The organism is Colwellia chukchiensis, from assembly GCF_002104455.1.
GTDB classification, from domain to species: domain Bacteria; phylum Pseudomonadota; class Gammaproteobacteria; order Enterobacterales; family Alteromonadaceae; genus Cognaticolwellia; species Cognaticolwellia chukchiensis.
Window position 1 is genome coordinate 230,686 of the sequence record NZ_NBOC01000001.1, and the last position, 57,671, is coordinate 288,356.

At 42.6% G+C, this 57,671-nt stretch carries 57 protein-coding genes (2 of these 57 only partly in view); 52 read left to right on the forward strand and 5 right to left on the reverse strand.

The window, feature by feature from the left end:
* The 27 genes from fliH to B6K83_RS01235 form a co-directional block, all read left to right on the forward strand.
* A protein-coding gene (gene fliH / locus B6K83_RS01105; RefSeq protein ID WP_085282392.1) for a flagellar assembly protein FliH crosses the window boundary here: on the forward strand, positions 1 to 399 show its end. 408 nt of this gene lie to the left of the window's left edge; the window shows 399 of its 807 coding nt (coding positions 409-807); its start codon lies beyond the left edge, outside the window; it ends in the stop codon at positions 397 to 399.
* Between the two features lie 27 nt (positions 400 to 426).
* Positions 427 to 1,800 carry a flagellar protein export ATPase FliI gene (gene fliI, locus B6K83_RS01110; protein WP_085282394.1) on the forward strand — a complete coding sequence of 458 codons (1,374 nt, stop codon included), beginning with the start codon at positions 427 to 429 and terminating at the stop codon, positions 1,798 to 1,800.
* 22 nt (positions 1,801 to 1,822) lie between these two features.
* Entirely contained in the window at positions 1,823 to 2,257 is a 435-nt protein-coding gene (gene fliJ, locus B6K83_RS01115; RefSeq protein ID WP_085282396.1) for a flagellar export protein FliJ, read from the forward strand.
* Positions 2,258 to 2,402: 145 nt separating this feature from the next.
* Positions 2,403 to 4,604, forward strand: coding sequence for a flagellar hook-length control protein FliK (locus B6K83_RS01120; protein WP_085282398.1), 2,202 nt, complete (start codon positions 2,403 to 2,405; stop codon positions 4,602 to 4,604).
* A 103-nt stretch (positions 4,605 to 4,707) separates the two neighbouring features.
* Positions 4,708 to 5,244: a flagellar basal body-associated protein FliL gene (gene fliL, locus B6K83_RS01125; protein ID WP_085282400.1), complete on the forward strand. Its 537-nt coding sequence runs from the start codon at positions 4,708 to 4,710 to the stop codon at positions 5,242 to 5,244.
* Positions 5,245 to 5,287: 43 nt separating this feature from the next.
* Complete coding sequence (gene fliM, locus B6K83_RS01130; RefSeq protein ID WP_085282402.1) at positions 5,288 to 6,349, forward strand: flagellar motor switch protein FliM; 1,062 nt, start codon at positions 5,288 to 5,290, stop codon at positions 6,347 to 6,349.
* Positions 6,350 to 6,460: 111 nt separating this feature from the next.
* Positions 6,461 to 6,853: a flagellar motor switch protein FliN gene (fliN, locus tag B6K83_RS01135; protein ID WP_085282404.1), complete on the forward strand. Its 393-nt coding sequence runs from the start codon at positions 6,461 to 6,463 to the stop codon at positions 6,851 to 6,853.
* A gap of 5 nt (positions 6,854 to 6,858) precedes the next feature.
* Positions 6,859 to 7,329 carry a flagellar biosynthetic protein FliO gene (gene fliO / locus B6K83_RS01140; RefSeq protein WP_085282406.1) on the forward strand — a complete coding sequence of 157 codons (471 nt, stop codon included), beginning with the start codon at positions 6,859 to 6,861 and terminating at the stop codon, positions 7,327 to 7,329.
* Positions 7,313 to 8,107: a flagellar type III secretion system pore protein FliP gene (gene fliP, locus B6K83_RS01145; RefSeq protein WP_085282408.1), complete on the forward strand. Its 795-nt coding sequence runs from the start codon at positions 7,313 to 7,315 to the stop codon at positions 8,105 to 8,107. The genes fliO and fliP overlap by 17 nt, the downstream gene beginning before the upstream one ends.
* Positions 8,108 to 8,110: 3 nt before the next feature.
* On the forward strand, positions 8,111 to 8,380 hold the full coding sequence (fliQ, locus tag B6K83_RS01150) for a flagellar biosynthesis protein FliQ (protein ID WP_085282410.1): 270 nt from the start codon (positions 8,111 to 8,113) through the stop codon (positions 8,378 to 8,380).
* Positions 8,381 to 8,382: 2 nt separating this feature from the next.
* Positions 8,383 to 9,168, forward strand: a complete 786-nt coding sequence (fliR, locus tag B6K83_RS01155; protein WP_085282412.1) for a flagellar biosynthetic protein FliR — start codon at positions 8,383 to 8,385, stop codon at positions 9,166 to 9,168.
* The gene (flhB, locus tag B6K83_RS01160) at positions 9,168 to 10,298 is read left to right on the forward strand and encodes a flagellar biosynthesis protein FlhB (RefSeq protein WP_085282414.1); all 1,131 of its coding nucleotides are present in this window, start codon (positions 9,168 to 9,170) and stop codon (positions 10,296 to 10,298) included. Before fliR ends, flhB begins: the two co-directional genes overlap by 1 nt.
* Before the next feature lie 127 nt (positions 10,299 to 10,425).
* On the forward strand, positions 10,426 to 12,528 hold the full coding sequence (gene flhA / locus B6K83_RS01165; protein ID WP_085282416.1) for a flagellar biosynthesis protein FlhA: 2,103 nt from the start codon (positions 10,426 to 10,428) through the stop codon (positions 12,526 to 12,528).
* A 44-nt stretch (positions 12,529 to 12,572) separates the two neighbouring features.
* On the forward strand, positions 12,573 to 14,090 hold the full coding sequence (gene flhF / locus B6K83_RS01170) for a flagellar biosynthesis protein FlhF (RefSeq protein ID WP_085282418.1): 1,518 nt from the start codon (positions 12,573 to 12,575) through the stop codon (positions 14,088 to 14,090).
* Between the two features lie 44 nt (positions 14,091 to 14,134).
* Positions 14,135 to 14,977 carry a MinD/ParA family protein gene (locus B6K83_RS01175; protein ID WP_085282420.1) on the forward strand — a complete coding sequence of 281 codons (843 nt, stop codon included), beginning with the start codon at positions 14,135 to 14,137 and terminating at the stop codon, positions 14,975 to 14,977.
* Between the two features lie 21 nt (positions 14,978 to 14,998).
* Positions 14,999 to 15,712, forward strand: a complete 714-nt coding sequence (locus tag B6K83_RS01180) for an RNA polymerase sigma factor FliA (RefSeq protein ID WP_085282422.1) — start codon at positions 14,999 to 15,001, stop codon at positions 15,710 to 15,712.
* 50 nt (positions 15,713 to 15,762) lie between these two features.
* Positions 15,763 to 16,146, forward strand: a complete 384-nt coding sequence (cheY, locus tag B6K83_RS01185) for a chemotaxis response regulator CheY (protein WP_085282424.1) — start codon at positions 15,763 to 15,765, stop codon at positions 16,144 to 16,146.
* 30 nt (positions 16,147 to 16,176) lie between these two features.
* Positions 16,177 to 16,920 carry a protein phosphatase CheZ gene (locus B6K83_RS01190; RefSeq protein WP_085282426.1) on the forward strand — a complete coding sequence of 248 codons (744 nt, stop codon included), beginning with the start codon at positions 16,177 to 16,179 and terminating at the stop codon, positions 16,918 to 16,920.
* Between the two features lie 13 nt (positions 16,921 to 16,933).
* Positions 16,934 to 19,063 carry a chemotaxis protein CheA gene (locus tag B6K83_RS01195; protein WP_085282428.1) on the forward strand — a complete coding sequence of 710 codons (2,130 nt, stop codon included), beginning with the start codon at positions 16,934 to 16,936 and terminating at the stop codon, positions 19,061 to 19,063.
* 12 nt (positions 19,064 to 19,075) lie between these two features.
* Positions 19,076 to 20,197, forward strand: a complete 1,122-nt coding sequence (locus B6K83_RS01200) for a protein-glutamate methylesterase/protein-glutamine glutaminase (RefSeq protein WP_085282430.1) — start codon at positions 19,076 to 19,078, stop codon at positions 20,195 to 20,197.
* Positions 20,190 to 20,939: a flagellar motor protein gene (locus B6K83_RS01205; RefSeq protein ID WP_085282432.1), complete on the forward strand. Its 750-nt coding sequence runs from the start codon at positions 20,190 to 20,192 to the stop codon at positions 20,937 to 20,939. Before B6K83_RS01200 ends, B6K83_RS01205 begins: the two co-directional genes overlap by 8 nt.
* A complete protein-coding gene (locus B6K83_RS01210) occupies positions 20,936 to 21,937 on the forward strand; it encodes a flagellar motor protein MotB (RefSeq protein WP_085282434.1) in 1,002 nt (333 codons plus the stop codon). The genes B6K83_RS01205 and B6K83_RS01210 overlap by 4 nt, the downstream gene beginning before the upstream one ends.
* 9 nt (positions 21,938 to 21,946) lie before the next feature.
* Entirely contained in the window at positions 21,947 to 22,714 is a 768-nt protein-coding gene (locus tag B6K83_RS01215) for a ParA family protein (protein ID WP_085282436.1), read from the forward strand.
* A gap of 4 nt (positions 22,715 to 22,718) precedes the next feature.
* Entirely contained in the window at positions 22,719 to 23,537 is an 819-nt protein-coding gene (locus B6K83_RS01220) for a chemotaxis protein CheW (protein ID WP_233143767.1), read from the forward strand.
* 76 nt (positions 23,538 to 23,613) lie between these two features.
* Entirely contained in the window at positions 23,614 to 24,108 is a 495-nt protein-coding gene (locus tag B6K83_RS01225; RefSeq protein ID WP_085282438.1) for a chemotaxis protein CheW, read from the forward strand.
* A gap of 49 nt (positions 24,109 to 24,157) precedes the next feature.
* Positions 24,158 to 24,625, forward strand: coding sequence for a DUF2802 domain-containing protein (locus tag B6K83_RS01230; RefSeq protein WP_085282440.1), 468 nt, complete (start codon positions 24,158 to 24,160; stop codon positions 24,623 to 24,625).
* Between the two features lie 147 nt (positions 24,626 to 24,772).
* Positions 24,773 to 25,582, forward strand: a complete 810-nt coding sequence (locus tag B6K83_RS01235; protein WP_233143768.1) for an MlaA family lipoprotein — start codon at positions 24,773 to 24,775, stop codon at positions 25,580 to 25,582.
* 66 nt (positions 25,583 to 25,648) lie between these two features.
* Here B6K83_RS01235 and B6K83_RS01240 read toward each other — a convergent pair whose 3' ends face one another.
* Positions 25,649 to 25,957, reverse strand: coding sequence for a DUF6170 family protein (locus B6K83_RS01240; RefSeq protein WP_085282444.1), 309 nt, complete (start codon positions 25,955 to 25,957; stop codon positions 25,649 to 25,651).
* A gap of 215 nt (positions 25,958 to 26,172) precedes the next feature.
* Here B6K83_RS01240 and ribH point away from each other — a divergent pair, with 215 nt between their 5' ends.
* The 4 genes from ribH to B6K83_RS01260 are packed head-to-tail and all read left to right on the forward strand — an operon-like array spanning position 26,173 to position 28,551.
* The gene (ribH, locus tag B6K83_RS01245) at positions 26,173 to 26,637 is read left to right on the forward strand and encodes a 6,7-dimethyl-8-ribityllumazine synthase (RefSeq protein ID WP_085282446.1); all 465 of its coding nucleotides are present in this window, start codon (positions 26,173 to 26,175) and stop codon (positions 26,635 to 26,637) included.
* Between the two features lie 12 nt (positions 26,638 to 26,649).
* Positions 26,650 to 27,066 carry a transcription antitermination factor NusB gene (gene nusB / locus B6K83_RS01250; protein WP_085282448.1) on the forward strand — a complete coding sequence of 139 codons (417 nt, stop codon included), beginning with the start codon at positions 26,650 to 26,652 and terminating at the stop codon, positions 27,064 to 27,066.
* 31 nt (positions 27,067 to 27,097) lie between these two features.
* Entirely contained in the window at positions 27,098 to 28,078 is a 981-nt protein-coding gene (gene thiL, locus B6K83_RS01255) for a thiamine-phosphate kinase (protein WP_085282450.1), read from the forward strand.
* Between the two features lie 2 nt (positions 28,079 to 28,080).
* Complete coding sequence (locus B6K83_RS01260) at positions 28,081 to 28,551, forward strand: phosphatidylglycerophosphatase A family protein (protein WP_085282452.1); 471 nt, start codon at positions 28,081 to 28,083, stop codon at positions 28,549 to 28,551.
* A 207-nt stretch (positions 28,552 to 28,758) separates the two neighbouring features.
* On the opposite strand, the gene serA is transcribed toward B6K83_RS01260, so the two are convergent.
* From serA to B6K83_RS01280, 4 genes are all read right to left on the reverse strand, one after another.
* Positions 28,759 to 29,988, reverse strand: coding sequence for a phosphoglycerate dehydrogenase (serA, locus tag B6K83_RS01265; RefSeq protein ID WP_085282454.1), 1,230 nt, complete (start codon positions 29,986 to 29,988; stop codon positions 28,759 to 28,761).
* Positions 29,989 to 30,069: 81 nt separating this feature from the next.
* Positions 30,070 to 30,726, reverse strand: coding sequence for a ribose-5-phosphate isomerase RpiA (gene rpiA / locus B6K83_RS01270; RefSeq protein WP_085282456.1), 657 nt, complete (start codon positions 30,724 to 30,726; stop codon positions 30,070 to 30,072).
* A 217-nt stretch (positions 30,727 to 30,943) separates the two neighbouring features.
* A complete protein-coding gene (locus tag B6K83_RS01275) occupies positions 30,944 to 31,603 on the reverse strand; it encodes a 5-formyltetrahydrofolate cyclo-ligase (protein WP_233143769.1) in 660 nt (219 codons plus the stop codon).
* Positions 31,604 to 31,706: 103 nt separating this feature from the next.
* Positions 31,707 to 33,140: a peptide MFS transporter gene (locus tag B6K83_RS01280; RefSeq protein ID WP_085282459.1), complete on the reverse strand. Its 1,434-nt coding sequence runs from the start codon at positions 33,138 to 33,140 to the stop codon at positions 31,707 to 31,709.
* A 524-nt stretch (positions 33,141 to 33,664) separates the two neighbouring features.
* On the opposite strand from B6K83_RS01280, the gene B6K83_RS01285 reads away from it, so the two are divergent.
* From B6K83_RS01285 to B6K83_RS01385, 21 genes are all read left to right on the forward strand, one after another.
* Entirely contained in the window at positions 33,665 to 36,376 is a 2,712-nt protein-coding gene (locus B6K83_RS01285) for an SLBB domain-containing protein (RefSeq protein WP_085282461.1), read from the forward strand.
* 68 nt (positions 36,377 to 36,444) lie between these two features.
* Complete coding sequence (gene tviB, locus B6K83_RS01290) at positions 36,445 to 37,725, forward strand: Vi polysaccharide biosynthesis UDP-N-acetylglucosamine C-6 dehydrogenase TviB (protein WP_085282463.1); 1,281 nt, start codon at positions 36,445 to 36,447, stop codon at positions 37,723 to 37,725.
* A 143-nt stretch (positions 37,726 to 37,868) separates the two neighbouring features.
* The gene (locus B6K83_RS01295) at positions 37,869 to 38,906 is read left to right on the forward strand and encodes an NAD-dependent epimerase/dehydratase family protein (RefSeq protein ID WP_085282465.1); all 1,038 of its coding nucleotides are present in this window, start codon (positions 37,869 to 37,871) and stop codon (positions 38,904 to 38,906) included.
* 218 nt (positions 38,907 to 39,124) lie between these two features.
* On the forward strand, positions 39,125 to 40,243 hold the full coding sequence (locus tag B6K83_RS01300) for a Wzz/FepE/Etk N-terminal domain-containing protein (protein WP_233143770.1): 1,119 nt from the start codon (positions 39,125 to 39,127) through the stop codon (positions 40,241 to 40,243).
* A 1-nt stretch (position 40,244) separates the two neighbouring features.
* Entirely contained in the window at positions 40,245 to 41,288 is a 1,044-nt protein-coding gene (gene wecA / locus B6K83_RS01305) for a UDP-N-acetylglucosamine--undecaprenyl-phosphate N-acetylglucosaminephosphotransferase (protein ID WP_332888829.1), read from the forward strand.
* Positions 41,289 to 41,579: 291 nt separating this feature from the next.
* Complete coding sequence (gspG, locus tag B6K83_RS01310) at positions 41,580 to 41,984, forward strand: type II secretion system major pseudopilin GspG (protein ID WP_085282471.1); 405 nt, start codon at positions 41,580 to 41,582, stop codon at positions 41,982 to 41,984.
* Entirely contained in the window at positions 41,984 to 43,645 is a 1,662-nt protein-coding gene (locus tag B6K83_RS01315) for a GspE/PulE family protein (RefSeq protein WP_175474804.1), read from the forward strand. The genes gspG and B6K83_RS01315 overlap by 1 nt, the downstream gene beginning before the upstream one ends.
* On the forward strand, positions 43,645 to 44,850 hold the full coding sequence (locus B6K83_RS01320; protein WP_085282473.1) for a type II secretion system F family protein: 1,206 nt from the start codon (positions 43,645 to 43,647) through the stop codon (positions 44,848 to 44,850). Before B6K83_RS01315 ends, B6K83_RS01320 begins: the two co-directional genes overlap by 1 nt.
* Complete coding sequence (locus tag B6K83_RS01325) at positions 44,851 to 45,303, forward strand: pilus assembly FimT family protein (protein ID WP_085282475.1); 453 nt, start codon at positions 44,851 to 44,853, stop codon at positions 45,301 to 45,303.
* A 1-nt stretch (position 45,304) separates the two neighbouring features.
* Positions 45,305 to 45,745: a PilW family protein gene (locus B6K83_RS01330; RefSeq protein ID WP_085282477.1), complete on the forward strand. Its 441-nt coding sequence runs from the start codon at positions 45,305 to 45,307 to the stop codon at positions 45,743 to 45,745.
* A complete protein-coding gene (locus B6K83_RS01335) occupies positions 45,742 to 46,431 on the forward strand; it encodes a prepilin-type N-terminal cleavage/methylation domain-containing protein (protein ID WP_085282479.1) in 690 nt (229 codons plus the stop codon). Before B6K83_RS01330 ends, B6K83_RS01335 begins: the two co-directional genes overlap by 4 nt.
* 4 nt (positions 46,432 to 46,435) lie before the next feature.
* Positions 46,436 to 47,350 carry a type II secretion system protein GspK gene (locus B6K83_RS01340; RefSeq protein WP_085282481.1) on the forward strand — a complete coding sequence of 305 codons (915 nt, stop codon included), beginning with the start codon at positions 46,436 to 46,438 and terminating at the stop codon, positions 47,348 to 47,350.
* A gap of 294 nt (positions 47,351 to 47,644) precedes the next feature.
* Positions 47,645 to 48,940 carry a hypothetical protein gene (locus tag B6K83_RS01345; RefSeq protein WP_085282483.1) on the forward strand — a complete coding sequence of 432 codons (1,296 nt, stop codon included), beginning with the start codon at positions 47,645 to 47,647 and terminating at the stop codon, positions 48,938 to 48,940.
* Positions 48,930 to 49,496, forward strand: coding sequence for a hypothetical protein (locus B6K83_RS01350; RefSeq protein WP_085282485.1), 567 nt, complete (start codon positions 48,930 to 48,932; stop codon positions 49,494 to 49,496). The genes B6K83_RS01345 and B6K83_RS01350 overlap by 11 nt, the downstream gene beginning before the upstream one ends.
* Positions 49,497 to 50,033, forward strand: coding sequence for a hypothetical protein (locus tag B6K83_RS01355; protein ID WP_085282487.1), 537 nt, complete (start codon positions 49,497 to 49,499; stop codon positions 50,031 to 50,033).
* A 29-nt stretch (positions 50,034 to 50,062) separates the two neighbouring features.
* Positions 50,063 to 52,168: a secretin N-terminal domain-containing protein gene (locus B6K83_RS01360; RefSeq protein ID WP_085282489.1), complete on the forward strand. Its 2,106-nt coding sequence runs from the start codon at positions 50,063 to 50,065 to the stop codon at positions 52,166 to 52,168.
* Between the two features lie 427 nt (positions 52,169 to 52,595).
* Positions 52,596 to 53,918: a hypothetical protein gene (locus B6K83_RS01365; protein ID WP_085282491.1), complete on the forward strand. Its 1,323-nt coding sequence runs from the start codon at positions 52,596 to 52,598 to the stop codon at positions 53,916 to 53,918.
* Positions 53,919 to 54,108: 190 nt separating this feature from the next.
* Positions 54,109 to 55,416: a flippase gene (locus B6K83_RS01370; RefSeq protein ID WP_085282493.1), complete on the forward strand. Its 1,308-nt coding sequence runs from the start codon at positions 54,109 to 54,111 to the stop codon at positions 55,414 to 55,416.
* On the forward strand, positions 55,416 to 56,492 hold the full coding sequence (locus B6K83_RS01375) for a nitroreductase family protein (protein WP_085282495.1): 1,077 nt from the start codon (positions 55,416 to 55,418) through the stop codon (positions 56,490 to 56,492). Before B6K83_RS01370 ends, B6K83_RS01375 begins: the two co-directional genes overlap by 1 nt.
* On the forward strand, positions 56,489 to 57,658 hold the full coding sequence (locus tag B6K83_RS01380; RefSeq protein WP_085282497.1) for a polysaccharide pyruvyl transferase family protein: 1,170 nt from the start codon (positions 56,489 to 56,491) through the stop codon (positions 57,656 to 57,658). Before B6K83_RS01375 ends, B6K83_RS01380 begins: the two co-directional genes overlap by 4 nt.
* 2 nt (positions 57,659 to 57,660) lie before the next feature.
* A protein-coding gene (locus B6K83_RS01385; protein ID WP_085282498.1) for a glycosyltransferase family 4 protein crosses the window boundary here: on the forward strand, positions 57,661 to 57,671 show its 5' portion. The gene runs 1,177 nt beyond the window's last position; the window shows 11 of its 1,188 coding nt (coding positions 1-11); the start codon lies at positions 57,661 to 57,663; its stop codon lies beyond the right edge, outside the window.

Genomic DNA, 57,671 nt, shown 5'->3' on the forward strand with positions numbered 1-57,671 from the left:
GCCTTGATCGAACAATTACATCAGCCACTGGCCAAAGTCGAAAAAAATGTTGAGGCACAGTTATTAGAACTTGTGGTGCAATTAACGCAGGCGGTAACTAAGCATGAGGCAAAAACCAACCCTGAAATTTTATTAACCGCCATTGCTGAAGGTATGAAAGCCCTACCGGCCCAAGAGCCAGAGACACAAATACTACTAAATCCGCAAGATATAAAATTGGTTGAGCAAGAGTTTGGCGTGGAGCATATTCAGCAACAAGGTTGGCGCTTATTAGCCGCACCGCATTTAAGTGCCGGCAGTTGCCAAATAGAAAACAGCACCTCTAATATCGACTTAAGCGTAAAGTCGCGTCTAAAGGAAGTGTTGGAATCGTTTTTGCAGGAAGCTTTACATCAATAATTTCATTCAGCAGCGTTAAGAGTTTCTATGGTCGACATCAAGCGTATTACTGAACGTTTACAAAATTGCCAGCAATTTATTCACCCGCATCAAGTTTCGGTGGCCGGGCGCTTAGTGCGTGTTGTCGGGCTAACACTTGAAGCCGTCGGCGTCAAAGCACCTGTTGGCAGTCAATGTTTAGTAGCAACCTCCGCTGGCGATTTGATTGCAGAAGTGGTCGGATTTGCCCAAGACATCACGTTTTTGATGCCAGAGCAAAGCTTACAAGGGGTATTACCGGGGGCTCGTGTAGTGCCATTGGCCACTAAGGCCAGACTACCCTTTTCTATGGATTTACTCGGTCGGGTGATTGATGGCGTAGGTAAGCCACTTGATGGCAAAGGGCCAATCAAAGCATCGGCGAGTTATCAATATGATAGTAAACCCATCAATCCGTTGTCACGCCGTGCCATTTCTGAGCCGCTAGATGTAGGTGTGCGCTCAATCAACAGCTTTTTAACCGTAGGTGTTGGGCAGCGCATGGGCTTATTTGCGGGCTCAGGGGTCGGTAAAAGTGTCTTACTGGGGATGATGACGCGCGGCACAAATGCCGATGTTATTGTGGTTGGCTTAATCGGTGAACGTGGCCGAGAAGTGAAAGAGTTTATAGAAGATATTCTGGGTGAAGCAGGCCGCGCTCGTGCGGTTGTGGTAGCGGCGCCGGCAGATAACTCGCCATTAATGCGCCTTAAAGGTTGCGAAACCGCAGTGCAAGTTAGCGAATACTTTCGTGACCAAGGGTTAAACGTTTTATTATTGGTTGACTCAATCACGCGTTATGCACAGGCACAACGAGAAATTGCACTGGCAGTAGGGGAGCCGCCAGCAACCAAAGGCTATCCGCCATCGGTTTTTTCTAAATTACCGCAATTAGTAGAACGTGCTGGTAATGGTGGTGACGGTCAAGGCGCTATTAGTGCGTTTTTTACCGTGCTTACCGAAGGTGATGACTTACAAGATCCGATAGCCGATGCGGCGCGGGCAATTTTAGATGGTCATATTGTCTTATCAAGAAAATTAGCCGATGCCGGCCATTACCCTGCGGTAGATATTGAAGGTTCTATTAGTCGTGTCATGCCACTGGTTACCAGTGCTGAGCACCAACAACTTGCGCAACAATTACGGCAGATTTATGCTTTATACCAAGAAAATAAAGATTTAATCTCAATTGGCGCATACAGCAAAGGTACCGACCCTAGAATCGATCAAGCGATTGATCTACAACCGGTTATGCAGTTCTTTTTACAGCAAAAAATGCTTGAAGTTATTCCTTACGATCAAAGCTTAAGTCAGTTACAAGAAATATTAGCGGCGGCACAAGCACATGCGCAGCAAAACCAACAACATCAAGCAAGTCAGTAAGGTGACCCGTCACTAGGTGATCATGAAACAGTTAAATACGTTATATAAATTTGAGCTAGATAAAGAGCGAAAAGCATCACAGGCTTTGCAAGCTGCTGAGTTAGAGTATCAACAAAACAAGCTGCGTTTACAAAGTGTTAGCGATTATCGCTTAGAATATATGAAGCGCCTTAGCCAGCGCTCGTTGGCCGGAATTGACAGTGCCACCTATAGCCATTTCCACGCCTTTATTGCCAAATTAGATAATGCCGCTGAACAAGTAAAAATTGCCCTACAGCAAGCAGAGTCACTGGTGGCAACACGCAAAAAACAATGGCTAGCACAACGACAAAAAATACAAGCGGTAGAAATTTTGCGCGACAAAAAGCTTGCCGAGTTGCAATTAGCCGAGCATAAGCGCGAGCAAAAAATGTTTGATGAAATCGCCACCCAACAATTTGTTCGACGCCAGTTTTAAACGTTAAGCGCTGCATTGCTTCTGCTCACTTCAATAGCTCAGTTTGTCTTACACGTTTTACCTTTTGGAATAAAAATTGCTTAACTTAGTGAGTGTGCCGGTAGTTAATGAATACGGCTTAAATAATTGTTAAGAAAGGTTTGCTATGCCTGAATTAAAAGTATTGTCTATAGATATTGCCACTAGCTCTGATAGTAAAGCAGCTCAGGGGCAGGCGGTAATTAAAAACCAAATAAGAGGTCAGGCTTTTTCTGCCGAAATGGCGCAGCACTACCCCAACAACACAGCGGCAGCTCAGCCGGAAAATAATCAAGAACACGGCAATAATGGGTCAGCAGCGGCAAACCAACCACCTCTGTTAATCAAAGCCGTGTCGATAGTGAAAGCCGGCGATGAACATACTTTACCCGTGCCAATATCACCCGAGCAAGCATTAGCATCGGCTAACATGGACAGTACAATGAGCGCAGGTGTTGCAACTAAGGCGGTATCTGAATCGCCACGATCTCAGTCAGAACCAACCCAGCCTAAGACAAAGCCAAACCTTGAAATACCGTTAAAGGCGCACATTAAAGGCGAAGATAGTCATATTTTGCCGGTACCTTTACCCATAGATAAGGTGGAATTAAGCGCTACAATTCTTAATAAGCCAACAGATATTCAAAGCCGCAATCAAGGCCCGCTAGCAAAAGTTCAACAGCAAGAAAAAAGCACAACAAAAGCCGATGAAAAAACCTTACCTGTGCCAATGACACCGTTGAAAGCGGCTCAGCAAAGTGCCGCACTCGATAAAGTTTCTTATCAAGCCGATGTCAAAATAGCCGCAGAGCCGAAGCTTGTAGAAAACAGTAGCTCGCATACCTTAAGTGCGCAAACGCCAAATACGTCACGCGGTATCAATAACGCCGTTAATGCTAAAGACTTATTGACTATGCTAAGTGGCAGTAAGGAGTTATTGAGTAGCGAAAGCAAGGTGAGTAATGGTCATGTTGGTGCAACAGCGCTAACGCGTGATAGTGCGCAAACTGAACAAACAACACAAAAAGTCGCTGTCGAAAAGCAAACTTTAACTAACACCAATGTACAAGCGTCAAATGCTGAAGGTAGCAGCAAAAAATTGGCGACAGCATCGACAGATGTAGGGAAAGGTTTTAGCCAAACCACTAGCAGTATCAAGCCAGAGGCTGGGCCAAGCAAGGCTAACGCGAAAGCTGTTATTAATACTCAACTAGACAGTATTCAGCCCAGCAATATTAAAGTAGCCAACAAGGCCGTAAATATAGCGACAATCAGTGATAATAAAAAGTCGCTTGCAGAGCCAACAGAAACCGCAACGATTACGCGTCGAGCAACGCATGAGTTGTTACCAAGCGATGACGCTGAATTACAGCAATCTCATGCTGGCAAAGATAGCCGCGAGACGAACGCAATAAATACAGCCACAACGCAAGTCGACAGCAAGCTCAATCAAGAATCAGGGCTGGTAACCTCTGCAGCTGAGGGCAAGCAACGGCAAGTTATGGCAGCCACACTAGGGGCAACAACACAAGCTGAGCCAGGAACTGATACTAAACAAGCACGGATTATTAATCAGAGCACAGCTAGCTTGGTTGCTGCAAGTGACGGTGACGCGAAACCTGCCGCTCAGGCCAAAGCGGTTGCACATGAAGCCCGCGAGCAAGTTAATAGCCGTGAGTTAACCTTAGAACCTGTAATAAAAGCAGAACAAGAAAAACCGCAAGCAAGTGCGGAAAAGCTCAGTGCTAGCTTTAACCAAACACTGGCAGCGCAAGCCATGAAACAAACCTCAGCGGCTGCAGAAATAATGACACAGCAAGAACATAATATCACTGCAACCGCCAGTAAACTGACCACTAATGCCGTGCATAGTGCAAAACCTATGACAGCGGTTAATGCTGAAACTATCGCTGTTTATCGCAAAGATTTTGCCAATGCTCTAAAAGATAAAGTGATGGTGATGATTAATCAGAAAGTGCAACAAGTTGACATTCAACTCGATCCGCCCGAGTTAGGCAATGTTCATGTACGAGTAAACTTGCAACAAGAGCAAGCGGCGGTGCAGTTTATTGTGCAGAACCCGCAGGCAAAAGAAGCGTTAGAGCAGCACTTGGGGCGATTGCGAGACATGTTAGCGCAAAGTGGTGTTGACGTTGGCGACACCAATATCGAACAACGAGCAGCGAATGAGCAAAATAGTGACCATGGAGGCAGTCAAGCGCAGCAGCGTGGTGATGGTCAAAGCGGCGAAGATATTGGCGAAGAAAGCGCCGATGTTGCAATAAACTTATACCAAGCGTCGTCAACAGGGGTTGATTACTACGCATAACCGTTGCTAATAGAATGATTATATTTGAGAAAACACGTTGGATTAGTGGCTATTCGAGGATATATTACCCCAATAGCGTAATAACACAGAACAGGTAGAGTAAATGGCAGACGAACAAGAACTGGAAATGGAAGGCTCAGGGAAAAAAAAGCAGCTGATCATCATAGTTGCAATTGTTGTAATATTAGCGATAGCAGGGGCGGCAGCATTTGTTTTACTCAGCGGTGACGACGAGGTTTCTCAAGCTGAAATTGACGCAGCGTTAAGCTCAGACTCAGCGAGCGAACCCGCATCAGCGTCGAGCGGCAAAGCAAAACTCGGTAGTGCTTTATATGTGCCGATGCCGCGACCATTTCGTTTTAATGTGCCAGGTGCTGCGCGTGATCGTTTTGTTGAGATCAGAGTGCAATTACTGGTGCGAGGAGCGAAAAACGAAGAAGCGGCGAAAAAACATGTGCCCTTGATTGAAAGTACCTTGCTGGCAGTGTTTTCGCAGGCCAATGCTGATGATCTTGCCACCACAGCAGGAAAAACCGCCTTAAAAGATAAGTCGTTAACCGAAGTGCAAAAGATCATGAGCGAAGTGGAAGGGGATGCCATTGTTGAAAGAGTGTTATTTACCGGCTTTGTAATGCAATAAATTTGTCAGTGCAATTTAACTAATAATAGAAAGAGACTAGCGTGTGAGTGACTTATTATCTCAAGACGAAATCGATGCCCTACTTCATGGTGTCGATGATGTTGAAGAAGAGGAAATAGTAGAAGACTTTTCGCAATCTGATGGTATGTCAGACTATGACTTTTCATCGCAAGATCGCATAGTTCGTGGTCGCATGCCAACACTGGAAATGGTTAATGAGCGCTTTGCTCGCCATATGCGCATTAGTTTATTTAATATGATGCGTCGCAGTGCAGAAGTATCGATTAACGGTATTCAAATGATCAAATTTGGCGAATATGTGCATACCTTATTTGTGCCAACCAGTTTGAATATGGTACGTTTTCGACCATTAAAAGGCACCGCGCTATTGACCATGGAAGCACGGTTAGTATTCATACTCGTGGATAATTTTTTTGGTGGTGACGGACGTTACCATGCCAAAATTGAAGGGCGGGAGTTTACACCCACCGAACGCCGTATCGTGCAAATGTTGCTAAAAATTATCTTCGAAGACTATAAAGAAGCCTGGTCGCCAGTGATGGATGTCTCCTTTGAGTATCTTGACTCAGAAGTTAACCCGTCAATGGCCAATATCGTTAGTCCCACTGAAGTCGTTGTGATCAGCTCATTTCATATCGAACTTGATGGCGGCGGTGGTGACTTCCATGTGGCATTACCCTACGCCATGTTAGAGCCAATCCGCGAATTGCTCGATGCTGGTGTGCAAAGTGACAAAGAAGATACCGATATGCGTTGGTCAAAGGCGCTGCGAGATGAAATTATGGATGTGCCAGTAGAGCTATCTACTAAATTTATTGAAGCCGAGTTATCTTTGCAAAAAATTATGGACTTGAAAGCTGGTGATATTATTCCAGTTGAAATGCCAGATCATATTACCGTGTTGGTTGAAAACCTACCTTCTTTTCGTGCCAAGCTAGGTCGTAGTCGTGATAATTTGGCCATAAAGATAGAGTCAAAAATTAAACGTCCTGAATCAGTAAAATCAGAACTGACCATTTTAACCAAAGGGGGTAAGCGTTTAGACAGTGACGCTGAACTGCATATGTTAGAAGATGATCTGTAAACATTTTTTTATTCAATGTGGTGTAAAAATCGCATAAAACAGCGTAAAGCGTAATAACAACACAAGCAGCAACTATTTGACGCTGCCTGGGTAAATTTTAAGGCGAACAGTATGAGCACAGAAAACGAAGATGATTTAGGCATGTGGGACGAGGCGATGGATGAACAAGCCGCCGCAGAAGCCGCTGAAACCGTTGAGCTAGAAGACTTAGAAGAAGAAGGCGAAGCGATCACCGGTGAAGAAAAGCGTAAACTTGATGCCATTTTAGATATACCTGTGACCATTTCTATGGAAGTTGGCCGCAGCAACATTAGCATTCGTAACTTACTGCAACTGAACCAAGGTTCAGTGGTTGAGCTCGATAGAGTCGCGGGTGAAGCATTGGATGTGTTAGTTAATGGCACTTTAATAGCGCATGGTGAGGTGGTTGTGGTAAACGACAAGTTCGGTATTCGCTTAACTGATGTTATCAGTCAAGTTGAACGCATTAAAAAGTTAAAATAACAGCGATGAAAAAATTCATTGTGCTGAGTACTTTTTGGCTGAGTCACTGGCTGTATGCCGAAGAGTTAGCCACAGATGCAGCTACCGCTGAGCTACCTGTCACTGAAATGCCGGTTCAGGTGGGTAAGCATGTTGCGAGTAACCTCGATGCCATGAGCATGATTATTTCTTTACTCATGGTGTTGGCGGTGATCTTTGTTAGTGCCATGGTGTTAAAGCGCTTTCAGGGTGTGCGTCAATCCATTAACGGGATGCAAATAGTCACTAGCTTACACTTGGGTGCAAAAGAAAAGTTAGTGGTAGTGCAAGCGGGCGAACAACAACTATTGTTGGGGGTGACACCGCAGCAAATTAGTTTGTTAAAAACCCTCGATAAACCCCTGCAAGCTAACGCAGAAGTTACTAATGATTTTGCAAAATCCTTTGCTAACATACTGAAACAAAAGTCGACTAAAGCTCATGACAAACAACCATAATTTTCGCTATTTTTCCGCAAAAAAACTGATTGCCCTCGGCTTAGCGTTGTTGTCTCTATTACTGGTGAGTCAGCATAGTTATGCCGCCAATGATTTGTCATTATCTGCGCTCAAGCTAACCACTAACCCTGATGGCTCGCAAGAGTATTCAGTGACCCTACAAATTTTGATCTTTATGACCGCGCTGAGCTTTATTCCAGCCGCGGTGATCATGATGACTTCGTTTACGCGTATCGTGGTGGTTATGGCGATATTGCGACAAGCGTTTGGTTTGCAGCAAACGCCGTCTAATCAGGTGATCATCGGCATTACCTTGTTTATGACGCTCTTTATAATGACACCGGTTTACAACGAGATTAATGCCCGTGCTATTCAACCCTATTTGCAAGAGCAATTAACCTCAGTTGAAGCCATTAATAGTGCCAAAGTACCACTGCGCGCCTTTATGCTTGAACAAACGAGAATTAAAGACCTCGACACCTTAGCCAGTATGGCGGGCATTGAACAAGTGGCTCAGCCGACAGACTTGCCCATGACAGTGATCATTCCGGCGTTTGTCATCAGCGAGCTAAAAACCGCATTTCAAATTGGTTTTATGCTCTTTATTCCGTTTTTGATCATAGATTTAGTGGTCGCCAGTATCTTGATGGCCATGGGTATGATGATGCTCTCTCCCATGATAGTGTCATTGCCGTTTAAACTTATGCTGTTTGTATTGATTGATGGCTGGAACTTAGTCATAGGCACACTGGCCACCAGTTATGGTATGGGAGCTTAGCTCATGAGCCCTGAGGTTTTTGTTGATATTTTACGCGACGCCTTATTTTTGGTGATAGTGTTAGTTTCTGCCGTGATTGTGCCAAGCTTGCTCATCGGCTTGGTGGTGGCAGTGTTTCAAGCCGCAACCTCTATCAACGAGCAAACCTTAAGTTTTTTACCGCGCTTAATTGTGACGCTACTAGCGCTGATCATCGGCGGGCATTGGCTAGTGCAGCAATTAATGGACTACGCTATCGCGCTGATTGCTAGTATTCCCAGTGTGGTGAGTTAGCCATGGAGTTCACCGAGTCAGTTATCAATCAAACCTTGGCTGACTTTTTACTGCCTTTGGCGCGTATTTCTGCCATGGTAATGTCTATGATAGGGCTAGGCGCAAAAGCTATTCCTGGGCGTATTAAACTATTTTTTTGTTTAGCCGTCACCATAGCGGTTATGCCAGCCTTACCACCCGCACGCGTGGATAATTTATTTTCATTGGCAACCTCCTTGTTGATTGGCCAACAAATGATAATCGGCATCATGCTCGGCTTTGTTACTGTGATGGTGGTTAATACCTTTACCTTAGCGGGTCAAATTATTGCCATGCAAACGGGTTTAGGTTTCGCCTCCTTAGTTGATCCCGCCAGCGGTACCAATGTCCCGGCGGTGGGTCAGTTTTTTCTAATTCTATCGTCATTATTATTTTGGGCCATGGATGGGCATTTAGCCTATTTACACTTTGTGGTGGCTAGCTTTGATACCATCCCCATCCCCATGACTGACTTTGCCAGTATCAAGTTAAAAGAAGTAGCGCAATGGGGCAGTTGGATGTTTGCAACCGCGCTGTCGTTAGCCATTGCGCCGTTAACCGCGATGTTATTAATTAACTTTTCGTTTGGTATCATGACCCGCGCCGCGCCGCAATTAAACATTTTTGCCATTGGTTTTCCTATTACCATGTGTGCTGGCTTATTAATCATGTGGTTAACCATGGGCAATTTTTATAACCATTTTGTGATGCAATGGCAACGGGCCCTAGACTTTAGCTGCTACTTAATTGATTGTGGAGCGAGTCCCTAATGGCTGAGTCAGATAGCGGTGAAAAAACCGAACAACCGACCGCGAAAAAGCTACTCGAGGCGCGTAAAAAAGGCCAAATAGCGCGTTCAAAAGATTTAGGCACTATGTTTGTGCTGGTTGGCAGTGCGATTGCGTTAATGGTGGTGGGGAACTCATTAGTGACCGGCTTGTCGTTAATGATGAAGCGTTTATTTAGCTTAAATCGTCGAGAGGCTATGGACGTGCACGCACTTTATCAAATTGCCAGTGATGGGGTTAGTGCAATCGCAGTGCCGTTTCTATGGATCCATATTATTATTGTTGTAGCGGCGCTTATCGGCAATATACTGCTCGGTGGTTTGAACTTTTCTTGGCAAGCTATGGCGCCCAAAGCCAGTAAGTTATCACCCTTGGCAGGCTTTAAACGTATGTTTGGTGTGCAAGCTTATGTCGAGTTGATCAAGTCAATTTTAAAATTTTTTGTGGTTTTTATTTCAGCTTATTTATTGTTAAGTAGCTTATTTGGTCAAATCGTCAATTTAAGCACTGAGAATATTCCCCATAATTTTTCTCATGCGGTGTCGCTATTACTGTGGATGTTTTTGGCGCTGGCCTTATCCATTGGCATCATAGTGATCATCGATGCACCGTATCAAGTTTGGAATCACAATCGACAATTAAAGATGACCAAACAAGAAATAAAAGACGAAATGAAAAACACTGAAGGGAGTCCGGAAACCAAAGGCCGTGTGCGTCGCGTGCAGTATGAAATGTCGCAACGTCGCATGATGCAAGACGTACCCAGCGCCGATGTGGTGATCACCAACCCAACGCATTATTCGGTGGCGTTAAAATATGATCCTGAAGCAGGAGGGGCGCCCGTTATGGTGGCCAAAGGGGTTGACGAAATGGCGCTGCATATTCGCACCATAGCCAAAGAGCACAATATTGAAGTGCTGGCATCGCCAGCCCTAGCGCGCTCACTTTACTATACGGCTGAGCCAAATGAAGAGATTCCTGAACAGTTATTTGCGGCGGTGGCGCAAATACTCGCCTTTATTTTTCAGCTTAATGCTCATAAAAAAGGCCAAGCAAAACGGCCTAAGCCGTTAGCGAAAAACCTGCCTATACCTGAAGACTTTCGCTACTAAAACTCTGCAATCTCAAAGCCTTTAATGTCCAGTGCCACAATAAAATTTAGCTAAAACGATAATAAGCAATTAATGGTCTGATTATTGCTGTGGCTAAGGTATGTCAAAAAATTATCACTAAGAGCTCATGCAGTTAACGGCCACTTTTAATAATTTAAAGAAAAATAGACTCCATTTATTATCGGGATTGGGGACGCCATTTTTGGTGATGGCGGCACTGGCAATGGTTATTCTCCCTATGCCGGCCTTTCTACTGGATATTTTATTTTCGTTTAATATTGCACTGTCCTTGGTAGTGCTGTTGATCACTGTCTATACCTTAAAACCGCTTGAGTTTGGCTCTTTTCCCGCGGTATTACTGATTGCCACTATTTTACGCTTGGCGTTAAATGTCGCCAGTACGCGTGTGGTGTTGCTCGAAGGTCATGAAGGGCCAGCGGCGGCAGGTAAAGTGATTGAAGCCTTTGGCTCAGTGGTTATTGGCGGTAACTATGCCGTAGGTTTAGTGGTATTTTTAATCCTGATCATTATTAACTTTGTGGTTATTACTAAAGGTGCCGGCCGTATTTCAGAAGTGACGGCACGTTTTACGCTTGACGCTATGCCAGGTAAACAAATGGCGATTGACGCCGATTTAAATGCCGGTTTTATCACCGCAGAGCAAGCCCGTGAGCGTCGCGTTGAAGTCACCAGTGAAGCTGACTTTTACGGTTCAATGGATGGTGCCAGTAAATTTGTTAAAGGTGATGCCATTGCCGGTATTTTAATCTTATTTATTAATATTGTGGGTGGCTTAGTCATAGGTATGGTGCAACATGACTTAAGTTTTGACACTGCGGTTGAAATCTACACCTTATTAACCATAGGTGACGGTTTAGTGGCGCAAATTCCGGGCTTACTTCTGTCTGTAGGTACCGCGATTGTGGTAACACGTCAAAATACCGCGCAGGATATGGGCGAGCAAGTTAGTCGTCAGCTAGGTCAAGAGAAATCATTATACATAGCCGCGGGTGTCATGTTTGTCATGGGTATAGTGCCAGGCATGCCACATGTGGCGTTTCTGATTTTCGCGTTTTTGATTGCTGGTGGTGCGTTTTTTAGCAGCAAATACAAAATTGCCAAGGCAGCACAGCTCGCTGAACAAGGACAAGCCGAAGAAGTACAAAATCAACGCCAAGAAGCAGAAGTAAAAGAACTGGGCTGGGATGATGTTAATCATGTTGACATTATTGGCTTAGAAATTGGCTATCGATTAATTCCTTTAGTAGACAAAGCTCAGGGCGGAGAATTACTGAATCGCATTAAAGGGGTTCGAAAAAAGCTATCGCAAGAGTTTGGTTTTCTTGTGCCGGCAGTGCATATTCGCGACAACCTAGATCTTGACCCTAACAGCTATCAAATCTCGTTAATGGGGGTCACGGTTGGCGAAGCGGAAATTCGTCATGATCATGACTTAGCCATTAACCCAGGGCAAGTGTTTGGCAAGCTTGACGGTATTGCCACTAAGGACCCAGCCTTTGGTTTAGATGCGGTCTGGATCAAACAAGCACAGCGAGAACATGCACAATCATTGGGCTACACTGTGGTTGACTCGGCCACCGTCCTTGCCACCCACTTAAGTCAAATTTTAACTAACAATGCCGCGCAACTGTTAGGTCATGAAGAAGTACAAAACTTACTGGATATGCTAGCGAAGAGTTACCCAAAATTAGTTGAAGGCTTGATCCCAGATATTCTATCTTTGGGCACGATAGTGAAAGTCTTGCAAAATCTCATGAATGAAGGGGTTGCGGTACGCGATATGCGCAGCATCATACAAACCTTAGTAGAGTATGGTCCTAAGAGCCAAGACCCTGAAGTGTTAACGGCGGCGGTACGTATTACCCTGCGTAAATTTATTGTCCAAGAGCTAGTAGGGCCGAGTGTTGAAGTACCTGTCATAACTTTGTCACCAGAGTTGGAACAAATGTTGCACCAGTCAATGCAAATGGCAGGAGACGATGGTGCAGGTATCGAACCCGGGTTAGCAGAGCGGTTACAAAAATCACTCACAGACGGGGCTCAACAGCAAGAAATGGCTGGCGATACCCCAATTTTATTAACCTCAGGTATTTTACGTTCAGTGTTGGCTAAATTTGTAAAATATACTATTCCGGGATTGCGAGTAATTTCTTATCAAGAAATTCCAGATGACAAACAAATAAAAATTGTCAGCGCTATCGGCCAGTAACTATACACGCACGGTAAGTGGTACAGCAAAATAAGGGGTTGGCTATGAAAATTAGACGTTACGTAGCAAAAGATATGAGAACAGCATTGGCGCAAATTAAAGAAGAGTTAGGTGCCGATGCGGTTATTATGTCAAATAAAAAAATTGCTGAGGGTGTCGAACTGATGGCTGCGGTAGACTATAGCCAAAATGTTGCTGAAAAATCAGCAGCGTCAGTAGCCAACGCCGAAACGGTAGCGCCAGCAGATCGCAGCGACGTTGTAGAAGATACCGTATCATTAAGTCATACCACAACAACGGCACAGTCAGCGCCAGCACCTGCCGATAGTTTAGCGGCATTATTGAATCGTCAAGTGCAACAAAATGGTTACGATAAAGCCCCAGCGACGCAGGCGTTTAATAGCCAAATCGAGCATGCGCATTCTCAGCAGCAAGCGCCAACAGCCGCGACTGCAGATACACAGGCAGAGCAAGATGATATAGAGCAACAGTTTAAAAACTTTACTGCCCGCCTAGAGCAAACCAATAGCAATGATCCCATGCCAGGCACTGAGCCGTTAGCGAGCAATAAGGGATATTATGGTGCGGCTAGCCAAAGAGAGCCACAGGCGCAGGTTGCAGAAAATAACATAAGTCATGGCGAATTTGCGGCGATGCAAAAAGAAATGTCGTCCATTCGTCAATTATTAGAGCATCAAATGTCGGGCTTAATGTGGCAAGATATGGCGCAAAAAGATCCGATGCGCGCGGTTATCGTTAACAAACTGATGGCGTTAGGATTAAATGAAGTTATGGCGGACCAAATCGCCGGTTATATCCCGATGAATTGCCAAGAGCAAGATGCCTGGCAACATGCGAAAGACTTAATCGCCCAACAACTAAACACCACCAATAACGATATCATTCAGCGTGGTGGGGTTGTCTCACTTGTTGGGCCAACTGGTGTCGGTAAAACCACCACCATTGCAAAGCTGGCGGCACGATTTGCCCAAGCGCATGGCGCAGAGCAAGTTGTTTTGATCTCCACGGATAGTTACCGTATAGCTGGCTTTGAGCAGTTGGCAACTTACGGGCGTATTATCGGTTGCCAAGTTAAACTAGCTAACGATGACCAAGAGCTTGACCATTTATTGGCACAATTTAGTGAAAAGAAATTGATCCTAATCGACACCGCAGGCATGGGCCAACGGGATATGCGCTTAACCGAGCATTTGACTACCTTAATTGCCAATGCCCGTGTTAGAATTCGTAATTATTTAGTGTTATCAGCTAATACCCAACAGCGAGTAATGCAAGAAAATGTCGAGCGATTTAAACGTATTCCGTTAGCGGGCTGCATTTATACTAAGCTAGATGAAAGCTTAAGTATTGGCGAAATTCTTAGCACATCGTTGCAAAATGGCCTGCCCATTGGCTATCTAACTGATGGACAAAGGGTTCCAGAAGATATTAAGGTTGCAAATGCTGAAAAATTAGTTAGGCTTGCAGATAAAATGGCAACTAAGTCGCAACCAGCAGCAAGCGTTTCTTGGCGCATACCGAAAACAGCCATGGCGCTATAGGCGTTTAAGCGCAAGAAATCTGGTGATAGAGAGCAAGTAAATAGATGATAGATCAAGCGAGTGGCTTAAGAAAAATGCAGGATTCACAACAAATTAAAGTGATAGCCGTTTCTGGTGGTAAAGGGGGAGTGGGTAAAACTAACGTCACGTTAAATACCGCAATCTCTTTAGCAAAGTTAGGCAAACGCGTTTTGGTACTCGACGCCGATTTAGGTTTAGCAAATGTTGATGTGATGCTCGGACTACGAGTACAACGTAACCTTTCTCACGTCTTATCGGGAGAATGTGAGCTTGATGATATTATCATTGACGGCCCAGCCGGTATAAATATCATTCCAGCGACTTCTGGTACACAGTCCATGGTTGACTTAACCCCTGCTGAACATGCTGGCTTAATTCGTGCCTTTAGCGACATGCAAAAGCAATTTGACATTTTAATCGTCGATACCGCAGCCGGCATCTCAGATATGGTACTGAGCTTTTGTCGTGCTTCACAAGATGTGTTGTTAGTGGTTTGTGACGAACCAACATCAATAACAGACTGTTATGCCTTGATGAAACTGCTGAGCCGCGATCATGGCTTATTCAAATTTAAAGTGGTTGCCAACATGGTTCGCACCAGTAAAGAAGGGCAGCAGTTATTTGCAAAACTTTCAAAAGTAACGGATCGGTTTTTAGACGTCGCCCTAGAGTTAGTCGCGATTATCCCTTTTGATGAGAACATTCGAAAATCGGTCAGAAAACAACAAGCGATTGTCGACGCCTTTCCAGATTCACCGGCGGCAAAAGCATTTCAAGTCTTAGCCAAAAACATTGTCAGTTGGCCTATCCCCGCGCAAGCATCAGGTCATTTAGAATTTTTTATAGAGCAACTGATAGAAAACTAACCGACAAACAAGTGAGCTATAGTGGTAAAAGTACAAACTTATAGTGTTGACAAAACGGCTTTGTTGGAACAACACACAGTATTAGTTAAACGTATTGCCTATCATTTACTGGCCCGGTTACCCGCAAGTGTTATTGTTGACGATCTTATTCAGTCTGGCATGATCGGCCTACTTGAAGCGGCAAATAATTTTGATAATAGCAAGGGCGCAAGTTTTGAAACTTTTGCTGGTATTAGAATTCGCGGCGCTATGCTTGATGAAATTCGTCGTGGTGATTGGGTTCCCCGCTCAGTGCATAAAAACAGTCGCTTGATCAGCGGCGCGATAAAAAGTTTAGAAGCCGAGCACGGTCGCGATGTCAGCGATAGTGAAGTGGCAGATAAACTCGCGATCTCCATAAACGACTACCACCAAATGCTCAATGAAGTCAGCGCAGGTAAAATACTGGGTATTGAAGACCTAGGTGTTAGTGAAGACGTGCTTGATGTATCGCAACAACTTGAGCAAGACGAGCCATATCTAGAAATTGAGCGTGATATTTTTAAAAAAGCATTGGCAGAATGCATTTCCTCTTTACCCGAGCGCGAAGCTTTAGTACTGTCTTTGTATTATGATGAAGAACTTAACTTAAGAGAGATAGGTCAAGTACTTGATGTCAGTGAATCACGGGTTAGTCAAATACATAGTCAAGCTATGCACAGATTAAAAGCGCGTATGCAATCGTGGCAAAGTTAAGTAGAATAACCGTATTGTTAGAATTTTAATTGTTCTCACCGGAGGGTGCCTTGGATAAAAATATGAAAGTACTTGTTGTTGATGATTTTTCAACAATGAGACGAATAATCAAAAACTTGTTGCGTGACTTAGGGTTTACCAATATCTCAGAAGCAGATGATGGCAGCACAGCATTACCTATGCTCAAAGACGGAGACTTTGATTTTGTCGTTACCGACTGGAATATGCCGGGCATGCAAGGTATTGATTTACTCAAAGCGATCAGAGCGGATGAAAAACTAGCACATATTCCGGTGTTAATGGTGACTGCAGAGGCGAAAAAAGAACAAATCGTCATGGCAGCCCAAGCCGGGGTTAATGGCTATATTGTCAAACCTTTTACCGCAGCAACGTTAAATACCAAGCTAGATAAAATCTTTGAGCGTCTTGGTTAACCACCAAGTTGTGTTACGCAAGGACGTCATATGAAAACAATAACTAGTGTCCATGTTTCTTTAGAGCAAGCGAAACTTTTAGTTGAATACATTGAAACGGATCAACAAGAGAAAGCCAATGAGCTCATCGCTGAAATTCAAAGTCCGATCAATAGTGCCTTATTTGCTGAAATCGGTAAACTAACACGGCAGTTACACGACTCATTAAATAATTTCCAACTGGACTCGCGCTTGAATGACTTAGCAACCGCAGATATTCCAGATGCTAAAGAAAGATTGAATTTTGTCATTAGTCGCACCGAAGAAGCCGCCAATAAAACCATGGATGCGGTTGAAGCGATCTTTCCTGTCATCGACAGACTTCAGCAACAAATCGGCACAGTTAAACCGTTATGGCATAAACTTATGCATAATGAGCTTGACGTCAATGAGTTTAAAACCTTATGTCGAGATATTGACAGCCTGTTAACGACCACCGAGCAAGAATCTAATCAAATTCATCGCTTAATGACGGATGTGTTAATGGCGCAAGATTTCCAAGACCTTACCGGTCAAGTTATCCGTAAAGTTATCGACTTAGTGCGAGAGGTTGAAGATAGTCTGATAAACATGCTAACCGCATTTGGTATGGAATCAGAGCCAGAAAAAACCAACCCATTGCCAAAAGTAGGTGAAAACTTAGTCGAAGGCCCAATCATGAATAGCAAAAGTCGCAGTGACGTTGTTTCCGATCAAGACGATGTCGACGACTTGTTGTCTAGCTTAGGGTTTTAATAGGAGTTACTTAATGTCATTTGAACAGGATGAAGAAATTCTCCAGGATTTTTTAATCGAAGCAGGCGAAATACTCGAGACCTTATCAGAGCAATTAGTCGAGCTTGAAAATGACCCGGATAATGCTGATTTGCTCAACGCGATTTTTAGAGGTTTTCATACCGTAAAAGGCGGCGCAGGTTTTCTATCTCTGACTGAATTAGTCGATGCCTGTCATGGCGCAGAAAATGTATTTGATACCTTAAGAAATCAGCAACGCGCGGTCACATCATCGTTAATGGATGTCATATTACAAGCGCTTGACACCATCAATGAAATGTTTGCACAAGTGCAAAACCGCGCGCCACTGAGCAGTGCCGACCCAGCGCTATTAGCTGAGTTGCATCGCCTATCTGAGCCCGAAGGACAAGAAAGCAGTAGCCCCGAACAGCCGCCCGCACAGCAAGGTGTTGCGCCTAAGCCAGATGTTAACCTTGAAGAGAATAACGCTGACGATGAAATGTCAGAAGATGAATTTGAGCGCTTATTAGATGAATTACATGGTGGTGGTGCACCGTCAGCCTCGGTTAGCACACCACCGGCGCCTAGCGCCTCGCCAGCCGCTGATGCTAACAACAACGATATTAGCGACGATGAGTTTGAATCATTGCTTGACGAGCTGCATGGTCAAGGGACATTTTCGCCTGCGGTTGCAACAAGCCATAATGCACCTGCACCGGCTAGCTCATCAGATGAAATTAACGATGATGAGTTTGAAGCACTATTAGATGAATTACACGGCAAAGGTCAAGGCCCGAAAGTTGCCCCCGTTAGTGAACCAGCTAAAGCAACGCCAACGCCAGCTGCAGCGCCGGTCACCGCAGTAACACCGGCAAAAGCGGTTAAGCCAGCGCCAAAACCTGCAACTGTTAGCAACGACGGTGCAGCTGCACCAGCAGCCAAAGCTCCACAAGCTGAAACCACGGTTAGAGTTGATACTAAACGACTTGATCAAATCATGAACATGGTGGGTGAACTAGTGTTAGTGCGAAATCGCCTGACCAGCTTAGGTATGACCAAAGAAGACGAAGAATTGACCAAGGCAGTGTCTAATTTAGATGCTGTTACTACAGATTTGCAGGGCGCCGTTATGAAAACGCGCATGCAACCGATTAAGAAAGTCTTTGGCCGCTTTCCTCGTGTTGTGCGCGACTTAGCGCGTAGCCTGAATAAAGAGATTAAACTCATCCTAGAGGGCGAAGACACTGACTTAGATAAAAACCTGGTAGAGGCATTAGCCGATCCATTAGTGCATTTAGTGCGTAACTCAGTGGACCACGGCATAGAAGACCCAGACACGCGGGAAGCAGCAGGCAAAGCCCGTGAGGGTGTCGTCGTGTTATCGGCTTCGCAAGAAGGCGACCATATACTACTCACCATTCGTGATGACGGCGCGGGCATGAACGCTGAAAAACTAAAAGCCATTGCTATCGAGCGCGGAGTTTTAGACGCTGACGCCGCCGCGCGCATGCCGGATAAAGAAGCCTTTAGTTTGATTTTTGCGCCAGGGTTTTCAACGAAAACAGAAATTTCAGAGGTTTCTGGTCGTGGTGTCGGCATGGATGTTGTCAAAACTAAAATTACCCAGCTAAACGGCACCGTCAGCATTGACTCTGAAATGGGTGTTGGCACGATATTAGAAATTAAAGTGCCATTAACCTTGGCAATATTACCAACGCTAATGGTGATGATAGGCAAGCAAACGTTTGCGCTGCCGCTAGCAACAGTTAATGAAATATTTCATCTTGACTTAACAAAAACCAATTTGGTTGATGGCCAGCTAACTATTATCGTGCGTGAGAAAGCCATCCCGCTATTTTACCTCGATCAATGGCTAGCTAAAGACTATCAAGATAAGCCGCGTGATCGTGGTCATGTGGTGATTGTGCAATTAGGTAATCAACAAATTGGTTTTGTGGTTGATAGCCTGATCGGCCAAGAAGAAGTGGTGATAAAACCTTTAGATCGATTGTTACATGGCACGCCAGGTATGGCAGGCGCCACCATCACCAGTGACGGTGGCATTGCACTTATTATTGATGTGCCTAGTATGCTGAAATATTATGCCAAGAAATCGATAGTGAATAAAAAACTGCGTTCATAAAAGAGAGCATAGATGTCCTTTAAAGTATTGGTGGTTGATGACTCCAGTTTTTTTCGACGCCGAGTAACGGATATCCTCAACAGTGATCCTAAGCTTGAGGTGATTGATGTTGCTGTTAATGGCCTAGATGCAGTCGAAAAAGCCATCAGCTTGCAACCTGATGTGATCACTATGGATATTGAAATGCCATTGCTTAATGGCATTGATGCCGTAAAGCAGATCATGGCGAAAGCGCCGACTGCCATTATTATGTTCTCATCATTAACCCATGCCGGCGCAAAAGCAACGCTAGAAGCACTTGATGCCGGCGCATTAGACTTTTTACCGAAAAAGTTTACTGAAATCGCCAAAACCACAGCCGATGCTGGCAGTTTATTGCGACAACGAGTGCTTGAATTAGCGCGTAAAAAACCGTTAAAGCACACTAAAATATCGTCCTACCGCTCGCGTGCGCAAGTCGCAGCCAAGGCAAAAAAACTTGCTGTTACCAACAATACTGCAGCCACCAGTCACGTCACCACCCCAGTCAACGTTAACATAACCAGCTCAGGCAAAGCCTACAAGTTACTGGCAATTGGTACCTCAACGGGGGGACCCGTGGCATTACAAAAAATACTCAGTCAATTGCCGAAAGACTTTCCATTGCCGATTGTCATGGTACAGCATATGCCTGCCGCTTTTACCTTGGCATTTGCCAACCGCTTAAATACTCAATGTCAAATAGAGGTCAAACAGGCTCAGTCGGGTGATGTGTTAACCCCAGGTTGTGCCTATTTAGCACCTGGTGGCAAACAAATGGTCATTGATGGTACAGAAAATGCAGCAAAATTAAGAATACTGGAAGACAATTCACAGCGGATTGCCTTTAAACCCAGTGTAGATGTAAGTTTTGGCTCTGCAGCAAAAGTATTTGGCGGTCAAGTGCTCGGGGTAATACTCACCGGCATGGGCGCTGATGGTCGTGAAGGCTGTCGCTTGTTAAAAAGTAAAGGTGCCACCATTTGGGCACAAGACGAAGCGTCTTGTGTTGTTTATGGCATGCCACAAGCGGTAGCCCTTGCTGGAATATCAGAACTGTCATTAGCACTTGAAAGCATTCCCGCTGCGATTCTTAAGGAAATACAGCATGGATAAACTGAGTATCTCGGGCTTAATTATTGCCTTATTAGCGATTTGTTTAGGCTTTGTTATTGATGGTGGCGCTATTGGCTCATTGTTGGAGCTACCGGCATTTATCATTGTCTTTGGTGGCACGTTAGGCGCGGTGATGTTGCAGTCATCGTCAAGCCAGTTTTTACATGCCATCAGCTTACTTAAATGGCTATTTTTCACACCTAAATATGATGTTGAACAAGGCATCAACGCTATTGTGCAATGGGCGGAAAAAGCGCGAGAGTCAGGGTTTCTAGCGTTAGAGCATATCGCAGAAGAAGAACAGCACGACTTTTTCGTCAATAAAGGTTTAAATTTATTGGTTGATGGCGCTGAGGTAGACAACTTACGGGTCTCGCTCGAATTAGATTTAGATTTATACCGAGAGCACAATTTACGCTCGGCTCATGTTTTTGAATCTATGGGGGGCTACAGCCCAACGATTGGCATTTTAGGGGCAGTTTTGGGCTTGATCCATGCCTTGTCAAATTTAGCCGATCCTGAACTATTAGGGCAAGGTATTGCCACCGCTTTTGTTGCCACCATCTATGGTGTTGGCTTTGCTAACCTAATTTATTTACCTATCGCCAATAAAATTAAGGCGATTGTTCATCAGCAAACCATGTACCGCGAAATGATGACTGAAGGCTTAGTTGCCATTGCGTTAGCAGAAAATCCACACGCTATTGAAAATAAACTGTCGGCGTTTCGGTTAGAGCAATGAACCGCTTACGGGCTAGACGTCACTCAGTAGAGCATGACAACGTTGAACGTTGGCTAGTTTCTTATGCCGACTATATGACACTACTTTTCGCGCTATTTGTGGTGCTTTATGCCATGGCGATGGTTGATGAAGCGCCATTTGAAACCGCAACCGAGTCGATTGGGCGGGTTTTTCAGGCTAATGAAAAAGCGGTTAAAAACCGAGGCCATGGTGATGATATTCTGCCAGTTAATAGTGCAAAAACCAATAAACGTTTATTCGGTGACGGTATTTTAGCAGAAGCAGGCCCAGAGTTAGTCGCTGGCGCAGTAACACTGTCTAATGTTTCTCATGCCCAAGTAGGCACCACGTTAACTTCACTAGAAAAAGAATTACATAGCGCCCTATATGACTTGGTAGAGTCGGGGTACGCGCAATTACAAGTTGATGGTGACTGGCTAGAAATTGAATTAAATAGCGCCTTATTATTCCCCAGCGGTTCGTCATCGGCCACTAATGCGGCAAAAGATATTCTGGCAGCGATATCCGAGGTCATCGGTGATGCCAGTAATTACATTCGAATTCGCGGCTATACCGATAATCAGGCCATAGATACCGAAATTTATTCGTCGAATTGGGAGTTATCTGTCTTTCGAGCCACCGCTATTTTACGGGTTTTAGAAACCCTCAATATTAACCCAGCGCGTATGGCGATTGAAGGTTATGGTCAATATTACCCCAGCGCCGATAACAACACAGACACAGGTCGGGCAAAAAACCGACGCGTGGTAATTGCATTATCAAAATATGGCATAGAGAAAGCCAATTTATTGACCACGCCAACCATATCAGTCAAAGATGTTGAAGCAATTAAAAATATTAGTAGCGATGATGAGGAAGACGGAGAAATTCGTATCATTCGCCTCGACAATGGTGGTATTCGTATTACAACCCGAGCCGAAGAAAATAACCATAATGAAGAGGCGAACCTGCCGAAAGCTAAAGCAAATGAACAGTAGGAAAACAACGTGGTAATTTGGACCATTGCAAATCAAAAAGGTGGCGTTGGCAAAACCACATCAACCATAGCATTAGCTGGGCTATTAGCGGAACAGGGCCAGCGTGTTTTATTGGTCGATACCGACCCACACGCTTCATTAAGCTACTATTTTGGTATTGAGTCAGAAGATTTAGAGCTCAGTGTGTATGATTTGTTTTTACAAGTCTCGACTAAAGAACAAATATTACAAAGTTTGTGTCCAACACATTATCCCACCATAGACATTCTACCGGCTACCATGGGGCTGGCTACCTTAGATCGCGCGCTGGGAAATAAAGGCGGCATGGGCTTAGTCCTGAAAAAAGCAATGCGCGCTATCGCAGACGAATATGACTATGTGTTAATTGACTGTCCGCCGATATTAGGCGTGTTGATGGTGAATGCCTTAGCGGCATGTGATAGGATTATCGTGCCCGTACAAACTGAATTTTTGGCGCTAAAAGGTTTAGATCGCATGATGAAAACCTTAGAGATAATGCAAGGCGAGCACAGTGCGTTGTTTCAATATACCATAGTGCCAACTATGTTTGATAAACGCACTAAGGCATCGATATTAACCTATCGTAAACTAAAAGAGTTATACGGCGATGCCGTATGGCCAGGTGTTATTCCCATCGATACCAATTTTCGTAATGCCAGTGTCGCGCAAAAAGTGCCGTCAGATTACGCCGCCAGCACGCGCGGTGTTATCGCGTATCGAAACTTACTGAGCCATTTAATACAGTTGAGAAATTAAGTTTATGTCAAAGTCATTAGCGGCAAGTAAACAATTAATGCAGACATACTTGTCAGAACTGCTAACCGAAGAAGCCAGTGAGCCTCAAACAACCGCACTAAAAGCGGCAGAGCAGAAACCGCTGGACAAATTATTAGCCAGCGCTAGTGTTTTACAAGTTGAAAAACAACAAGCTGAGCCCAAGACTATTGTCAAACCTGCCAGCTCAACACAGTTAACGCAAACACCAGCGCAAGCAAAAGCAAAACAGCGCGTTGCCAAACAAACGACAGCAAAAGTCAGCACAACAGCAGTGACCTCGGCCGAACAAACCGAGTTGAAAACCCGAAAAAGCCAAGGCGGATTTAGCCAGCTTAAACAGCGCAGCTATCGCCAAGGTGATTTTCAAGCCATGTTTTTTGAAGTGGCCGGTTTAATGATAGCAGTGCCTTTAATTGAATTAGGTGGTATTGTCAGTTATCAGCAAGCTACGCCACTTATGGGTAAGCCAGATTGGTTTAAAGGCGTGATGCTTAATCGTGAAAACAAAATTAATGTGGTTGATAGCGCCCGTTGGGTCATGCCGGAAAAATGTGATGACAAACTACTTGCCCAGCTTAATTATCAATACGTCATACTGCTCAGCGATTCGCTTTGGGGCTTGAGCGCAGAAAACCTAGTGGATACGGTAACGCTGAAACAAGATGAAGTAAAATGGTTAGACTCGGCCAGCAAACGGCCTTGGCTGGCTGGACTGGTGAAAAATCGTATGTGCGCATTGCTAGATGTTAAGTCATTGATAGCCTTGTTAGAAAAAGGCGTAAACGCCAAGCATAATTGCTGAAATGAAACTTGCCAGTATACTCAAAAGACAAGTATGCTAGTCATATTGAAAGAATAAATTTAAAGAGGCCTTTGCTATGTCTGATACAAGACGTAATACGAGTGAAAATGAAAATACTAACGACGAAGTAGTGCAAAGGGTAACCTTTAAGCTCGATAATGAAACCTATGGCATCAATGTTATGCAGGTACAAGAAATACTGCGCTACACTGAAATCGCCCCCGTACCCGGCGCGCCAGCTTATGTATTAGGGATTATTAACCTGCGTGGTAATGTGGTCACCGTTATTGATACGCGTGCGCGCTTTGGTATGCCATCTGCTGAGCTAACCGATAACACGCGCATTGTTATCATCGAAGCCGAAACACAAGTGATCGGGATATTAGTCGATAGCGTTGCCGAAGTCGTGTATTTAAAAAGCTCCGAAATTGATATTGCCCCTAACGTTGGTAATGATGAAAGTGCCAAATATATTCAAGGTGTTTCCAACCGAGACGGTGAATTACTGATTTTAGTCGACTTAGATAAACTCCTCACCGATGTCGAATGGGATGAGTTAAAGCAATTTTAATATAAAACCAACACAAGCCGGTTTTTAACGCTAAGACAATAAGTTAATTATGGACAGTATTCCCGCCAACTTGATCAGCTTAATCGCATTTGCCATAGTGATGCTGGTGGCTATGTTATTATTAGCGTTAAAAAACCGCTTTAGTCAGCAAATTGAACAATTACAGCAAAAGCTATCAGTTCAAGAAATACAGCTGGTTGAACTGCAAAGCTTACTTAGCGAAAGCCAAGCACAACTTGAGCAACTACAAGCGAGCAACAGTGCCTCGCAGCTAGAAAACGAACAAGTTAGTAAGCAATTAGAGCATCGTATAAAAGTCGCGCAAACACAATTTACCGCACAACTGCAAAGCATAGAGCAACACCTGCAACAACAGCCTGAAGACAAACTATATAGCCGCGCGCAAAAATTGGTAGAGTTAGGGGCTGATATTGCAGAAATCATGCGAGAATGCGATATTCCGCGCGCCGAAGCAGAAATGTTACTCGCTATTCACCGACAAAAAGCGTCCAAATAACCCCTGATAATATCGCAAAAGTTAATGCCAGATAATTAGCGACCGTGATAAACTGTCGGTCATGAACAAATGTTGTGTGTCTATTCGTAATATAAAGCATCGCACGGCAGGTAAATAAATCCGTTGGTATAACACAAGGATGCTCCAGTGAAGCAAAATCTCCCGATGACACTAAACCGAAACGTTTTAGTGCAATATAAATTATTATTAACGCTGCTGTTCGCGCTGGTGATCTCAGCTTGTTCTTCAACCCCGTCAGCCCAACAAGGGCTATCAGATCCCAAAGATCCCTTCGAAGCCATTAACCGACCCTTTTGGACTTTTACTTGGGATTATGCCGACAAGTATGTGCTAAAACCAGCATCTCAAGGTTATGTGAAATACATGCCAACGCCGCTGCGCACTGGGGTGTATAATATGGCACTCAACCTGAATGAGCCGTCAACGATCATCAACCACTTGTTGCAAGCAAAGTTCAGTGACGCCGCCAAATCAACCGGTCGTTTTGTACTAAACTCAACCATCGGCTTGTTAGGCTTTTTTGATCCCGCTGATGATTTTGGTTGGAGCCGCCAACAAGAAGAGTTTGGCGAAGTGCTGGGCAGTTATGGTGTAGGTGACGGACCCTATTTAATGGTGCCGGCACTCGGGCCATCTTCAGTGCGTGAAGAGGTAGGTGACTATGTTGACCGCTACTATTGGCCGCTAGCTATTATTGATTTTTGGCCAAACTTACTGCGCGCAGGCATTATAGGTATGGAAACCCGTGCAGCCTTTGCTGATCAAGAAGCGATCTTAAAAGACTCGATTGACCCATATGAGTTTGTCAAAAATGCTTACTTTCAAAATATGCGTTACAAAGTTTACGATGGTAACCCACCCATCGAAGTGGACGCATCAGAAGAAGAAGACATTGATGCCTACTTAGAAGAGCTTGATGGGCTAGAAATAGAATAAGCGAGCCCAGTACTAAACATGTAAATAATCGATCACTACCATTAAGAAGTGATGAAAAAGAGCGAACTAAGGTTCGCTCTTTTGGTATTGCGCTATCGCTTTATCTAGGTATTTTAATGAAAAGAACAGCATGATAGGGCGCAATAAGAAAAAATAAGCCAGCAAAACCACAGCCACAGACACTAACATCGCCATGCCTTGCAAATTGGCAATAAAAAGAAACGGCGGGATCAGCATCAGCAACTTTATAATATTTAACACCAGTTTTTCCGGCGCGGTAAGTTTTGCTTGTGCTAAGGCTAAAATTGCTTGGCGCTGATGTAAGCTAAAGTCCTGTAAAGCAGGTATTTTATTGGAAGAAAAGTAAATGGTCATAAGGCGTAGGCACTCAGCTCAACAATGAATAATAGCGCTATAATACAAAACAAACGACAGCTATGCCACCAAGTAAAAAGCGGCTACAAATAAGATCAACACTGAGTATTGATTAAAATTCATACCGCAGATCAGATATATTTTTGAAAACGAGTTCCTCAGTCGCGCGCAATTTGCTAGAATTGCGGCAATTTTTATCAGTAGGTGATTTTTAAATGAACGTCATAGAAGCTAACTTTGATGCAACCGGCAAAAAATTTGCCATTGTCGTAGCCCGTTTTAATAGTTTTGTGGTTGAAAGTTTACTTGAAGGTGCAGTTGATGCGCTTAAACGCCAAGGCAATGTTGCCGATAGCGACATTACTGTTATTCGTGTGCCTGGCGCGTATGAGTTACCAGTAGCCGCAAAAAAAATCGCCGCTAAAGGTGGCTTTGACGGCATTATTGCTATTGGCGCCGTGATTCGTGGTGGTACTCCTCACTTTGATTTTGTTGCTGGCGAATGTAACAAAGGCTTAGCACAAGTTGCCATGGAATATACCTTACCCGTAGCCTTTGGGGTAATTACCACAGATACCATAGAACAAGCAATTGACCGTGCTGGCCTCAAAGTAGGTAATAAAGGTGCTGAAGCCGCCTTAAGCGCGTTAGAAATGGTTAATGTGCTCGACAAGTTATAACAGGATATATTTGTGAAACCATCACCTAGAAGAAAAGCCAGAGAGTTGGCAGTGCAAGCGGTATATTCTTGGCAATTAAGTCAAAATAATGTCGCGGAAATTGAAAGCAATTTCTTGCAAGAAAATAGCGCACGTCGTTTTGATATTGCTTATTTTCAACAGTTATTTCGTGGTGTATCAACCCGAATTGGTAGCCTCGATGAAAAAATATCACCCCATGTTGACCGACCGCTTGCGGATATTGACCAGGTAGAGAAAGCCATTTTACGCGTGGCAGTTTATGAGTTAGCAGATTGTCAAGAGGTCCCTTACCGCGTCATTATTAACGAAGCCATAGAATTAGCCAAAGCATTTGCGGCCGATGATAGCCACAAATTTGTTAATGGTGTCTTAGATAAAGTGGTTAAGTTAGAACGTCCGAACGAATAATCAATATTGGCTGGTAAAATTGGGTGGTAATATGAAAGAGTTTGAATTAATCAGGCGCTACTTTACTGAGCAAGTGATTAAGCGCAAAGATGTGGTGATTGGTATTGGCGATGACTGCGCCATTGTTAGCCCTTCAGAGCGACAAAATATTGCCATCGCCACTGATACCTTAGTGGCTGGTGTGCATTTTCCTGAAGGCACTAGTGCCCGTGCCATTGGTCATAAGGCCATTGCCGTAAACCTTTCAGATCTTGCCGCAATGGGCGCCGAGCCAACCTGGATATCACTGGCGATCACTATGCCAGAAGCAGATCTGGCGTGGATTGAAGCGTTTTGCCAAGGCGTATTTGAGCTGTGCGAATTTTATAATGTGCAGCTCATCGGTGGTGACACCACGCGCGGACCATTAAGTATTACCGTAACAGCGCAAGGTTTGATCCCTAAAGATCGTCACCTAACGCGCTCTGGTGCGAAATCCGGCGATTGGATTTATGTAACAGGTGAGATCGGTGATGCCGCGTTAGCGCTTAAACATGTTTTTGGCGAAGTCGTGGTAGCAGATGAGTTTCTTGATGATGTGCGCAAAAGTTTAGACTTTCCTAAGCCACGCGTGCTGGCAGGGCAAGCGTTGCGAGAATATGCAACTGCCGCAATTGATTTATCCGACGGCTTAATTGCTGATATTGGTCATATTTGCAAAGCGTCAAAGGTTGGCGCCAATATCGTGTTAGAAGACTTACCTACCTCTAACGCCCTACGCGAGACAGTAGGTACTGAACAAGCCTACGAGTTAGCCTTGGCGGGCGGCGATGACTATGAGTTGCTGTTTACTGTTTCCGAAAATAACCGTGTTGGCATGGAAACCGCGTTAGCCAATACGGGTAATATCATCACTTGCATTGGTCAAATCAATGGCAGTGAAAAAATCAGCACAACCTTAAATAGCAAGTCAGTGTCAATCAATGCGAAAAGCTATGAGCACTTTGCTAATAATCAAAACAGTAAAGACTAAGCATGAGTAAGTCGACGGCAAACTTTCGCTTGTCTGATCCTATTCACTTCCTAGCCTTAGGCTTTGGTAGTGGTTTGGCACCAAAAGCACCGGGTACATTTGGCACTTTAGCCGCAATACCTTTACTTTTGCTGATGGCGCCACTAACACCAAGCATCTATCTATTATTGCTGGTACTGATGAGCGTTGCAGGTATTTATATTTGCGGTAAAGCCGCTGCGGATGTTGGTGTGCCGGATCATGGCGCAATCGTCTGGGATGAAGTGGTTGGCTTATTAATCACTATGTTTTTAATACCACTTAGCTGGCAATCGCTGTTACTCGGTTTTTTGCTGTTTCGATTTTTCGATATTTTAAAGCCTTGGCCAATATCTTTCTTTGATAAAAACTGCCACGGCGGCTTAGGCATTATGTTAGATGACATTGTTGCCGGTATCGTCGCCTGGGCGATCATGATGGTGATTTTTTACTGACAGCTAAAACCCAAAATTCAAGCTGTAAGCTTTAAGCTGTCAGTTTGAAGCTGTCAATAAAACACCAAAATCACAGCTGTAAGCCTAAACCCAAGCTGTAAGCTGTCAGTTTAAAGCTATCAGCAACCCCATAAACCCATCTGCATGGTACTGATTTGCACTTGTTGTTACTGACGGCTTATAACTTAAAGCTAATTTTTTTGGTCTTTAGTGTAAAAGACGTACGCGAATCGTAGCATCAATTTGCTTTAACTCTTTTAATGCTAATTCACGGCTTTCGGCTTCAATATCAATTACCACATAACCAATTTGCTCAGCGGTTTGTAGGTATTGCGCGGCTATGTTGATGTTATGCTCGGCAAACATTTGGTTAATTTTGGTTAACACCCCAGGCTGGTTGCGGTGAATGTGCAACAAACGGCTAGTGCCAACATGCTCAGGTAAAGATACTTCAGGAAAGTTAACCGCAGATAAGGTTGAGCCATTATCAGAGTATTTTGCCAGCTTACTGGCCACTTCTAGGCCAATATTCTCTTGTGCTTCTTTAGTGCTGCCACCAATGTGCGGGGTTAAAATCACATTGTCAAAAGCGCGTAATGGGCTGATAAACTCTTCGTCGTTGCCTTTGGGCTCAACAGGGAAGACATCAATGGCAGCGCCTGCTACTTTTTTATTCGCTAAGGCATCAGCTAAGGCGTCAATATCAACCACAGTGCCGCGCGAGGCGTTGATAAAAATAACGCCATCTTTCATTACTTCAAACTCTGCCGCGCCCATCATGTTCTTGGTTTGCGGTGTTTCTGGCACATGCAAGCTGATCACATCGGCTTCTTTTAACAGTGCTGTCATGCTTGGTGCTTGGCTGGCATTACCAAGTGGTAACTTAGTTTCAATATCAAAAAATCGCACTTTCATGCCTAAGGTTTCCGCTAAAATGCCTAATTGTGTGCCAATGTGGCCATAGCCAATAATACCTAAGGTTTTACCACGCGCTTCTACTGAGCCAAGCGCTGACTTATTCCACACGCCGCGATGGGCAAGGGCACTTTTTTCTGGAATGCCGCGCAATAGTAATAAGGTTTCTCCTAACACTAACTCGGCAACCGAACGGGTATTTGAAAATGGCGCGTTAAATACCGGAATACCAAACGCTTGTGCTGCGGCTTTATCCACTTGGTTAGTGCCGATACAAAAACAACCAATCGCCACTAGCTTTTTGGCATGGCTTAGCACCTTTTTATTTAAGTCGGTGCGAGAACGAATACCAATAAAGTGAACATCGCTAATTTTCGCAATTAACTCAGCTTCAGTTAGTGAGGTTTTAAGATACTCAATATTGGAATAGCCTTTGGCTTTTAACTCTTCAAGCGCGCTTTGGTGCACACCTTCTAGCAGTAGGATCTTAATTTTGTCTTTCGCTAATGAATTGTGGCTCATGGTTATTTAACTTCTCTTGATAAAAAACGCTTTAGATGGCTAGATTTCTAAACTAGCATATAGTGTATAAACTCTAAAGTGTTATTTTATAATTTTTGCCCCATCAGCACTACCGATAATTAAGACATCAGCACCACGGTTAGCAAACAAACCATTGGTGACCACTCCTGCTAAGGCATTAATGCTGTTTTCTAACGTTTTTGGGTCAATAATAGATAAGTTATGTACATCGAGAATAACATTGCCATTGTCGGTAACTACCCCTTGGCGATAAACCGGATCACCGCCGAGTTTTACTAATTCTCTGGCGACATAACTGCGCGCCATCGGGATCACCTCAACCGGTAGCGGAAAACGCCCTAAAATAGGTACTTGCTTGCTATTATCAGCAATACAAACAAAACTTTTCGCTACGGCAGCAACAATTTTTTCACGGGTCAGTGCGGCGCCACCGCCTTTGATCATTTGCATGTGTGGATTGACTTCATCGGCGCCATCAACATAGACATCAATGCCGTCAACATGGTTTAAATCAAATACCTCAATGCCGTGCGCGATTAAGCGCTCAGTAGAGGCATCAGAGCTCGAAACCGCGCCAACAATGTTATCTTTCATTGTTGCCAGCGCATCAATAAAATGGTTGACTGTTGAGCCAGTACCAACACCTACTATGGTGTCTGCTTTTATATAGTCTAGCGCTTTTATCGCCGCCGCTTTTTTCATCTCGTCTTGAGTCATGGGGAAACCTTAGGTTTAAGCTATCAGTTAAAAGAAAGCTGTAAGTTTTAAGCTTTCAGTAAAAAGTATTACGGGGTAGTTTAAAGCTTTACGCGAACAGTTAAAAGAAAGCTGTAAGCTTTAAGCGGTCAGCTTTCAGTTAAAACAAAAGAAAACAAGCACCCACTCTGATGATTTTGAGCTCTTTGGCTGTTACTGACAGCTTAGAACTTAAAGCTTACAGCTGAGGTTTTAGTTTAAAGCTAAAATGCTTGCTCGGGGTAATTATTTCCGGCAGTGGAATATCCCAATGCTCGCTTGCTATGGCAGTTACACGCTGGCAATCGTGTGCTAAGCCAATAGGGTAGGGCTTGCTCTTTTTATTGGCTTGAAAGTGTTGATACCAATGCTGCAAGGTTCTGTCGTAAAAGCCGCCGCCCATACCTAAACGTGCGCCGGTGTCATCAAAGGCCACTAATGGCGTGCAAATAATATCGATTTGCGTTGGTAATATAACGTTTCTGACATCGAGTTTTGGCTCGCCAATACCAAACCGGTTTTTCACTAATGGGGTATGCGGCTGATAATGTAAGAATAATAAATGCCCAGCACTAAACGGATGCACCACTGGTAAATAAACGTTTTTACCTTGCTGCCAACACCAATCAATTAATTGTTGAGTATTTACCTCACCGTCATTACTTAAATATAAGGCAATACTTGTCGCCGCCTGTATTTTTTTGTGATCACAAAATCGTGCCAATAAACTTATCGCCGCGGCATCTTGCTGCGCTAACGTTAATTGTTGACGCTGCTGCCTGACTTGTTGACGCAGCAATTGCCGGCTTTGTTTTGTTTTAAGATCAGCTTGCTCAGATGTTGCAATAAAACCACTCACAATAATGTATTCCCAATAAACATTAAAATGCAGCCATAAAAAAACGAGTAATAACTAAATATTACTCGTTTTTACTGACAGCTTACAGCTTCTCAATTATTGATTATTTATCAGAAATACCTTCATGAGTCGCCGTTACTGCAATTTCTTCTTCGATTTTTTCATCGATATCATGGCTGGTATCGCCTTCAGCGCCGTGCATCCACTTAACCAGTTTACCTGCCATTAAGAAAATAATGATACCGGTTACTAGTGCTGCTGAGCCTACGCCCATGAAAATATTGGCAGCATTGTCGACCATTTCTTGTCCTTCACCAACAAACGAACCAATAAAGGCCGCTAACCAGTTTGAAAGCGCAGTAAAGAAGAACCAAATACCCATTAATAACGAGGTAAATTTAAGTGGTGCTAATTTCGTTACCATCGACAAGCCAATTGGCGATAAACACAACTCACCTAAAGTATGGAAAAGGTATGCAAACACTAAAAATAGCATGCTGACTTTAACCGTAACATCACCACCTTGTACCATGGTTGCCCATAACATTACAAAGAAACCTAAGGCTAAAAACACCATGGCGAGTGCAAACTTCTTCGGCGAAGTTGGCTCTTTATCACCCATTTTTACCCAAACTGAGGCGACAACTGGTGCTAGCATAATAATAAACATAGCGTTTAACGACTGAAACGACGACGCAGCAACTTCATAGCCAAAAATAGTACGGTCGGTAAAGTCAGAGGCATAAATAGTAAATAAACCACCGGCTTGTTCAAAACCAGCCCAGAAAATCACCGAGAACATACTCATGATCAAAATGACCTTCATGCGGTCAAAATCTTCAGAGGTTAATGGTGCGTGTGCTTCTTTTTTGCCGTCGGTGCGTTTAGCTGACGGTTCAATACCAATGTCACCTAAGTATTTTTTCGCAAACAATAATTGCAAGGTTAAACCAATTAACATACCACAACCGGCTAAAATAAAGCCGTAATGCCAGTTAACTTGCTCACCAATTACACCAACAGAAAGCGGCGCTAAGAATGCACCAAGGTTAATACCCATGTAGAAAATAGTGAACGCACCATCACGGCGATGATCACCCTCTTCATATAGGTCACCTACTAAACTTGATACATTGGCTTTAAACAAGCCGTTACCAATAACAATTAGCGTCAAACCAAGATAAAAAACGTTTTCTTCCATGCCAGCTAACATGGTTTTAGGAATACCTAAGGTAAAGTAACCTAATGAAAAAACGATACCACCAATAATAATAGCTCTACGCTGACCAAGAAAGTTATCTGCTAGCCAACCACCAATGACAGGTGTTAAATACACCGCCATGGTAAAGGTACCGTATAAACTTAATGCTTGTGCATTAGTCCAGCCAAAACCACCGTCTTGAACGCTAGCTACCAAATAAAGTACCAAAAGGGCACGCATGCCGTAATAACCGAAACGTTCCCACATTTCGGTTCCGAATAAAAGAAACAGTCCTTTCGGGTGACCGAAAATCGTGCCTGCTGTAGGTGTTGTCATGTAGAGATTCCTTAAAAAATTATATGCTCGAAGTCATAATTATTATAATTTAGCTGATTTTTTCGGCATATTATCGAGCAAAATGTATAAACTAGCGTTAGCCAGCACGTTTTATACCTTTGCTAGCACTGAAAAACAAGAGCGCAGCGCAAATCTCTAGCCCAACAGCTGGAAAGTTATCGGCGAACTCGCAGCGTTAATTATGTTGTATAAGTAAATTTTTAATCAATAAATTCGGTGTTGCTTTGTGGGCGTTTTGTCATCGCTTTATAGCTTAACCATAAATGTTTAAATGTAAGTTTGGTAAGTGAACAAAAGCATGTAATATCAAACTCAGTAATCTAGCGGGTAAGTCAGTAATACACACTTTGCTATACGATTGCCCCAACTAGGCGCTCAAGCCGCAAGTTGTAAATAAAAAGTTACTTTAAACACGCTAAACATACTGCTAAACTCCACGGCAATTTAAAATCTTTTTTGTACAAAAACACGGATCTTAAGTGTATAGGAAGAAGTACCTTCAAATGATAAAGCTAATTCGCCAACTGGCATCCATCCTTGTTGTTTCAATTTTTTCATTCAGTGCGACTTCAGCACAAATTAGCCAGCAACAAATTGAGCAATTTAAAAAGCTCTCTAAACCCCAACAGCAGCAAGTTGCCAATAGTATGGGGGTTGATTTAAATGTGCTTTTGGGACAAATATCTAATGCCGATACACAAACACAGCTTTCAACAACAGAAGTAGTTCCGCGGTCAACAACTAATATGCCAGAGGAGTTACCTGAGGAATTCAAGTTTTTTGAAAATGATGAGCAACTTTTTAAACCACTGGAGCGTTTTGGTATAGATGTTTTTGCCAATGCACCAAGTACGTTTTCTCCGACCATGGATATTGCTATTCCTGAACACTATATTTTAGGTGTTGGGGATAAATTATCGGTACAGATTTATGGTAAGGAAAACCATGACTACGTATTACCAATAGCTCGCGAAGGCACCATACTTATTCCTGATGTTGGGCCCATAAAAGTGGTTGGTTTAACATTTGCCGAAATGAAGCAATTTCTTGCCGACAAAATTAAAGCTAGAATCATAGGTGTTAATGTCGTCGTTAGTTTGGCTGAGCTGCGTTCAATGCGAGTTTTTGTCTTGGGAAGCGCCTATAAACCTGGTCCTTATACCTTGAGCTCACTATCAACAGTAACCCATGCCATTTTTGCCGCTGGAGGTATCAGTGATATTGGTTCGCTGAGGGATATTCAAGTCAAGCGCGCTGGGCAATTAGTGAAGCAAGTGGACTTATATGATCTTTTGATCAACGGAGATTCATCTGATGACATTTTATTGCAATCTGGAGATGTAGTATTCATACCAACCCAAGGCAATACAGTTTCTATTCAGGGCGAAGTACAGCGCCCAGCAATTTATGAGTTAAAAAGAGGCGATGACTTTAATAGTGTGCTAGCCATGGCAGGTGGTTTATTATCTTCAGCGTACCCGCAAGCCACTATCGTAGAACGATATAATGCAGAAAGCTTACGCAGCATAATTAATATAGATCTAACCGACCAGCAAGCGCGTGAGCAATTGCTGCAAAATGGTGATTATATCCGTGTGCTCAAAAGTTCTGGTGCTTTTCAAAAATCAATAACCATTGTCGGTGCAGTCAGTCGACCAGGTAAATATCAATGGCAACAAAATACAAAAATATCAGACCTGTTACCAAGTATTGAATCACATCTTTTAGCTAATGCAGATTTAAACTACGCATTAATTGTCAGGGAAGTCGATAGAGCCAAAAACATAGAGGTTTTACAGTTTAGTCTAGCCAATGCCATAGGTAACGCAGATTCTAAAGACAATATTACCTTAAGCCCTAATGATACAGTCTTAATTTTTTCCAACGTAACTAAGCATGTTGATGAGCAAGTTTCATTAGATGAGCTCGCTTATACACAAGAGCAATTATTTGCAAAGGAAAGAGAGCAAGCAAAAACTTTACATAAAGAAAAGTCGTTTTGGCTAATGTACGGTGATGAGGCTACTCAATCATCGCTAAATGGCAGCAATACCGCTGAAGAAGACTTAGTTAGTCAGTCTTTAACCGAAATGACTGGGGCTAATATTAAAGAAGAGTTGGATATTAGAGAAATCGCATTATTTTCTCGACATAGACTTTTAACACCGGTCTTAAGAAAGTTGCGTCAACAAGGTGCATCTGGACAACCAATACAGTTAATCGAAGTTGATGGTGAAGTTAAGTTTCCGGGGGTATACCCATTGAGCAAAAATGCACGTGTCAGTGAGCTAATAGCCGCCGCTGGTGGTGTTAATGAGTCAGCATACTTAGCCCGTGCTGAAATAACTAGAAATTCATTTAATGGAGAGCGTGCCGTTAAAAGCTCTCTCAATATTAATCTAAGTAAAGCTCTTTCTAAAGATATCGAATCGAACATAAAGCTTATCAGCAAAGATCGCCTAAATGTTCATAAAATACCGGCATGGAGTGAAAATATCGTGGTGGAATTGCGTGGGGAATTTGTTTTTCCAGGTAAATACACTATTCGACGCGGTGAAACACTGGCTGACTTAGTTACAAAGGCAGGTGGTTTAACTGAGTATGCTAATGCTGATGGCTCGATTTTTACGCGTAAAAAATTACAACAACTGGAACAAAAAAATCTATTAAAGCTCGCTAGCGATCTAAGAACAGAGTTAGCGTCAAAATCTTTAACAGAAAACGGCAATGCAATCTCCTATGTTGAAGCACAAAAAGTACTGGCTGATTTAACAAAGTTAAAACCTGTTGGCCGTTTAGTGATTGAGTTAGCAAAAGTTATGGATGATAACGCACAAGAAATTCTACTTGAGGGTGGTGATATTCTCTATGTGCCAACAAAAACCAACTCAATCAATGTTATTGGTCAAGTTCAGGTGAGTTCTTCACATTTATTTGATAGTAGCTTAGCTGCGGAAGACTATATTGCACAAAGTGGCGGTGTCAAAAAGCGTGCTGACGAAGATCGAATTTACATTATTTCCGCTAACGGTAGTATTAAACTGATAAACGATAATAACTGGTTTGCCGGAACATCAAACTCAGCACTTCAACCCGGAGATACCATAGTAGTGCCGTTAGATTCAGAATATATGAATGACTTAACACTTTGGTCAACAGCAACGCAAATTATTTATAATGCAGCGGTAGCAGTTGCAGCAATTAATGGGCTTTAATAAGTAAGTTGTAAGTCAAACAACTCAGCAATAATAGTTAAGCTTTATGTAAGGGAAGGTATAGCAACATGATACGAGATTTGAATGATATAAAGGTCGCTGTAATCGGCTTAGGTTATGTCGGTTTACCGCTGGCGGTGGAGTTTGGCAAGAAGTATCAAACTTTGGGCTTTGATATCAATCAATCGCGAGTTCTTGAACTAAAAGCCGGTTTTGACAGTACATTAGAAGTCAGTACTAATGAACTTGTTGCAACCAAGCAACTAGACTACTCATCTGTTGTTGAAGACTTGGAAGGCTCCAATGTATATATAGTAACTGTGCCTACCCCTATTGATAAACATAAACGCCCAGACTTAACGCCACTGATTAAAGCCAGTGAAATGTTAGGCAAAGTGGTCAGCAAAGGCGATATCATTATTTATGAGTCTACCGTTTACCCAGGCGCGACCGAAGAAGACTGTATTCCAGTAGTCGAGCGAGTTTCAGGGTTAGTATATAACCAAGATTTTTTTGCAGGTTACTCACCTGAGCGTATCAATCCCGGTGATAAAGAGCACAGAGTCACTAATATTTTGAAAGTTACCTCTGGCTCAACCCCTGAAGTTGCCACCCTGATTGATGATTTATATCGCTCGATTATTGTGGCTGGTACTCACAAAGCCAGTTCAATCAAAGTGGCTGAAGCGGCCAAGGTAATAGAAAACACCCAGCGCGATGTTAATATCGCTTTAATTAATGAATTATCAATTATTTTCAATAAACTCAATATCGACACCTTAGAAGTGCTCGAGGCGGCAGGCACCAAGTGGAACTTTTTGCCGTTTCGTCCAGGCTTAGTGGGTGGGCACTGTATTGGTGTTGACCCTTATTATTTAACTCACAAAGCACAATCGGTGGGTTATCACCCTGAAATGATATTAGCGGGACGTCGTTTAAATGATGGCATGGGTAGTTATGTAGTATCGCAATTGGTTAAGCATATGCTTCACAAGCGCATTCAGGTGGAAGAAGCCAATGTTTTAGTGATGGGCTTAACTTTTAAAGAAAACTGTCCTGATTTACGTAATACCAAAATTGTTGACATTATTAGTGAGTTAAAAGAATACAATATTAATGTTGATATAACCGATCCATGGTGTGCTAGCGAGCAAGCCGAGCAAGAATATGGCTTACAGCTGACGCAAACACCAAATGAAGGTCATTACGATGCTATTATCTTAGCGGTTGCCCATAACGAGTTTAAAGCCTTAGGGGTCGATAATATACGTGCCTTAGGCAAAAATAATCACGTACTTTATGATTTAAAGTATGTGCTTCCGAAAGAAACTGTGGATATGCGTTTGTAAAAACATATCGCTGAGCGGTCAGATAAAAGAAAGCTGTAAGCTTTAAGCTGTCAGTTAAGACAAGTTACAGCAAGTACCATACTGAAAGTTATAGACTTTTTACTTTCAGCTTAAATATAATTACAGCATAAACGGAAGAAAGCATGTCTAAGTACGATGACGTAAAAAATCAACTTAAACAGTCACCAAAAGTGTGGCTTGTTACCGGCGTAGCTGGTTTTATCGGCTCAAATTTATTAGAAACACTATTGCAATTAAACCAAAAAGTTATTGGTTTAGATAACTTTGCCACCGGCCATCAGCACAATTTAGACGAAGTAAAATCGGCAGTGTCGGCTCAGCAATGGCAAAATTTTAGCTTTATAAAAGGTGATATTCGCCATATTGAAGATTGTGAACAAGCCTTAAGTCTAGATAACTTAGCGGTTGATTACGTATTACACCAAGCCGCTTTAGGCTCAGTGCCGCGCTCGATTGCTGATCCTGTATTAACTAATTCCGCTAATATTACGGGCTTTGTTAATATGTTAACGGCGGCTAAAAACGCCAAGGTCAGCACCTTTGTTTATGCAGCGTCAAGCTCAACCTATGGCGACCACCCAGCACTACCTAAAGTGGAAGAAAACATAGGTAAGCCTTTATCGCCCTACGCAGTTACCAAATATGTAAACGAGCTGTATGCCGATGTGTTTCATAAAACTTATGGTTTTAATAGCATAGGTTTACGCTATTTTAACGTGTTTGGTAAACGCCAAGACCCCAATGGCGCTTATGCGGCAGTGATCCCTAAATGGACCGCGGCCATGATCGAAAATCAGCCGTTATATATCAATGGTGATGGGGAGACTAGCCGCGATTTTTGTTTTGTTGAAAACGCGGTACAAGCGAATATCTTAGCGGCAACAGCAGATGACGCCGGCAAAAATCAAGTTTACAATGTGGCGTTAGGTGACAGAACAACCCTCAACGAGTTATTTAGTAGCTTGGTCAATGCCTTAGCTGAAAATAAGGTTAATTATCAGCAAAGCGCGATTTATCGAGACTTCAGAGCAGGCGATGTGCGACACTCGCAAGCCGATATTGGCAAAGCTAAACAGCAACTTGGCTACCAACCCGAGTATCGTATTCAGCAAGGCATTAACAAAGCTATGCCTTGGTATATTAAACACTTATCTAAATAATTAAATTATTGTACGAATATCATACAGTGACTTGATGCCTAATTTACTTGCAATATTACCGTGTAATTAAGATGTAATGCTTAGTGGATAACCTTTACACAGCTATATGGACTCTTTATAATAGCCGTCCTTTTGATGGCTGCCGTGTTAAGTTTTAATATTTTACGCGTAACTGTCGGCTTCAATATAATATAATGCAAGAAAGTAGAAATAATATCGTGGACAAAAAAAGTCATCAAGGAACGAATAATTCATCATCAGCTCAGGTTGAAGGTAAAAACCATCCTGAACATCCGCATTATATTACCTATCCGCACCATGACATAGGGCAACAGTTATCTGAAGATGAGATTGATTTAGCTGAGCTGTGGCGAGCCTTATGGTCCGGAAAATTGATTATACTAACCATAAGTTTTGCGTTTGCTATAGCAGCAGCAGTTTATGCAATAAAGCTTCCTAATGTCTATAAAGCCACTACGCAGTTAGCACCTGCAAGTGAGCAAAATAGCGCCAGTGGTTTAGCAAAAATGGCGGGGCAGTTTGGCGGTCTTGCTAGTTTAGCGGGAATAAATTTAGGTAATAGTGGTACCGATAAAACAGGATTAGCACTGGAAGTGCTGCAATCGCGAATTTTTATTGAAAATTTTATTAATAAATACCAGTTGTTAGTGCCATTGATGGCTGCGGATTATTGGGATGCCGTTAGCAATACCCTGATATTAAATGATGAAATTTATAACGCTGATAATAATACTTGGCTCAGAGAAGTAAAAGCACCTAAAAGTCCTCAGCCCACATCTTGGGAAGCTTATGAAGCCTTTAAAAATAAGTTATCAATTTCGACTAGCAAAGAAACAGGAATAATTACTATCTCAATAGAGCATTATTCTCCTGAAATAGCGAAACAGTGGTTGCTCTGGCTTGTAGACGAAATCAATACCACTATGCGAGAGCAAGACAAAGCTGAAGCACAGCGTAGTATCGATTATTTAACAGAAAAACTAGAGGAAACTCAACTTGCTGATATGCAAACGGTTTTTTATCAACTGATAGAAGAGCAGTCAAAAACTATAATGCTAGCAGAAGTTTCCCTTGAATATGTACTGAAAACGATAGATCCGGCTAACGTACCTGATGAAAAAGACAGCCCTAAGCGTGCATTGATTGTCGTTTTAGGGGGATTGCTAGGCGGAATACTATCAGTATTAATCGTTTTAATACGCTATTTTACAAATAAATCACACTCCATTAATTCACAGTTTGCAGATATAGATGAAGCCGTAACTTTACAATCAGCTATTTCTTACGGAGTTAACGCAAAGCAGGAGTCAAATTAATATGATTATTACCGTCTTTACGGCTTTTTTTATTGCCTTTATGGCTATCAAGTTGTTTAAACCCATCGCCATTGATGTTGGCTTAGTTGATAAACCTAACGCCAGAAAGCTACACGAAGGTCAAATTCCGCTAATTGGTGGCATATCTATATTTGCCGCAGTATTAGCGGCAAGCCTGTTGTGGTTGCCAGATACGTTAGAATTGCGTATGTACCTTATTGCTTCAGCCATGATGGTGTTTATTGGTGCGCTTGATGACAAGTATGATCTTAAAGTTCGCATTCGCATTATTGGTCAAATAATTATCGCTAGCCTCATGATTTACGGTGTTGGTGGTTATATTTCAAATCTGGGCAATCTATTTAATTCTGGCAATATAGAGCTAGGTCCGTTTGGCATTATATTCACTTATGTAGCCATTATTGTTGTCATCAACGCTTATAACATGGTTGACGGTATTGATGGTCTCATCGGCAGTTTAAGCTTGAATACCTTTACCGCCATTGCCTTGCTATTCTTAATGGAAGAGCAAATGCAATACTTGAGCTATCCACTTATTTTAGTCACAGCCACTTTGCCCTACTTGATGTTTAATATGGGGTTCTTTAACAAAAAGACTAAAAAGATATTTATGGGTGATGCGGGCAGCATGTTTATTGGTTTAAGTGTTATTTGGTTACTCAGTATGGGCACACAAGGTGATAATGCTTCTTTTAGGCCAGTTACCGCGCTTTGGATTTGTGCTGTACCTTTAATGGATATGCTGGCAATAGTTATCAGACGTTATCGCAAAGGTAAGTCTCCGTTTAAGCCAGATAGAGATCATCTACACCATATTCTCATGCGTATTGGCTTTAATAGCAAACAAACGTTAGGCATCATTACTGTTCTTGCCGCTTTTATGTCGTTATTAGGTATTTTAGGTGAGGTTTACTTAGTGCCAGAATATATTATGTTTACTATGTTTTTATTGTCTTTTGCTGTTTACTCGTTAGTAATAAAAAATATTTCGAAACTAGCGCCTAGCTTTAAACCACTAAGTTAAAAGAAATATGTTAACAGGGGGATATCTGTGGTTCGCAAGTTAACCCGATATACCCTCTGCTCCTAAGACTTGTCAATGATCCAACAAGCATGAGTAACATTTCTCCACAACAAGATGTCGCGCATTTCGCTTTTAAAAGCGCATTCCAACCTACGAAACAAAATATTTTTTTACTAAAGAGCACAGTGTTTAAGTCAGAGGCTAAAGGGCGTTAATATTAGTTTCAATACTCGCTTGTTTTTAGTATGTTGTAAAAATAAATAACGTTTCATTTGAATATTTAGAGGTAGTATGAAAGTTACACGCAAAACGATGGGTTTTACATTAATAGAATTGCTGATTGTTATTGTAATATTGGGCTTGTTAATGTCCTTGGTGGCACCAAAAATGTTTTCCAAAGTTGACTCATCAAAACAAAAAACCGCGTTAGCGCAAATGCAAATGTTACAAACATCATTAGATACCTATCGCTTAGATGTTGGGGACTATCCAACAACATTAGCCGAGCTAAGACAATCTAATGCCGCCAATTGGGATGGTCCCTATATTCCGAAAAGTGTTCCTAATGACCCTTGGGGAAACCCATATTCTTATCAGTCTCCTGGCCCAAATGGTGAAGACTTCCTCTTAATGAGTTTAGGAAAAGATGGACAAGTTGGCGGTAAAGATGAAAATGAAGACTTGGTATATCAATAATGCAAGCACTGGAAAAGGTTCTTGTAAAGTTTGAAGTATCAAAACAAGACATAGAAAAAGCAAAAGCCTACCAAGCTAAATTTGGTGGGGCCTTGGAGCGTTTGCTTATTAATATGGGGAGCATTTCTGAAGATAGTTTGCCAGAAATTTATGCACAATTACTCAATGCCTCCATTTTACCACTAGACGCAATAGCAAATTGGCAACCACCGTCGCAAAGTTTACAGCTAAACCAGCAGTTTCTTATCGCGCGTGGGTGGGTTCCCTACCGCTTCGTTGAAGGACAATGGTGTTTTGCAACTGTATCTCCTTTAAATTGGGAAGTTCTACAATACTTAAGCAATAGCCAACTAGACTATCAGCGCATTATTGCAACAGATGAGGTGTTTGAACAGCTGAAATTAGCGAGTCAAGGGGATGATGTATCTGTTGCACAAGATTATGATTTACTCTCAGATGTTGAAGAAGACAAATTACGGGAGCTCGCCAGTGAAGCACCAACGGTTAACTTATTAAACTCCTTAATTGCACGAGCGTTAAAGCTAGGTGCGTCAGACATGCACCTTGAGCCACATAAAGGCCGTTACCGAGTGCGCTTTCGTGTTGACGGAGTCTTGCATGAAGTCGAATTATTGCCGTCACGATTACAACTGCCGGTTATCTCACGCTTAAAAATACTCGCCAATATGGATATCGCAGAAAAGCGTCGTCCACAAGATGGTAAAATTGAAATGAAAATATCTAACACAGGATTAGATATTCGTGTTTCTTCGTTGCCCTTAAATGAAGGTGAGAGCATGGTAATGCGCTTCTTACGCAAAGATGCAGTGCGTTATGATATGAGTGTGCTTGGGCTATCGCCAGATATTGAAGAAAAAATTAAGGCCGACTTAAAGCACACCGCAGGTGTCGTTTTATTAACAGGGCCAACAGGTAGTGGTAAAACCACCACCTTGTATACCTTTTTAAATGAACTCAATAATGACGATGTAAAAATAATCACCTTAGAAGATCCAGTTGAATATCAACTTGAAGGTGTCAATCAAGTACAAGTTAAGCCGGAAATAGGCTTTGATTTTAGTTCAGGCTTGCGCAGTATTGTTAGGCAAGATCCCGACATTATTATGATAGGTGAAATACGAGACCAAGAAACCGCACGTATTGCTATGCAGTCTGCCTTAACAGGGCATTTAGTCTTTAGTACAGTTCACACCAACGACGCGCCTAGTGCTTATACCCGGTTGTTGGATCTAAACGTTGAAGAGTTTCTGCTTAATGCTGCACTAGTCGCTATTATTGCTCAGCGTCTCGCCCGAAAAATATGCCCTCATTGCGCCACTCAAGACGAAAATGCAGCGGAATTAATTACCAAATATCAATTACATGCGCTGGCTCAGCAAAGTGGTATTGACACGATAAACTTGTTGAATGCTCAAGGATGTCAACAATGTGCTAATACAGGTTATAAAGGGCGTATGGCTGTTATCGAGTATTTGCGTTCCGACAGCGAAATCAGAGGCATGGCAAAAGATGAAAACTTTATTGAAAAAGCGAAAGCCTATAACCACAGCATCGGCAACAGAACCTTATTAGAAGATGGTTTAGTGAAAGCGATGCAAGGGTTAACGACGATAGATGAAGTGATTCGGGTTTGCGGCTAATGATCAGGTTTAATTATCACGCATATGATAACCACGGAGGTCAAGTCACTGGTCACATAGAGGCCAAATCTTATGATGACGCTAAACAACAGTTGCAAGTGCAAAAGCTGCTCATCACCTCATTGAAGGCTGAGCAAAAAGCAAAAATACAACATTCGTTTTTTGAGCGCAAAAAAGTCAGTTTGGAAGAGTTAGAGTTTATCACTTCTGAGTTGGCTATTTTGTTGAAGAATGGCGTAAAAATAGATCGCAGCTTAGCCATATTAAAACGTAACAAAGCCAATGGCGCTGCCGCTAAACTACTACAGGATTTACATACCGCCATTAAGCGAGGCAGTTTATTATCCGACGCTATGGCGGAACAACCACAGGTGTTTGATGCGCTGTATATCAATTTAGTCAAACTAGGTGAAGCCAGTGGTGATTTAGCTGATGTTTTTGATAAATTGTCAGCCGACCTTAAATTTAAAAGTGAATTAAAGCGTAAAATAATTCAGTCATTAACTTATCCACTAGTCATATTTAGTGTTTGTATTTTGTGTATATTGTTCATCTTTAACTATATTGTGCCACAAATGAGCAGCCTATTTGACGGCCTACCTGAGCTGCCCATCTATACCGAAATATTACTGTCGGTGAGTCGTTGGATGCAAAGCTATCAATGGTTTTTATTTATTGGTTTGGCGTTGTTGGTATTTTTACTGATTGCCGCTTTTAAAAACCCAGTTATTAAAGTCAGGCTAGATGAATTCATGCTAAAAATACCGCTGATTAAAGGCGCGCTACTTGTTACCGAGCGCATTCGCTTTAATTCAGCACTGACTATGATGCTTGATGGTGGAATTTCAATCGATAAAGCGCTTGAGCTTTCGGCAGGTAGTGTTAACAACCGCCATATACGCCAAGGATTAATTGCCGCTAAAGAGCAAGTAAAAAAAGGGCAGGGGCTAACCGAGTCACTGTCACGTAGTCCAATTTATCCTGACTTCTTCTTATCTTTGTTAGAAGTTGGTGAAGAAAGTGGCAAACTAGCACCGGTGTTTGCAGAAATTGCCTCGCGCTCGCGCAGTGAGTTTGAAAGTTGGGCTGATAAAATGACCTCAATACTTGAACCCTTGCTCATATTGACCATGGGCGGCATCGTCGGCAGTGTCGTAGTCACCATGTTACTCAGTATTATTTCGGTAAACGATCTCGGTTTCTAAATGTTGATATCTCAATTTAAAATTGTCGCAGCGCGTGGTTTAACATTAATTGAATTATTAGTGGTTATTTCAATCATGATGACCATGATTGCCTTAGTTGCTCCGCTTACCATTGACACGGTTAACAAAGCACAGGCACAAAGCGAGTATTTGTCATTAACGGCGACCATTCGACGGGCTAGCGTTGAAGCTTTTATTAATGGCGCTGGCGTTGATATTGAACTCAATAAAGATCAACTAAAAGCTTTTCGTATTAAACCGAGCTTTACCACATCAATGCAAACATCAGCCACAAATAAACAATTAATATTGCAAAAGCAGTATCAGTACCTGAGTTTTAACGACGACATAATTAAGTTAAATAAAAATGGCATCGCTAATATTAGCGACTTTGAGCTTAAACAAGGTAACTTAACTAAAACCATCAACATACTTGCGTTGCTAGAAAATTAATATGAGCACGGCACTGTGGCAAAGATCACCTCAACAAACTAACAAGGGTTTCACTCTCATTGAAGTGCTTGTGGCGTCATTTATTTTGTTTTTAGTGATCTCCGCAGTCACTATGGTTTACCGAGGTGCCTTGCTATCAAGTTTCAAGGCTGAGCGCGTGCTGACTTTTTCAGCGTTTGTTGCGCCGATAGCGGAACAAATCAGCATGGAAATTAAAGCAGAAAAAAAAGAGGAACAATTGCAGGGCAGTGGCACTATGGGGCAATTGAGTTTTACCTGGCATGCATCAGTAAATCAACAGTCTAAAGCGCCCGAACAATTTAATGCCGGCTCAGGACAAATGGACTCAGGTAATAAAACCTTTAAACTTTGGCAAGTAACTATGCAACTGCAGTTAAAAAACGCCGTACGTAATTATCAATTTAATGAGATCAGTTGGTGAAAAAAAATAGCGGCTTTACCTTAGTAGAAATGTTGGTCGCCATGGTTTTATTGTCTATGGTGCTATTAATCGCATCAAGTGCTTACGCGCTATTTAGTGAGCGATGGGATGGGCGTTTAGGGCACTTTAATCGTTCGGTTAAGCAAGCGAAACAGTTAATTTTGGTACAAGAAGCACTGAAAAGCGTGGTTTCTTACGTGGTTACTGATGATAACAAACGCGCAAAATTATACTTTGAAGGTAACCGCAACGGCTTTGTTGGCGTTACTTTACGTTCACTTTTTTCACCCGAAGTCGCCGCCGTGGTACGGGTACAAATTATCCAAAAAGCGGATTTTAGCTATCAACTCATTTATCAAGAGTCGGCTATGACCACGCAATTATTAACTCAAGCCAAGCAAGCATTAACCTTTACTGACGCTGTAGTTTTATACGATAACTTAACCGCAGTAGAGTTCCAATATTATGGTTGGCCTTCATTACGCGATAAACATTGGCAGGCTGACAGCGCCATCAGTGCTCGCCAAGCAAAAGCTTGGTTTAGCAACTACAACAGCTTAGAGCGCAATGTCCAGCCTGAGCAAATTAAAATAACCTTTAGCACAGAGCAAGGTGACTTTACACTATTGGTGCCATTAAGTGACTCAGTTCCCAACAGCTTAGCTCGCTACACTGAGCAGGTGTAACGCTATGCGCCGAGTTTTCAAGTCTACGCCATTACAGCGCCAACAGGGTATTGCATTACTGCAAGTGCTATTAATCAGCGCTATTATCAGTATTTTGGCGATCCGTTTTAGTATCACAGCGCGCGAGCAAGTGGCAACGTCTAGCGCATTTGAACAGCGCATAAAAGCAGCGCAACTATTAAAATCTACCCAAAACCAGATATTTTATACCTTACTAACGCAAAACCTTACGGCCACCGATAAGCTGTTGTTTCCCAATAGTGAAACTTGGAACTTTTATGGTCAGCCATTTACCTTAGTTGAAGACAATGAATATCGTGCTGTTCTGTCAATACAAGATAATGCAGGCCTACTTTCTCAGCAAAATAGCAACTCACCCTATTGGCGGCGAGTACTGTTAAATCTTGGCTATAACGAGGCTGAGGCGAAAGAAATACAAGGGCAACTAGAAGATTGGCAAGACAGCGACAGCGAGTCATGGCTAATAGGTAATCAAGAACCAGTAGCCTTGCCCAACGGTCAGCGTTATCGAAACCAACCCATACAATTAGCGCAGGAAATTGCTTGGTTTTTCACCAAGCAGTCTGAACTAGCACCGCTAATACAACACATAAGTACTCCGTTTCCGGGGGCTGGTATTAACTTATTGCATGCACCCGACTTGCTATTATCAACGTTTTTTAGCGAAGATATCGCTGCAGAATTAATACAACAGCGGCGAGAGGGAACTTTAACCAAGCGCGATATCATAAATGTGCTTGGTGATGCTTATGATGATGAACTGGTGTCTTTTTTTGCCGGTAACCAATTTAAAATAATTTTGCAAATAACCCTTGGTGAAGTCACGCTACAAGAAACGGTTGAAATACAAATACAAGCGCGTAAAACTGAGCCGCTACTGATATTTTCACGTTATTAAGTAACGACTATAAGCTGTGAAGAGATCATCAACCATTTAAACAAAAACAGCGTCTTTACTTCAGCAATAGTTCGCTCATCTTTTGCATGTTTTTTACTTGGTTTTTACTTGGTTTTTGCTCGGTTTTTGCTCGTAGTGTGCTTATAGCTCGGCAATAGCTTGTGATAAGTTCGTTAATAATTTACTAAGAAAAACGACAAAAAATACCATACAATTAATCGCTTTCAACCACCTACAAGTGTGTGTATAATTTCTTATTGGTATTCATTTAGCCACAAGAATAAGATTATCGCTTTGCAAACAGATAACAATCAAACAGAGCACGTGCCTCTTACCACAAAGTCATCGACTTCAGTTACCCGTTCACTCAGTCAATTTATGGCAGGCGCTTTTGCGGCGCAAGGTGGTTATTATGCTGACAAGCTATATCGTTTCCAAAGCGCTGAAAATGGTGAGCTACAATGTCAAGCATTGGCAGAAAACACTAAAGCAAGTTTTCGTTGGTTAGTGTTAGGGCGAGAACATTACTTTGAAACGAGTAAAGACTACCCGATTGCCAGTAAGCGAGACTTGAAAAAAGCACTACAATTTGACGATAACACAGCGCCTTTTAACGGCGTAACCTTGCGCCATATTGAGCGCCTTAATGAGCAAAGCCATCGGGTAACCTTTTGGGTTATTAACCCCAAAGTCTTTCAAGTATTAGCGACTCGTCCTTGGTTGCTGTTGCCAGAGTCATATGTTTTAGCTAAAAATATCAGCCCGCAGGCAAGCTTGGCCAGCGTAGCGCGCTTTAATCAAACACTATTTATTGCTAAAACCGGTCTAGGCATATTTTCAGGAATTCAATCTCAGTATGTTAACACCATAGAGCAATTTGCCTTTGCAACTGGCGCGCCGCTAAATAACGGCGATAACCAACCAATAGTAACGAGCAAAACCGAGTTTGTTAGCTACTTACAGCAAGGACTGACGCAGTTAGAGTTTCAGCATTTAGCGGGCTTTTTTCTCAGCAGAGAAAAAACCGATTGGCAGCAATACCCATGGAAAATGGCCACGATAGTAAGCGGTAGCTTCTTAGTGTGCTACTTTGCTTTGTCTAGTGCTTGGCTAGTGTATAAAAACCACCAACTAGAGCAACAACTTGCACAACAAAGTGAGCAGGTTAATATTGCATTAAACCTGCAAAAGCAATTGCGACAACAAATACAGTGGCAAGCCACGTTAGCGCAACCTTTGCAGCAACAAACACCTTATTGGAACGCTTGGCCGTTAGTGCTAGAAAGCATTCATGCAGGTGCTCGTATTACTGGGCTTGCTTATAAGGGCAATGCCATTACGATTAATGGGATAACGAAAGACGATAGCAAGGCCACCGATATATTAGCCAAATTAAGTCAAAATGCCATGGCGTTAGCGCCGTCATTTTCTAAACCGGTTAGAAAACACCGGGGTAGCGAGCAATTTGCCATCAGTTTTGGTCTGCAGCCTCAATATCAGCCGATAGAAAATCCGTCAGAAAATTTGCATAATGCCGGTAACACAACTGCTGCTGTGCAACCAAGTCGAGACCAAAACCATGCAAAATAATCGGAAAATGCTTTTGCTCGTATTGTTGGTCCTCTTGATAGCACGCTTTGTTATAGTGCCAATAGTTGACTGGCAAGATGAAAAGTTAGCCAGCATTGCTGCCAACAGCAATAATTTACACAAATCTGAGCAAGTGATAGCGCGCAGCGAAAAAATTGCCACCGAGCTAGCTCATGTTAAACAGCTTAATCAAACGCTGAGCGATAAATATTTTCAGCAAGCAAACTTAAACGACTTCAAACTTAAACTGCAACAACAACTTGAATCATTGTTTAGCCAGCATAACTTAAAAGTTAAAAATTTTAGCTGGGTGGCACATATTCCCGGTGATGTAGTGCAAGAGCGTGCCAATATAAGCTTTGAAGGGGAAATAAAAAACGTGGTTGCTCTGCAGCTCGCCATGGCACAATTACCGCAGTTATTGCAAATTATACAATGGAATTTTCCCATCAGAAATATGTCTGAAACATCATTAGGAACTACGCGCGGACAGCTGCTTGTAGCGGCGTATAATGTAGCTCCTACTAAATTGGCAAACTATCAAGGTGAAGGCTAAATGGCAGCAAGCGGCAAACTTTTGCAAACAATCACCGCCAAGCCGTTATTGCCTGTTTGGGCAATACTCGTGCTACTTAGCGTGCTAGATATCACAACGCGGCTTAATGTTGGTGACAATAGCCCTCAAAAACCTTGGCAACAAAGCGATCATCATATTACTCAAGGGCTACAAATTGATACTAAACATGCTGCAACAATTCGTCAGCTAATCAACGCCTATCAGCAACAAGATCAAACGCCTAGCGTTAACGATAACCGCATGTCTGACGCCCAGCAATTAGCGCAAAAGGGCGAATTAGCAGAATTGTTTTCAGGTGACTTACGCTATCGTCTATTGGGTATTTTTAAACAACAACAAGCCTTTGCGGTTATTGAGCAACACCATATGATCAGCGATGAAAAAGAAACACTAAAAATAACCTTACAGTCATCTTTAAATGGCTACCAAGTAAGAGATATAGCCAGTAATAAAATCGAACTCATAAGTAATGACCAACGCCAAGTAACACTATATTTATACCAAACGGCGCATTAGAGAAAATTAACAGCAAGTGAAGAGCTCCAATGAATTTAACCATTAATACTGTCACCGTTACCTTTTTTGCCTTAGTATTGTCAGGCTGTGCGTTATCGCCAAACAGCGATAAAGCAAAAACACAAGGACATAATCGCTACACCATAACTGACTCATACTTATCGTCAACAATGGTCAAAGCGGGTGAGCAAAACACCAACACGCAAACAAATAGTAGCGAAAACTCCAAAACAGCAATTGCTGGCGAGCAAATGCAAAGCTTAAAACCTTTAGCACGCGAAGATATTAACCTACGTAAAACGCAGCAACTTGCTGCCGCCTTTCCCGATCAACCGTCATTAACCGTTGCCGTAGACAACATGCCATTGCAAAGCTTTTTGCACTATGCGTTTGGCGAACTACTGCAAGTTAATTACATTATTGACAAAAGCGCGCAAAGCAGCGCCGAAAATATTACCCTAAATATTGCACAAAAAATTAGTCAGCGCCGCTTAATGGCGCTAACCAATGACCTACTTATCTCCCATGGTTTGTCACTACAATATAATGACGACTTATACTTTATTCATAAAGTTGAGAAAAACAAAAAAGGCCAAAATGTCGTCACCGCGGTAGGTAGAGAGCTCGATTCAGTACCCATGACCTCGCAAGAAATATTGCAAATAGTGCCGTTAAAGTTTGGCGTAAAAATCAGTATAGAGCGAGCACTGCGCACTTTAGTCGGCGTGCAAATTAGTACCGACTTAGACCAAAGCGCATTGTTTTTACAAGGCAAAAGAGAAGACATATTACGCTCGCTAGAGTTTATTCATTTACTTGATGCTCCTGCTAACCGCGGCAAAAATATCGGCTTAATTTCACTCACTTACATCACCAGTGCCGAATTCACCAAACAAGTAAAACTCTTATTAGAAAACGAAGGTGTCCCTGTCGCCATTGACCAAGCCGCAGGGAAAAACCTGGTTATGGTGCCCATAGAGCAAGTAGGCGCCATTGCCGTATTTGCTGCCAACAAAGCCATGTTAGAGCGGGTACGTTATTGGGCAAAATTAATTGATAAACCGCTACAAAGCTTATCAAAGCAATACTTTATGTATCACCCACAATATGCCCGTGCCTCCGACTTAGGCGACAGCTTGTCGGCACTATTTGGTGGCACTAGCGCAGCACGAAAATCATCTAACGCTAGCAATAAAACCACCACCAGTAGCACAGGTGTTGCACCTTCTGCTCAGCGCAACACAGGTGTCAGCAATGAAAACATGACTTTAGTGGTAGATGAACGTGCCAACGCGCTAATTTTTTATACCTCAGGTAGCGAATACCAATCACTTTTACCATTAATTAAAAAGTTAGACGTAATGCCCCGACAAGTGCTGCTTGATATAACCATTGCCGAAGTTACCTTAAGCGACGAGTTTAAACATGGGGTAGAGTGGGCAATAGAAAGCGGCGACGCCGTTTTTAGCACTAAAGGCGCTTTTGGTGTTACTGGTATTGGTGGTTTTAGTTTGGCACTTAATGGTATCGACGGTGAGCTTAATGCCAACTTTATCAGTACTAATAACTTAGTTAAGGTACTGTCAAATCCCTCGCTACTGGTGCGCGATGGTGTTTCTGCCACCATTAATGTTGGCTCAGACATTTCTGTGGTTGGACAAACCACAGCCGACCCTATTAATGGTGAACGACAAACCACCAGCTCAGAATATAGAAAAACTGGTGTCGATATTACCGTAACCCCGTCAATTAATGCCCAAGGCATTGTGATCATGGAAGTTAACCAAAGCATTTCTAATACCGTGCCTAACTCTTCTGGCGCAGGTGGTAACCCAGACATATTTGAACGCTCGTTAAAAACCGAAGTAGTAGCGCAAAGTGGCCAAACCATTATTTTGGGCGGTTTGATCAGTGAAAACGTAAACCAAAATGATAAAAAAACCCCGTGGTTAGCGGATGTTCCGCTTTTGGGGGCTTTATTTCAAGCGTCAGGTGATAGCAACAACCGCACCGAGTTAGTAATGCTAATTACCCCAAAAGTTATCGACCGTACCGACCAATGGCAAGAACTGACCGAGTCGTTTAAACAAAAAATGGAATATATCGGCTTTGCTGAGCAAACGCCAAAACAATAAACGCGCGAGGTAATGGTGCTTATAGTGTAACTGCCTCGTATTTGTGCTAATAACGCCAGCTAGTAACATAACTGTGCGACTAGTGCTTGAAATTATAGGTATTTACAGTAAACTTTCGATAATTTAACGATTACTGCAGTGCAAAAAAGTTAAGCGAGCAGCTATTGTTTTTATGCTTTTGGCTGAAATTTAGCCAAAGCAAGCTAATTAACAGCTTAGAAATAAAAGCTTAACTGAAAATATAGTTGACACACCTAAGTTAGTTGATTAAATTGGCGATTGCTTCAGCGTGGTTAATGTTGCTGGTTAGTATGGCTAATTAGTGTTAAAGTGCTGTAGTCTTTTAACGTTAAATAAAAAAATTATGGTTCTCTGTTTCAAGAAATAAGAAGCCAGAGATCATTTTCATGAAAATTAAGGATTAAAAATGTTTAAAAAAACACTTCTTGCGGCATCGATCGCTGCTATGTCAACCGGTGCTTTTGCTGTTAATGTTGCATCTACAGCATTAGAACACTCAAATGAAGGTGTGCAAACAGCCGCTACTATCGCAGCAGCTGCAGCAACCGCGACATTAAAAGCTGAGTACAAACAAGACGACTTAATTACTTTTACCTTCAGCCAAGATCTTGATGCCGCTTTTGTTGCTGCTACTACGATCAACGCTACTCTTGTTGGTGCTGGTGGTGGTGATGAGATGGTTCTTGGTAAGTTAAGCCAAGATGCTAACTCAGTTACTTACCGTGTAACTAGCTTGTCATTAGGTAATGGCGCAACTACAACTGTTGGTGCGACTGTTGCTATTGAAGCTGTAACTTTCCCAGGCGCTGCTTTACGTGCTGCCGGCACTGCAACAGTAACTTACAGTGCAACATTGTCTAACGGTACTACACCATTAGATCAAGCTACAGGTGGTGACACAGCGACAGCTACTATCGTTGACTTAGTTGACCAATATGCAACTTCAGTAACTACTGGTTTTGACGGTGTTATTGACGTTGAAGATAACCGTGAAACATTTGAAGGTGCTGCTTCAGCTGATACTGTAACTGTTGCTCTAGTTAACACTGCAGCGGCTGACATTAATGCTACATTAAACACCGTAACTTACACAGTTAACGGTAACTTCGCATTCCTAGATACTGACCCAGTAACAGCTGGTGTTCAGTTAGGTACTAACACAGTAACTGTTGATTTCGGTACAGTTGACTCAGTAGAAGCTGATAAAATTGTAGTCAGCCACAACGCTGCCGTAGCAGTAACGTTAACTATTGACAATGTAGAAGCGGGTGTATTACCAACACAAACATTCTCTGTTGACGCGGTAGTTAACTATGATGATAACGATGCTGCTACACACGATTCTGCAGTTGCAAGTCACGCTGCTGGTGAGTGGACAATTAACGGTTCAGAAGTTACTTTCCCATACGCACCAGTAGGTTACGATCACATCGTAACGCAATTTGAAATTGCTAACTCAGGTAACCAAGACGGTGACATCATTTTAACTGCTTTTGATACTGCGGGTAACACTTACTCTGCAACACTACCACAAAAAGCTGAAGCAGGTAAGTTAACAAAAATTGGTTTTGACGACGTTACAACTGCTTTTGGTTTAACTGCTGGTACTAAGTTAAGCCTTACTATTACAACAACTGCTCCTGCAGGCGACATCAAAATTACTGGTTACAGTAACTTAAATGACGCTGGCCGTATGTCACTATTAAGTGATGCATACGAAGGTATGTAATTAGTCGTTAATCATCTACCTTTAGTAGATAATTAATTAGCTAAATAGTAAAAATAAAAAACGACCTTAGGGTCGTTTTTTTATGCATAAAATTTGCCTTATTCATGCGAAAGTAGCTTAATTTTCGCTTAGACTTGCCAAGGCATGCCTGATAGGTTTTAATACGCTTTTTTTAAATCATTGGACGATCGTGAAAAAATCTTCGCCATTATTGAGCACCTTATGGTTAGCCAGTGAAAAACTGTGCGCCATGGCATTGGTGCTACTCACCACGCTAATATTAGCTCGCCACCTAGGGCCAGACGCGTTTGGACAATTAAATTACCTAGTGGCCATTGTCAGTTTAATTAGTCCCTTTGCCGCTATGGGCTTAAATGCCATTGTTACCCGCGAATTAGTGTTAAAACCTGAAGCTAACGACACCATACTGGCCAGTGCCTTGGGGCTACGCTTGCTAGGCGCAGCAGTGGCGTCGTTAGTGGTATTTATTGCTGCGCCTTGGTTTGTTGAGCCAGGATTTAGGCTCGCGTTTAGCATGTTGTTAATTGCCAATTTATTTACCGCCTTTTTACTGTTTGATTATTGGTTACAAGCCCATGTGGCCAATCGTTATGCCGCCAAAGCACGACTTGGCGTATTAATATTGCTGACTATCACTCGTTTGCTGGCGGTATATTTTGATGCACAATTGCAGGTTTTTGTTTGGCTCGCCGCCGCCGAAATCGCCTTAACGGGTCTGGCATTTTTACTGGTGTATATGCTCAAAGGTAATGGCATTGCACAATTACGTTTTTGCGCAACTACCGCAAAATCACTACTGGCGCAGTCATGGTGGTTAATGCTGTCTGGGTTGGCGGCTATCGTGTATTTAAAAATTGACCAAGTAATGCTTGGGCAATTAAGCAGCCACCAACAAGTGGGCATATATGCGGTGGCATCGCGTTTATCGGAAGTTTGGTACTTTTTCCCCGTGGCTTTAGTTAGCTCGTTTTTTCCAAAGCTATTAACCAGTAAAACCACTTGCACCGACCAATATCAACAGCAGTTACAGCAATTAAACGACGCGCTGTTTGTGGTGGCGTTATTGCTAGCGATAGTGGTGATGTTTATTGCCGAGCCTATCATTATCCTTTTGTTTGGTAACAGTTATCAGGCCTCGGCTGCGGTATTATCGATTCATATTTGGGCTGGCGTGTTTATTTTTATGCGTGCTTTGCTCAGTAAGTGGTTACTGGCCGAAAACCTATTACGCTTTTCGCTAATCACCCAGATTGCTGGCGCGTTACTCAATATCGCGGCTAACTATTGGTTAATACCAATACATGGCGCGCTTGGTGCCGCTGTGGCAACTGTGTTAAGCTACGCCGCCGCTTCGTATTTAGCCTTGTTTTTACATGCTAAAACCTGGCCAATGGCAAAAATAATTACGGCGTCATTTTTATTGCCCTTTCGCTTCGCGCTAAAGGGCCGAACAATATATCAAAAGCTGGAGAAATAATGCGCGCATTATTGAAACGTATCATCACCAAAGAGCAAGTCGAACAACTGCGTATGCGACTAGAGCAATTTGACCGCTTTATACTGCCTTTTTTCGTTAAAAGTCGCTTTTTATCATCGTTTTATTATTGTTTTTTTAGCCGTCGTTTTGCCAGAGAACACCAGTCGGTACTTAAAGGCAGGATTCAATATTATGCCAACTCTGACGCGCCTGAAAACTCCAGTGTGTTATTACGCCGTAATATTCATCGCTTAGAAAAAGGCATTATTATGCGCCCACAGCGAGCAACATTTGCCGAAGGTTATATTGGCGAAACCGTGGCGCAATTTAATAAATGTTTTCGCGCTAAACGCTTAAATGGTGAAGAAGAAAAGTGGGCCAAAGAAGTGCTGTTGCGTTATTTTGCTTTGGTTGGCGAGTCAGACATTATTAATGCTGCACGTCGCGAATTTTTCGACGCTATGGCTGACCAGCAAAACTGTGATAAAAATTTAGCCTCTGTGCCTTATGCCCATAAAGATATTGTTCGCGCAGACATTAGCTTTGAACAATTTAAGCAACTTTGTGTACAGCGCCGTTCAGTGCGCTGGTTTCAAGATAAACCTGTGCCCCGTGAGTTAATTGACAACGCGCTAAACGCCGCAACACTAGCGCCCAGTGCGTGTAACCGCCAACCGTTTGAGTTTTATTTGTTTAACGAGCCAGAGCAAGCGCAAAAAGTGGGTGCGATTCCTATGGGTACGGCAGGCTTCTCACATAACTTTCAGTCAGTTGTTGTGGTGGTAGGTGACTTAGCGGCATACCCTTACGAGCGCGATCGCCATGTTATTTATATTGACGGCTCATTGGCGGCAATGCAATTTATGCTAGCCCTTGAAACGCAAGGTTTAGGCTCTTGTGTTATTAACTGGCCTGACGTTGAACAGCTAGAGAAAAAAATGTCAAAACTATTGAAGTTATCGCATAATCAGCGCCCGTTAATGGTTATTTCGCTTGGATATGCTGACCCTGAAGGTAAAATACCCTTCTCACAGAAAAAAAGCGCAAAAGAATTGATTAAGGAAGTATCGTTGTGATTATTGAGTTAAAAGGCGTTGAGTTTGAAAACAAAGGTGCTGAGCTAATGTTGCACGGCATATTGCAACGCATTGAGCAATATTGGCCTGATGCTGAAATAGCCTTAACACCAGGTGCTAAAGCCCCTTATAAATTAAGAGCGTCGTTAGGCGCGTGGCAGAAGTTATCGCTACGTAAGTCATATTTAGATGTTAATTTTTTAGCAAAATTTCTCCCTAATATATTAACCGCTAAACTGAAAGGTTTTGGTATTGTCACCGAAGCCGATATAGATGTGATTATTGATGCTTCAGGTTTCTCCTACTCTGATCAGTGGGGATCAGACTTACGAGTGAGGCACGCGGCTGCCGAAGCTAGCAGATTAAAAGCGAAAGGTGGTGCTTACATTTTTATGCCACAAGCCATGGGGCCTTTTAATCAAGATAGCACGCAGAAATTGATCAAAAATGGTTTTCCAAATGCTGCCTTGGTGTGTGCCAGAGATAAGGATACTTATAATCATTTATTTCAAGCCAGTGGTGGTTTTTCGTCACTTAGACAATACAAAGATTTTACCAATGCAGTAACTGGCATAGTGCCTGAGTATTTTGTCGATGGTGATAAAAAGCTATGCATTATTCCCAATAAAAATATGGTTAATCCACGAAATAAACATAGTCAGTGGTTAGACTCTTATATTGACACTTTAGTGAGCTTTGCACATTTAGCCGTTGAAAAGAAGCTGACGCCATTTTTATTAAATCATGAAGGTGATGAAGATGGTGAAGTAATTGCAAAAATTATTGAAAAGTTTGGCCAACCACTTGAGGTGATCAAGGAAGAAAATCCATTAATGGTAAAAGGTATAATTCAAGCATCAAAAGTTGCTGTTTGTTCACGTTATCATGGCTGTATTAGTGCGCTATCTGCAGGTAAGTCTTGCATCGGCACATCGTGGAGCCATAAGTATGAGCGATTATATGAAGAATATAACGCTGAAGCATTGCTGATTAAGCCGAAAATGACACATGAAGCCTTAAGTGAAGTGCTTAGCCTTGCATTAGATACAGAGTCAGAGGTCGCCAAAGAAGTCGCCAAAAAAGCTTCAGTATTTAAACAAGAAACCGAGCAACTTTGGCAAGACGTTAAGGCTATTGTTGATTCGATAGCGCAGGCGAAAAAATAGTCATGCAACGGAA

Coding starts and splice junctions, on each gene's coding strand:
- rpiA (WP_085282456.1), bottom strand. CDS start 30,726: ATGACTCAAGACGAGATGAAAAAAGCGGCGGCGATAAAAGCGCTAGAC.
- B6K83_RS01210 (WP_085282434.1), top strand. CDS start 20,936: ATGAACCGCTTACGGGCTAGACGTCACTCAGTAGAGCATGACAACGTT.
- serA (WP_085282454.1), bottom strand. CDS start 29,988: ATGAGCCACAATTCATTAGCGAAAGACAAAATTAAGATCCTACTGCTA.
- fliN (WP_085282404.1), top strand. CDS start 6,461: ATGAGCACAGAAAACGAAGATGATTTAGGCATGTGGGACGAGGCGATG.
- B6K83_RS01190 (WP_085282426.1), top strand. CDS start 16,177: ATGAAAACAATAACTAGTGTCCATGTTTCTTTAGAGCAAGCGAAACTT.
- gspG (WP_085282471.1), top strand. CDS start 41,580: ATGAAAGTTACACGCAAAACGATGGGTTTTACATTAATAGAATTGCTG.
- B6K83_RS01230 (WP_085282440.1), top strand. CDS start 24,158: ATGGACAGTATTCCCGCCAACTTGATCAGCTTAATCGCATTTGCCATA.
- flhF (WP_085282418.1), top strand. CDS start 12,573: ATGAAAATTAGACGTTACGTAGCAAAAGATATGAGAACAGCATTGGCG.
- B6K83_RS01325 (WP_085282475.1), top strand. CDS start 44,851: ATGTTGATATCTCAATTTAAAATTGTCGCAGCGCGTGGTTTAACATTA.
- B6K83_RS01280 (WP_085282459.1), bottom strand. CDS start 33,140: ATGACAACACCTACAGCAGGCACGATTTTCGGTCACCCGAAAGGACTG.
- B6K83_RS01200 (WP_085282430.1), top strand. CDS start 19,076: ATGTCCTTTAAAGTATTGGTGGTTGATGACTCCAGTTTTTTTCGACGC.
- B6K83_RS01120 (WP_085282398.1), top strand. CDS start 2,403: ATGCCTGAATTAAAAGTATTGTCTATAGATATTGCCACTAGCTCTGAT.
- fliP (WP_085282408.1), top strand. CDS start 7,313: ATGACAAACAACCATAATTTTCGCTATTTTTCCGCAAAAAAACTGATT.
- B6K83_RS01205 (WP_085282432.1), top strand. CDS start 20,190: ATGGATAAACTGAGTATCTCGGGCTTAATTATTGCCTTATTAGCGATT.
- fliI (WP_085282394.1), top strand. CDS start 427: ATGGTCGACATCAAGCGTATTACTGAACGTTTACAAAATTGCCAGCAA.
- fliL (WP_085282400.1), top strand. CDS start 4,708: ATGGCAGACGAACAAGAACTGGAAATGGAAGGCTCAGGGAAAAAAAAG.
- B6K83_RS01195 (WP_085282428.1), top strand. CDS start 16,934: ATGTCATTTGAACAGGATGAAGAAATTCTCCAGGATTTTTTAATCGAA.
- B6K83_RS01225 (WP_085282438.1), top strand. CDS start 23,614: ATGTCTGATACAAGACGTAATACGAGTGAAAATGAAAATACTAACGAC.
- fliO (WP_085282406.1), top strand. CDS start 6,859: ATGAAAAAATTCATTGTGCTGAGTACTTTTTGGCTGAGTCACTGGCTG.
- B6K83_RS01340 (WP_085282481.1), top strand. CDS start 46,436: ATGCGCCGAGTTTTCAAGTCTACGCCATTACAGCGCCAACAGGGTATT.
- B6K83_RS01330 (WP_085282477.1), top strand. CDS start 45,305: ATGAGCACGGCACTGTGGCAAAGATCACCTCAACAAACTAACAAGGGT.
- B6K83_RS01375 (WP_085282495.1), top strand. CDS start 55,416: ATGCGCGCATTATTGAAACGTATCATCACCAAAGAGCAAGTCGAACAA.
- thiL (WP_085282450.1), top strand. CDS start 27,098: ATGAAAGAGTTTGAATTAATCAGGCGCTACTTTACTGAGCAAGTGATT.
- fliJ (WP_085282396.1), top strand. CDS start 1,823: ATGAAACAGTTAAATACGTTATATAAATTTGAGCTAGATAAAGAGCGA.
- ribH (WP_085282446.1), top strand. CDS start 26,173: ATGAACGTCATAGAAGCTAACTTTGATGCAACCGGCAAAAAATTTGCC.
- tviB (WP_085282463.1), top strand. CDS start 36,445: ATGATACGAGATTTGAATGATATAAAGGTCGCTGTAATCGGCTTAGGT.
- B6K83_RS01315 (WP_175474804.1), top strand. CDS start 41,984: ATGCAAGCACTGGAAAAGGTTCTTGTAAAGTTTGAAGTATCAAAACAA.
- fliQ (WP_085282410.1), top strand. CDS start 8,111: ATGAGCCCTGAGGTTTTTGTTGATATTTTACGCGACGCCTTATTTTTG.
- B6K83_RS01355 (WP_085282487.1), top strand. CDS start 49,497: ATGGCAGCAAGCGGCAAACTTTTGCAAACAATCACCGCCAAGCCGTTA.
- B6K83_RS01320 (WP_085282473.1), top strand. CDS start 43,645: ATGATCAGGTTTAATTATCACGCATATGATAACCACGGAGGTCAAGTC.
- B6K83_RS01260 (WP_085282452.1), top strand. CDS start 28,081: ATGAGTAAGTCGACGGCAAACTTTCGCTTGTCTGATCCTATTCACTTC.
- B6K83_RS01285 (WP_085282461.1), top strand. CDS start 33,665: ATGATAAAGCTAATTCGCCAACTGGCATCCATCCTTGTTGTTTCAATT.
- flhA (WP_085282416.1), top strand. CDS start 10,426: ATGCAGTTAACGGCCACTTTTAATAATTTAAAGAAAAATAGACTCCAT.
- B6K83_RS01175 (WP_085282420.1), top strand. CDS start 14,135: ATGATAGATCAAGCGAGTGGCTTAAGAAAAATGCAGGATTCACAACAA.
- B6K83_RS01365 (WP_085282491.1), top strand. CDS start 52,596: ATGTTTAAAAAAACACTTCTTGCGGCATCGATCGCTGCTATGTCAACC.
- B6K83_RS01220 (WP_233143767.1), top strand. CDS start 22,719: ATGTCAAAGTCATTAGCGGCAAGTAAACAATTAATGCAGACATACTTG.
- wecA (WP_332888829.1), top strand. CDS start 40,245: ATGATTATTACCGTCTTTACGGCTTTTTTTATTGCCTTTATGGCTATC.
- B6K83_RS01360 (WP_085282489.1), top strand. CDS start 50,063: ATGAATTTAACCATTAATACTGTCACCGTTACCTTTTTTGCCTTAGTA.
- fliR (WP_085282412.1), top strand. CDS start 8,383: ATGGAGTTCACCGAGTCAGTTATCAATCAAACCTTGGCTGACTTTTTA.
- B6K83_RS01350 (WP_085282485.1), top strand. CDS start 48,930: ATGCAAAATAATCGGAAAATGCTTTTGCTCGTATTGTTGGTCCTCTTG.
- flhB (WP_085282414.1), top strand. CDS start 9,168: ATGGCTGAGTCAGATAGCGGTGAAAAAACCGAACAACCGACCGCGAAA.
- B6K83_RS01240 (WP_085282444.1), bottom strand. CDS start 25,957: ATGACCATTTACTTTTCTTCCAATAAAATACCTGCTTTACAGGACTTT.
- B6K83_RS01295 (WP_085282465.1), top strand. CDS start 37,869: ATGTCTAAGTACGATGACGTAAAAAATCAACTTAAACAGTCACCAAAA.